The following is a 57,459-nucleotide window of genomic DNA, read 5'->3' on the forward strand; positions in this document are numbered from 1 at the left end:
CTGCGCGCAATGGCCAAGGTCAATGAGGAAATGGATATCGAAGCCGAGGCAAAGGCGCTGGACGCCAAAGCCGACGGGCTTTTGAAAGACCTGTATTCCAAACTGACACCGTGGCGGAAATGTCAGGTGGCGCGCCACCCTGAACGCCCCCATTGTCAGGACTATATCGAAGCCCTGTTCACCGAATACACGCCGCTGGCAGGTGACCGGAACTTTGCCGACGATCTGGCCGTCATGGGTGGCTTGGCGCGATTTAACGACCGCCCCGTCGTGGTGATCGGCCATGAAAAGGGCAAAGACACCAATTCCCGCCTGAAGCACAACTTCGGCATGGCCCGCCCCGAAGGCTACCGCAAAGCGATCCGCCTGATGGACATGGCCGACCGTTTCCGCCTGCCGGTTGTGACGCTTGTCGACACCCCCGGCGCCTATCCGGGCAAAGGCGCGGAAGAGCGCGGCCAGTCCGAGGCCATCGCCCGCTGCACCGAAAAATGCCTGCAAATCGGCGTGCCCAGCGTGACGGTGATCACCGGTGAAGGCGGGTCCGGCGGTGCTGTCGCCTTTGCCACAGCGAACCGTGTCGCGATGCTGGAGCATTCCGTATATTCAGTGATCTCGCCCGAAGGCTGCGCCTCGATCCTGTGGAAGGATGCCGAGAAGATGCGCGAAGCCGCCGAGGCGCTGCGCCTGACCGCGCAGGACCTGCACAAGCTGGCCGTGATTGACCGCATCATCAAAGAACCGATGGGCGGCGCACATCGCGACAGCGAAAGCACGATTGCCGCTGTTGGCGCGACGATCGCCGCGATGTTGGGCGATCTGGAAAACAAAAAGCCGGCGGACCTGATCAAGCAACGCCGCAAGAAGTTTCTGGACATGGGCAGCCGCGGTCTGGCCGCCTAAGCGATCCGCGACCAATCAAAAAGCAAAAGGGCTGCACGATGTGCAGCCCTTTTTCGTATCGACGTCGCGGTAATTATTCGTCGCCGGCAACGCCACGATAGACCAGTTTCCCTGCGCCAACGGCACCTTTCGCGGCAAGCTTGGTCGCACCAGACGCAACATCAACGGTGTTGTCGATCACCTGGTTTGTCGAACAGGCCGACAGGCCCAGAACCAATGCGACAGCGATAGCTTTGCGTGCGGAAAATACAGTCATCAATTTCACTCCTTCACCCAACGTGGGTTTCTCTGGCGCGGCGCGTTTCGTTCCGCGCCTTGGCCGTTGAAAGATAGATAGGCGCTTTCATCACAACAGAAAAACGAATAAGAAATATGCTTAACCAGACTATTTCTTATGGATATGCGATATGGACATCCAGCTGATCCGAACCTTCCTTGAAGTTGCCGCAACAGGGTCTTTCGTGAACGCCAGCGACCGGCTGTATGTCACGCAGTCCGCCGTCAGTCTGCGTATCCAACGCCTTGAGGATTCGCTTGGCAAACAGCTTTTCATCAGATCCAAGGCCGGTGCCGAACTGACCTCAGCAGGCCGCGAATTCGAACGCTACGCCCTGTCGCTGATCAAGATCTGGGAAGAGGCCCGCCAGCAGATCGGCGTGCCCGAGGGCTACACCAAATCCCTGACCATCGGCGCGCAATATTCGCTGTGGCCCCGCCTGGGCTTCCGCTGGATCGACCAGATGCAGGCCACCATGCCAACCCTGAATATCCGTGCGGAACTTGGAATGCCCGACCGCATCACCCGCTTTCTTGTCGAAGGCGTGGTTCAGATCGGCCTGATGTATAACCCGCAATTGCGCCCCGGCCTGTCCGCCAGCAAGGTTCTGGAAGAAGAACTGGTTCTGGTCGCATCCTGGCCCGCCACGCTGGATGAAATCCCTGAAAACTATGTCTTCGTCGATTGGGGCCCCGAGTTCCTGCACGCCCACGCGCTGGAATTGCCCGATCTGACGAACCCCGGTTTGACCCTATCACTAGGCGCGATGGCGGCTGATTTCATCGTGAACCGTCGCGCAGCGGCCTATCTGCCTGCGCGGTACATCAAACGGTATCTGGACGAGGGCCGACTGCATCTGGTCCCCGATGCGCCGATGTTCCCCTATCCCATCTGGTCCGTCTGGCGCGACGATCTGGATTCGGAAATCCGGCAAACCGCAGAGCAGGCATTGGCCACCGTCCAATCCCAAATGGACGAACTTCAGAACGCTGTTCTGGCTGATTTGAACGACATCAGCAGCGGCGACAGCATCGAAGTGCTTGGGAAATCCGAGGAATCCACAATCAACAATTAAATCTCATATCATACCCAATTATTTTAAATTTTCCTCACGACAAAAGTTTTCCTACATCAGTCCCAGCAGAAATGCTCCCGGCCGATCCGGTCGGGGCAAGCTTTTGTTGGGAAAGGAAAACCAATGAAAAACAAAGCGACATTCACCACAAGCGCCATCGCGCTCATCGCCGCCATGTCGGCAACAGCCGCAAGCGCTCAAACACTGATCGGCCGCGACACAGTTGCGGAAGACCGCAACGAAGACCTGATCGAAGCCATCGAAGATGACGCCGAGCGCACACTGGACCGTTTCGGCAACGAAGGCCGCCCGCAAGGCTTCAACGGCTCGTTCGCCCTGCGCGGCATTGCCGAAAGCGGCAACAACGAAAGCATCAACGTCGGCATCGGCTCGGACATCAACTATGTCTGGGGTCAGAACGGTATCGAACTACAGCTGAACTACGCATACACCGATGACGATGACTCCGATCCGGAAGAAAGCCTGTACTACGGTCTGGAATACACACGCGATTTCACACCGGTCGCCTTCGGCTTTGCCAAAGTTCAGGGCTCAGTTGACAGCGCCACAGACGCACAGTTCGAAACAGACACATTCGTCAGCTTCGGTGCCGGTTACCGCATCTTCAACGAAGCCGACCGCCAGTGGTCTGTTCAGGCCGGCCCGGGCTACCGCTTTGCCGAACTGAACGACGTGACAAAAGGCGACGTCAGCGAAGGCGCGTTTGGTCTGTCCTCTGACTTTGCCCAGAAACTGACCGAAACTGTCGCGCTCACTGCGGACACAGACGTGATCTGGTCTGAATCGGACACCGTGGTCTTCAACGATCTGGCGATCAGCGTCGCTATGACAGACGCCCTGTCGCTGCGCACAAGCCTGCTGACCGAATACCACACCGAGCCCGGCACAGCAAAACACACCGACAACACCTTCGGCGTCTCGCTGGTCTACTCGTTCAACTAAAAACCCCACCCCTCATGATAGCCGGAGGCAGGAAAACTGCCCCCGGCACACTCCCGATCAGCTGTTTCATCTGTCCTGAAATACTCCGGGGTCCGGGGCAGAGCCCCGGTCAGGAACCCGTCACACCAGACGCGCACCACAAGGTCATTGCACCTGCTACGAAATTGCGGGATTTTGGACCTATCGCCGACATTCATTCGCGCGGCTGAAAGGACCCAGAATGACCGACACGCCGCCCCTGCCGGACTTCGACCTTTACGGTTTCACACCCTACAGACTGGCCGTCGCGGCAAAACACACCAGCGAACAACTTGCCCGCCAGTACCGCGACCGCTTCGGCATCTCGATACCCGAATGGCGCGTTCTCGTGCACCTTGCCCACTCAGGCAACACATCCGTGCGCGACATCGAAGCCCGCGTGGCAATGGAAAAATACGAAGTCAGCCGCGCCGCCAAACGCCTGCGGGAAGCGGGCTTGATCGAACGCAAAGAAAACCCCGAAGACCGCCGCCTGATCATCCTATCGCTCACTGCTGACGGTCAGAAAATGATGGCCGAACTGCTCCCCATGGCCAAAGCCCATCAGGCCGAACTGGAAAAACGTCTGGGGGATGCCTTCAAGCAGCTGGAAGCAGGGCTAGAGGCGCTTTTGAACGAAGCGAAATGAAGCGCTGCCTTATTTCGGTCAATCACCATTTTGGGCGCTAATTGACGGCACAGTGCGATGCAGCCAAAGTCATTTCTTAATTTACACTGAAAGTTCTCGATGCGCCTGATCCTTTGCCACAAAAACTTTAACTTTCCCAAAAGCGTTCAGATCCCCGACGAGACTTACACTTTTCTATGCTGGGAAGACTTTTCCGTTGGGCCACTCGGCGATTGGAGAGATCTGACCGAGTTCAGAAGATCAAGGGAAGCATTCTGGAGCAAATCAACTGGCTCTGTTCTGCCTGACGGCAGTGCAATGCCCCACTTCGTTTGGACGCAAATCCTTCCAAAATTCGATTTGTTCGAGATGCATAAGAACGGGCTTGATATCGACGATGCAGCTCTACCTCTTGAGTTTGACGATGCAGCGCCCGTCGCGAAGGAAATTGAAGTTTGGCGGGATCAATCCGTAAATGGCGTAATATTTCAATGGTACTTGAGCGCTCGCCTCCCAACGATGGGACTTGATCTGAGCAATGTTTCAATTTGTCTGTTCCCACAGGGTAATTCTGAAAAGTTCACGGAAAAGTTCTGGTCGGAAATGCTTTGCGACATGCCAAATCGCGACTATCCTGCCAGGGAATTAAGCTTGTCGGATTGGCAGAAAATGTTGCAGTGCTGGGAGGCTATTGCAAATTTACCTGATCCAATTGACGCATCCTTGCATAAGACCTCGGATAAACATGCGCTTCAGGTATTTGAGGTCATGAGAGGTCGTCAACCTGACGCTTTGACCGGATTGAATAACATACAAACCCGCATTTTGCGGGCCACATCGGTTGATTGGAAGAAAATGGCACGGTCGATAGGCGATGCCATGGTTGCGGGAGCCGAGGTCGACGATCACGTGCCGGTCAACACATTAGAGGCGACGTTAAACGAAATGGCAAAGATGCCCCACCCGCTGATCGAGAAAAGAGGTGTGGGTCCAATGCACAAATGTGATGTGCGTCTGACCGCTCAAGGGCAACGAAAACTAAGGCAGATAAGCGAAAATATCTGAACGGCAGTTAAGGCCCGAGACTGCTGATCAAAATCGGACCTTACTCCGAAAGAGGAGAGCGCTGGTTTCTATAAAAACAGGGAAGTTTGGTGGAGCCTAGGGGGATCGAACCCCTGACCTCTTGCATGCCATGCAAGCGCTCTCCCAGCTGAGCTAAGGCCCCATCATGTCAGTGCGTCGCACTGTGCGGCGTCACTTACGAAAAGCCACGGGCAGGATCAAGCGTAAATCGCCTGCCCGTGACGAAAATCTTTAGTCTTCGTTGTCGTCCGCAACGTCGGCGATTTCGTCCAGCGAGACGTTATCGTCATCATCGTCGTCCAGTACATCCTCGTCATCGAGGTCCAGATCGACATCATCTTCCAGTACATCAACGTCTTCTTCGTTGTTGATGTCGGCTTTCATCTTCGCGCCATCGGCGGCGTCGGCTGCAATCATGCTGCGCTTGCCGGTGTCGATTTCCACGACTTCACCGGTATAGGGGCTGACGATTGGGTTGCGGTTCAGGTCGTAGAACCGTTTACCTGTCGTTGGGCAGACGCGCTTAACGCCCCATTCTTCCTTGGGCATGGGAAGTCCCTTTCAATCCTGTAAGTCTTGAGACAATCAGGGCCACCTGCCATAAGGTGGCAGCCGTGTCAAAGGCTTTGACAGCATCACGGGCCCTGTGCCTGTTTCGGAGACCGATATGGGCCTGATTGCGCTTGAGGGCAACCCACCAATTCCCGTTATTTTGCGGCGTTCGGCGCGGGCCAAGCGAATCTCGTTGCGGCTGTCTTCGCTGGACGGGCGCGTGACGCTGACCCTGCCCCGTTTTGTCCCCGAAGCCGAGGGAATCGCCTTTTTGCGGGCGAAAGAGGACTGGCTGCGCGGGCATCTGGCGAAACAGGTGTCGCAGGTTGCCATTTCCGCCGGTTCCGTGCTGCCTGTCGAAGGGCGCGACTTAACACTGCACCCTGCGCAGGGCCGTAGGATTGCGGTGGAAGACGACAGGCTTTTGATTCCCGGTGAACCGGATCGCATGGCCACACGCGCGCGCACCTTTCTGAAGACACTGGCGCGCGAGCGGCTTGTCACCGCATCGGACCATTACGCGGACCTTCTGGGCAAGCCCTATAGCCGCATCACGCTGCGCGATACGCGGTCGCGGTGGGGGTCGTGCAGCAGCACGGGCGGGCTGTCTTATTCGTGGCGACTGATCCTCGCTCCGCCTGATGTCCTGCGGTATGTGGCCGCGCATGAGGTGGCGCATCTTGCTGAAATGAACCACTCGGATAGGTTCTGGCGCGTGGTAGAAGAGCTGTACGGTCCATGGAAGGCACAACGTAACTGGTTGCGCCAGAACGGCCCGCGTTTGCACGGCTACCGTTTTGCCGATTGACCTTGTTCTTATTTGTGATCACAAAATAGCCGATGCTGCCACCTGTGTCCGATCCTATCCGCCAACCGGCCCGTCAATCCGATGCTGCAACGTCGGCGCATGACCGCGTGTATCGCGGCCTGCGGTCGCGCATCATGTTCGGACAGATGGCACCGGGTGAATCTTTGACCCTGCGCGGCATTGGTCGTGATTTCCACTGTTCCATGACGCCTGCGCGCGAAGCGGTCCATCGGCTGGTGGCCGAGGGCGCATTGCAGATGTCGTCATCTGGCCGCGTCGCCACACCCGAACTTTCGGGCGAGCGGATCGAAGAACTGGCATCCTTGCGCGCGCTTCTGGAAGTGGAACTGGCCAGTCGCGCCCTGCCCCGCGCGCACATGGCGCTGATCGAACGTTTGCAAAGCATCAACAACGCGATCACCGAAGTCGTGTCGAACCGCGATGCGATGGGCTATATCCGCGCCAATCTGGAATTCCACCGCACGCTATACCTGCGTGCGCAGGCGCCTGCGATGTTGGCGATGACGGAAACGGTCTGGCTTCAGCTGGGGCCGACGATGCGCGCGCTCTATTCGCGCCTGCGCCGGTCCGAGGCCCCCTATCAGCACCGCCTGATCATCGCTGCGCTGAAAGCGGGCGATGAACCGGGCCTACGTTTGGCGGTACGCTCGGATGTGACCAACGGACTTAAGATGCTCGCTGATCCCTAGGCTGGCACCTGATCTGGCCAGGTCCACATCAAACAATCATCATCGACATATACAGAAATCTGGAACCTTTCCGGGTTTTCTGCGTTATCGTCTGATCACACATCCGGTCGCCTTGCCTGCGAAACCGGAACAAACGCAAGGGGCGACGGCCCCGACAACCAGAGGCACACTAATGATCCGCAGCCGCATGCGCGCATTGCACCCCGTTCGCTTTTTCCTGATTTCCGCTTTTGTCACTATCTTCTCGGTGCTTGCTGGGTTGGCACAGGCACAAGGCCTGTCGCTTGGCACGGATACATCTTCTTCCACGACTGAAAGCAGTTCCGACAGCAGCTCTGAAAACGGAGCGCTTCAAAGCCTGCTGGACGTGTTGCAAGACGATGCCGCGCGCGCTGAGCTGATCGAGAAACTGGAAACCGTGGTTAATGACGGCGCACAGGCAGCAGACGACGCTGCAGACACTGTCGCGGATGCCGCAGAGAACCAGGAATCCATCGGCACCCGAATCGCCCAGTTCACCCAAGGCACGGCCGAGACAATCGCCGCCCGTGTGACGTCCCTTTACGCAACGCTGACCGGATCTTCCGGTGTGCTGCGCGGCTTGACGCGCGTTGATACCGATGTGCTGTGGCAAGCAGTCCAATCGCTGTTTCTGGTCATCATCATCACGGTCGCCGTCTTTATGGTGCTGCGCCGCCTGATGATGCCCTTCTTCCGGTCGATGGGCGAACGCGCCGAACACCGGAACATTCTGCACCGCGCCTTCCTGTTTCTCGGGTCGATCTTTATCGATGCGATGATTGTCGTTGTGGCGTGGGGCATCGGCTATGCCATCACCCTTTTGGCTTTGGGCGAAACCGCGCAAATCGGGTTCCGCCAGACATTGTATCTGAACGCCTTCCTGATCGTTGAGTTGATCAAGGTGGCGATCCGTTCGGTGATCTCGCCGTCCGCAGGCGGCTTGCGCCCTGTGAACCTGTCGAATGTCGCGGCCAAGCGGATCAACCTGCACAGCAATATCGTGGTCTCTATTCTGGGCTATGGCCAGTTGCTGGTGATCCCGATCATCAACCGCAACGTTGGCTACACAGCCGGTCTTGCTGTGTCAGCGCTTCTTTCGTTGATCGTTCTGTTCTACGTCGTTTTCCTTGTCATCTATCACCGCGACACAGTGGCCAACTGGATCGCGCGCCGGATGCTGACCGAAACGTACGAAGAAGAAACCGACGAAGCACCGAAGCAGTCCGAAAAATACCGCCTGCGCGGCGTGTTCGGCACGCTTGTCCGCAGCTGGCACTGGTTCGCCCTGATCTATCTGGCCGTGATGTTCACCGTCATCGTGTCCAGCCCGTCCGACGTGGTGGTCAGCTATCTTGCTGCCAGCGGTAAGGTCCTTCTGGCCGTGCTGGTCGGTTCGATGATTGTCAGCGTGATCGGTCAGGCAATGCTGCGTGGCATCAGCCTGCCGGACGATCTGAAAAGCATGCTGCCAACGCTGGAGCCGCGCCTGAATTCGATCGTTCCGAAAATCCTGCTGGGCCTGCGCATCATCGTCACGATTGCGGTTGTGGCCTACGCGCTGAACATTATGGGCCTGACGTTTATCGGGTCGTGGCTGTCGTCAGCATCGGGTTTGCAGTTCTCTGGCGCAGTGGTGTCGGTAGGTATGATCCTGCTGGTCGCCGCGGCCATCTGGCTCGCGTTCAACTCGTGGCTGGAATACAAACTGAACCCCGATTACGGCCGCGCACCGACTGTGCGTGAAAAGACGCTTCTGTCGCTGCTGAAAAACGCGTTCTCGATCGCGCTGTTTGTTCTGACCGCGATGTTCTGTTTGTCCGAAATCGGCCTGAACATCGGACCCTTGATCGCCTCTGCCGGTGTTCTGGGTCTGGCCATCGGTTTCGGTGCGCAAAAGCTGGTTCAGGACATTATTACAGGTGTCTTCATCCAGTTCGAAAACGCCATGAACGTTGGTGACGTTGTAACCGTCGGCGGCACCACCGGCACGGTCGAGAAGTTGACCGTCCGCTCTGTCAGCCTGCGCGACGTACAGGGTGCGTTTCACATCATCCCGTTCTCGTCGGTCGACATGGTGACCAACTTCATGCGAGAGTTCTCGTACTTTGTCTGCGACATGGGCGTGGCCTACCGCGAGAACGTCAGCGACGTGAAAAAGGCGATGTTCGATGCCTTCGAGGAACTGAAGTCGGACCAGGAAATCGCCAACGTCCTGCTGGGCGATCTGGAATGGTTTGGCCTGAACAGCTTTGGCGACAGCGCCATCGTTCTGCGCGCACGGATCAAAACGATCCCTGGCTCTCAGTGGTCCACGGGCCGTGCCTACAACGAAATCCTGAAGCGTATCTTCGACGAACAGGGCATCGAGATTCCGTACCCGTACCAGACAATAGTGTTTGGCGAGACGAAAGAAGGCGAAACCCAGCCAATCCGCCTGTCGCCCCCGTCCGAGGACAAGGACGAAGGCGCCAAAGTGGATCGCAAGGAGCAGCTCGATGCACCCTTGGCGGAAGATGCCGGAGATACAAACGGCGACAATCCGGACGGCGGCGTCGACCGCTAACGGATCCCTTTAACAAAGAGGAACGCGAGGTTTTCACCTCGCGTTCTTTTTTATCTCGTCCTTCGCCTCCGGCTACGTCCTCGGGCTGGCGCTGACCCCGATGGTATTTTCTGTCCGGAAATACCTCGGGGGAATCGGCCGCAGGCCAAGGTGGCAGAGCCCCCTAGCCCTTATCAGCCGTCAACGCGGATCGTTGCGTTTTTCGGATCGTACGGGCTGTCCTCGGTCACTTCGGCATCCCAAAGTTCTTTGAACAACCGCACCTTCAGCTTGGTGCCCGGCTCTGCCAGTTCCGGTTTGACATAGCCCATACCGATGGACTTGCCGAAGGCCGCAGACCAGCCACCGGATGTCAGACGACCCACACGTGTTCCGTCCTCTGTGTACAGCGCCTCGCGGCCCCATGGATCCGCGTCCTCGGGTCCATCAATCAGAAGCGTCACACATTTGGAGCGGATGCCGGTTTTGACCATCGCGTCCTTGCCGTAGAAATCCTTGTCCAGATCGACAAAGCGGTCCAGTCCGGCCTCAAGCGGGGTCGCATCGCGGCCCAATTCGGTGCCGAAGGCGCGGTAGGATTTTTCCTGACGCAGCCAATTCTGCGCGCGGGCACCGACCAGTTTCAGGCCATGCTTTTCGCCCTCTTTCAGCAGCAGGTCCCACAGATAGTTCTGCATTTCGATGGGGTGATGCAGTTCCCAGCCAAGCTCACCGGTGTAGGCCACACGGATCGCGTTGACGGGGCACATACCCAATTCGATCTGACGGTAGGACAGCCACGGGAAGCGTTTGTTGGACAGGGCTGTTTCCGGATCAGCATCCTTGATCAGCCCTTTCAGCAGATCACGCGCTTTCGGGCCTGCCAGTGCGAAGACACCGTATTGCGATGTCACGTCCTGAAGGTTGATACGACCGAACTCGGGCTCTTTGTCTTCAATCGCCTTTTTCAGATAATCCTGATCGTAGGCGTGCCATGCACCTGCCGAGACGAGGTAATAGTCGTCCTCGCCTTCGCGCACGATGGTGTATTCGGTGCGCGTGGTGCCCGCGCTGGTCAAAGCGTAGGTCAGGTTGATGCGGCCAACCTTGGGCAGCTTGTTGGTGGTGAACCAGTCAAGGAACGCCGTCGCACCCGGACCGCTGAGGCGGTGCTTGGTGAAGGCTGTTGCGTCGATCAGGCCTACGCCTTCGCGGATCGCCTTGGCCTCGTCTGCCGCGTACTGCCACCAGCCGCCACGGCGGAACGAACGTGCGTCGTGGTCAAAGTTGTCGTCTGCATCCAGCGGACCGTAGTAGTTGGGACGTTCCCAACCGTTGACCACGCCGAACTGGGCGCCTTTTGCTTTCTGACGATCATAGGCCGGACCTGTGCGCAGCGGGCGGCACGCGGGGCGTTCTTCGTCAGGGTGGTGCAGGATGTAGACGTGTTCATATGCCTCTTCGTTCTTACGAGCAGCATATTCGGTCGTCATCCAGGACCCGTAGCGTTTCGGATCAAGCGATGCCATGTCGATCTCGGCTTCGCCTTCGACCATCAGCTGGGCAAGGTAGTGACCTGCGCCGCCAGCAGCCGTGATACCGAACGAGAAGCCTTCGGCCAGCCACATGTTGCGCAGACCCGGTGCCGGACCGATCAGCGGGTTGCCATCGGGAGTATAGCAGATCGGGCCGTTGAAATCGTCCTTCAGGCCAACCGTTTCCGACGATGGAATACGGTGGATCATCGACATGTATTCTTCTTCGATCCGGTCCAGATCGAGCGGGAACAGATCGGCGCGGAAGCTGTCGGGGACGCCGTATTCAAAGCACGCCGGTGCATTCAGTTCGTAGGGGCCAAGGATCCAGCCGCCGCGTTCTTCACGCACGTACCATTTCGCGTCGGCATCGCGCAGAACGGGGTGCTGTTCGTTGCCCGCTTCGCGGTAAGCGAGCAGCGCAGGATCGGGTTCCGTCACGATGAACTGGTGTTCGACCGGAATCGCGGGAATCTTGATGCCAAGCATTTTGGCCGTGCGTTGTGCGTGGTTGCCTGTGGCCGTGACCACATGTTCGGCGCTGATGACGGTTTGTTCGTCGGACGGCACAAGGTTGCCGCCCTTTTCGACCATCTTGGTAACTGTCACGTCCCAGTGGTCACCTTTCCATTCATAGCCATCAACCTGCCACTTACGTTCGATGGTCACACCACGCTGGCGCGCGCCCTTGGCCATCGCCATGGTGACGTCGGCAGGGTTAATATAGCCATCGGTCGGGTGATAGATCGCGCCTTTCAGGTCTTCTGTGTTGACCAGCGGCCACCGTTCTTTGATTTGATCGGGCGTCATCCATTCGTACGGAACACCAACGGTTTCTGCCGTTGTTGCATAGACCATGTATTCGTCCATGCGTTCGTCTGTCTGCGCCATACGCAGGTTACCAACGACAAAGAAGCCCGCGTTCAGGCCGGTTTCTTCCTCAAGCGTCTTGTAGAACTTGATCGAGTAATCGTGGATGTGGGTCGTCGCGTAGGACATGTTGAAATAGGGCAAAAGGCCCGCAGCATGCCACGTCGAGCCTGACGTCAGCTCGTCGCGTTCCAGCAACATTACATCAGACCAGCCCGCTCGGGCCAAATGATATGCGATGGACGTGCCGACCGCACCGCCCCCGACAACAAGCGCTTTGACGTTGGTTTTCATACCCGAACTCCTACTATGTTGCGGAGACCTTATCGTGGCCGCCCAAGGCAAAGTCGCGTTCCCACGACAGAACACAAAGAAAATGCGACATGAGGCGAAAAACGACACCTTGAGGACCCGTTGGTGCCGCTCAGATTCGTTCAGGCCTGCCAACTACAGGGGCATGGGCGACCTGTTTTGCCCAATTGCGGCAGATTCACGCTGATCGGCCTGCCTTCGGGCCTTTTATCGGCGCATCGGCATCCCTATAAGAACCAAAACCCGCATCGGCAGAGTCGCGGGTTACTGGCCTTTTGGGGATACGTGAATACGATGTTTGGACTGGAAAAACTTCTGGGTGCCTTTGCGGCAGACATGGCCATCGACTTGGGCACAGCAAACACGCTGGTTTATGTCAAAGGCCGCGGTGTTATCCTGTCTGAACCGTCCGTTGTCGCCTATCACGTCAAGGACGGTGTGAAAAAGGTTCTGGCTGTTGGTGAAGACGCCAAACTGATGCTGGGCCGGACACCCGGATCGATCGAAGCGATTCGCCCTATGCGCGAAGGCGTGATTGCCGACTTCGACGTTGCGGAAGAGATGATCAAACACTTCATCCGCAAGGTTCATAAGCGCTCGACATTCTCCAAGCCCAAGATCATCGTCTGTGTGCCCCATGGCGCAACGCCGGTTGAAAAGCGTGCGATCCGTCAGTCGGTTCTGTCCGCTGGTGCCCGCAAGGCCGGTCTGATTGCCGAACCGATTGCTGCGGCGATTGGTGCGGGCATGCCGATCACCGACCCGACGGGCAACATGGTCGTCGACATCGGCGGCGGTACAACAGAGGTTGCGGTTCTGTCGCTGGGCGACATCGTTTACGCCCGTTCTGTCCGCGTCGGTGGTGACCGCATGGACGAAGCGATCATTTCCTACCTGCGTCGCCAGCAGAACCTGCTGGTCGGTGAATCCACCGCAGAACGCATCAAGACATCTATCGGCACCGCGCGCATGCCCGACGATGGCCGTGGCTCGTCCATGCAAATCCGTGGTCGCGATCTGCTAAACGGTGTTCCGAAAGAAACCGAGATTTCGCAGGCCCAAGTGGCCGAGGCGCTGTCCGAACCGGTTCAGGCCATTTGCGAAGCGGTCATGACCGCGCTGGAAGCAACCCCGCCGGATCTGGCGGCAGACATCGTAGACCGTGGTGTGATGCTGACAGGCGGCGGTGCGCTGCTGGGCGATCTGGACCTTGCGCTGCGCGAACAAACCGGTCTGGCGGTGTCCATCGCGGACGAAAGCCTGAACTGTGTGGCCTTGGGCACCGGCAAAGCGCTGGAATACGAAAAACAACTGCGCCACGCGATCGACTACGACAGCTAACGCGGCAACCATCAGAGGGGCGCTGTATTGGCAAGGGACCGCAATTCAGAAGATTACACAGGACCGCTCAAGCGGCTTTTGCTGGCGCTGTTCGTCCTGTTTCTGATCGCGCTGTTTCTGTTCTGGCGCATCGATTCCCCGCGCGTGGAACGGTTTCGCGCGCAGATTGTCGATGCTGTCGTTCCCAATATGGACTGGGCTATGGCGCCTGTGACGGCGGTGGTGAAAATCGCCCGTGATTTCCGCAGCTACCAACAGATTTACGATCAAAATCAGGAACTTCGCCGCGAACTGCGCCAAATGACGGCGTGGAAAGAGGCCGCTGTTCAGCTGGAACAGGAAAACGCCCGCCTGCGCGATCTGAACAACGTGCGGCTTGATCCGCGGCTGACCTATATCACCGGCGTCGTGATTGCGGACTCCGGCTCGCCGTTCCGTCAGAGTGTGCTGATCAACGTCGGCTCCCGCGACGGCATCGTCGATGGCTGGGCGGCGATGGACGGCATCGGCCTTGTCGGGCGCATTTCGGGTGTGGGCGCGAACACAAGCCGCGTGATCCTTTTGACCGATGCGACCAGCCGCATCCCAGCGATCATCCAGCCCTCGGGCCAGCGCGCCATCGTGACCGGCGACAACAGCTCGGCCCCGCCCATCGACTTTCTGGAAAACCCCGATCTTGTGCGCCCCGGCGACCGGATCGTGACGTCCGGCGATGGCGAGGTCTTCCCCCCCGGCCTGCTGATCGGTCAGGTCGCAAAGGACCCCGGCGGTCGTCTGCGTGCACGTCTTGCGGCAGATTATGAACGGCTCGAATTCCTGCGCATCCTGCGGGACCACGGCGCACGGCGCGTGCGCGAACCATCGGCCCTGATCCTGCCCGAAGGCGACATTAGCGCCCCCATCGAGCCTACCGACCCTGCCGAGGGTGACGGACAATGATCGACACAGCGACATTGCGTCTGTGGTGGATGCGGTTTCTCTATGTCGCGATTTGCCTGATGGTCATGTTCTTTGACCTGCTGCCATTGAATTCGCAACCTGACCGCATCTCGGGGCCCGATCTGATCACGGCCGTGACCTTTGCGTGGGCCATCCGCAGGCCAGAGTATGTACCGGGTCTTTTGGTGGGTTTTGTCGCCTTGCTGGCAGACTTTGTTTTGCAACGCCCCCCCGGCCTTTGGGCCGCGCTGTTGGTGGTCATGACCGAAAGCCTGAAACGTCAGGATCGCAGCCAGCGCGAACCCCTGTTTTCGGTCGAGTGGCTAACTATTGCCGTCAGCGTAATCGTGATGTTGGTCATCTACCAAATTGTCCGTCTGGTGTTTATTATCGAACCAGCGGGATGGACACTGATCACCACTCAGGCAGTAATGACAATCGCCGTTTATCCCGTTGTCGTGCTTCTGTCCCACTTCCTGTTCGGGGTCAGACGCGGGAACCCGAGAGATTCAGATAAACTGTCACACGCCCGATGAGACGAACGCCAAAGGATACAGCGGCCAGCTTCCGCAAGATTTCCCGCAGGGGCATGATCCTTGGCGGGCTACAGGTGGGCTTTGCCGGTTTGCTTGCGCTGCGTATGCGGCATTTGCAGGTGGATCAGGCGGATGAGTTCCGTCTGCTGGCCGAAGAGAACCGCATCAACCTGCGCCTTTTGCCCCCGTCACGTGGGCAAATCTTTGACCGTAATGGCCGCGTAATTGCTGCAAACGAACCATCCTACCGGATCACATTGGTTCAGGAAGATGCCGGAGACGTCGACGCCGTTATCGCGCGCCTGTCGATGCTGGTTGAACTGGACGAAGACGAATTGAACCGTGCTTTGACCGAAATGAAGCGGTCCGCGCCGTTTCTACCGGTCACCATTGCGGATCGCGTAGGCTGGGACGCGATCAGCCGCGTTGCCGTCAACGCGCCCGCCCTGCCCGGCGTCACGCCCGAGGTCGGTCTAAGCCGGATTTATCCCAACTCGGAAATCTATGCGCATATTGCGGGCTATGTGGGCCCCGTGTCCGAACGCGACCTGAACCGCTACGAAGACCCTGATCCCGTATTGCGCATTCCGCGCTTCCAGATCGGCAAGGTCGGCGTCGAGGCCAAATACGAAGACATGCTGCGTGGCCGTGCGGGCGCCAAGCGGGTCGAGGTCAATGCCGTTGGCCGCGTTATGCGCGAACTGGATCGACGCGAGGGCGAAGCAGGCTCTGACCTTCAGCTGACCATCGACACGGATTTGCAGGACTACGTGCAGGCCCGTTTGGGCGAAGAAAGTGCATCGGTCGTTGTGATGGATGTGGAAACCGGCGACGTGCTGGCCTGTGCATCGGCACCGACGTATGACCCGAACAAATTCGTGCGCGGTATCTCGGTCGCGGATTACGCGGTCTACCGCGACAACGAAAAACGCCCGCTTGCGTCGAAAACCGTGCAGGATGCCTATCCGCCCGGGTCCACCTTTAAAATGATCACCGCGCTTGCGGCATTGGAAGCAGGGGTCATCACCCCGTCCGAGACTGTTTATTGCCCGGGTCACCTTGAGGTTGGCGGACGCAAGTTCCACTGCTGGAAGCGTGCAGGCCACGGGCACATGAACCTTGAACAGTCGCTGCGCGAAAGCTGTGACGTCTATTATTACGATCTGGCGCTGAAGGTCGGCATCGAAAAGATCGCCGACATGGCCCGTCGTTTGGGACTGGGCGAAACCTTTGATTTCCCGATGTCAGCGGTGACCAGCGGGCTTGTTCCCGACAAAGCGTGGAAACTGCGTGAACGGGACAGCGAATGGGTGATCGGCGACACAGTCAACGCGTCTATCGGTCAGGGCTTTGTTCTGTCGTCACCGTTGCAGCAGGCCGTCATGACAGCGCGCATCGCCACAGGTCGCGCGGTCGAGCCACGGCTGATTAAATCGGTGGACAGCGTTGAATTGCCGTCCAAGGGCGGCGCGTCGCTCGGGATCAACGAAAACGATCTGAAACAGGTGCGCAAAGCCATGTATGCCGTATCGAACAACCGGCGCGGCACGGCCTATAAATCGCGGATCATCGATGACGCTGTCCGCATGGCGGGGAAAACCGGTACATCGCAGGTGCGTAACATTACCGCCGCCGAACGGGCGCGCGGCGTGACGCGCAACGAAGACCTGCCATGGGAACGGCGCGACCATGCGTTGTTTGTGGATTTCGCGCCCTACGACAAACCCAAGATCGCGGTTGCTGTCGTGGTCGAACACGGCGGCGGCGGATCGACCGCTGCGGCACCGATTGCCCGTGACGTGACCTTGCAGGCGCTGTTCAAAGGCACCCCCCCGCTTGAGGCCTACCCGCAAGGCGACCGCAGCCGGATCAAGGCCCAGCAGGAACGTCTGGAACGCGAACGCCGCGCACGGCAAGAAAGCAATCCGGGCCGCGCATGAGCTATTTAGAGTATTCCGTCAAAACCACCCCAAGCGGTTGGCGCAAGGTTCTTTACCTGAACTGGCCGATTGTCATCCTGCTGACAGCCATCGCCTGCGTCGGATTCCTGATGCTTTATTCTGTTGCCGGCGGGTCGTTTTCACCTTGGGCCGAGCCGCAGATGAAACGCTATCTGCTTGGCCTCGCGGTGATGTTTATCGTCGCGCTGGTGCCGATCTGGTTCTGGCGCAACATGGCTGTGGTCGCCTATCTGGTGTCCCTGGCCCTGTTGCTGGCGGTGGAATTCTTCGGAACCGTCGGTATGGGCGCCCAGCGCTGGATCGACATCGGCTTTATGCGCCTACAGCCATCGGAATTGATGAAGATCGCCTTGGTGATGGTGCTGGCCGCCTACTACGACTGGCTGCCGATCAAGAAGACGTCCCATCCTTTCTGGGTCCTGTTGCCCGTTTTGATCATCCTGTTGCCAACCGGCATGGTTCTGACCCAACCCGACCTCGGGACAGCGCTTTTGCTGATGATTTCGGGCGGGTTGATGATGTTTTTGGCTGGTGTCCATTGGGCCTACTTCGGCGGCGTCATCGCGGCGGGGATCGGCACGGTCGCCGCTGTTTTCGAAAGCCGCGGGACCGATTGGCAATTACTGAAAGACTATCAGTACAAACGGATCGATACCTTTCTAGACCCGTCACAGGACCCGCTTGGCGCGGGCTATCACATCACGCAAGCCAAGATTGCGATGGGGTCCGGTGGCTGGACGGGGCGCGGGTTTATGCAAGGCACACAGTCGCGCCTGAACTTCCTTCCGGAAAAGCATACCGACTTTATCTTCAACACGCTGGCCGAGGAATTCGGCTTTATCGGCGGGTTTTCCTTGTTGGTTCTGTACGTGTTGATCCTTGTGTTCTGTGTCATCTCGGCCCTTCAGAACAAGGACCGGTTTTCGTCCTTGCTGATCCTTGGCGTTGGCCTGACCCTGTTCCTGTTCTTTGCGGTGAACATGTCGATGGTTATGGGCCTTGCGCCGGTTGTGGGTGTGCCCTTGCCGCTGGTCAGCTACGGTGGCTCGGCCATGCTTGTTCTGATGCTGGCCTTTGGCCTTGTTCAAAGCGCCCATATCCACCGTCCGAGGTAATCCATGACACTGACGATCCAGTTCGCCGCAAATTCCGCCCAATGGGAGGAATACGAACCACTTTTGCGTGACGCACTGGATGATCGGGGGCTCGACTACACGCTGGCCACCGACGTTTCGCCGGAGCAGGTGGACTACATCGTGTATTCGCCGGATTCAAAGGTGAAGGACTTTACCCCGTTCACGCGACTGAAGGCTGTTCTGAACCTATGGGCGGGCGTTGAAAAGGTTGTCGGAAACCAGACGTTGACCGTTCCCCTGTGCCGGATGGTCGATGACGCGGGCCTGACCCAAGGCATGGTCGAATGGGTCACGGGCCATGTCCTGCGCCACCATCTGGGGATGGATGCGCATATTCAGAACCCCGATCATAAGTGGACGCCCAAGCCCCCGCCACTAGCGCGCGAACGGAAGGTTGCGATGCTTGGGCTGGGCGAGTTGGGACAGGCCTGCGCGGCGCAACTGGTGGCGCTTGGGTTCGACCTGCACGGTTGGAGCCGTACCGAGAAATCGGTCAACGGCGTCACCTGCCACCATGGCAATGACGGGCTGACAGATGCCCTGACCGATGCTCAGATCATCGTGTTGTTGCTGCCGGACACGCCCGCCACTACCAATGTGATCAATTCGAACACGCTGAACATGGCCGCCAAGGGCGCGTTCCTGATCAACCCCGGTCGCGGCCCGCTGATCGATGACGATGCGCTGATCGCGGCCTTGGATAGTGGCCAGATTGCCCACGCCACGCTGGATGTGTTCCGCATAGAGCCATTGCCGCAGGATCATCCGTTCTGGGCACATCCGCAGGTGACGATCACACCGCATATCGCGTCGGCGACACGTCCCAAAACAGCCGCACAAGTGGTGGCCATGAACATTCATCGCAACGAAACGGGCGAGGCTCTGCTCCATGTGGTGGACCGCACCGCCGGTTACTGATAGCAGCGCGCCAAGCTAATGGAGAATCCCATGACCTTCGACCGTTCCATCAAAATCGCCCCGTCCATCCTTGCTGCCGATTTCGCCAATTTCGGTGCAGAAATCGATGCCATCGAAGCGCAGGGCGCTGACTGGATCCACGTTGACGTCATGGACGGTCACTTTGTGCCGAACATCAGCTTTGGCCCGACCACTTGCGCCGCGATCCGCCCGCACATCAAAACCGTCATGGACGTGCACCTGATGATTGCGCCGGTTGATCCCTATATCGACGCCTTCGCAAAGGCCGGTGCTGACATCATCACCGCGCACGTCGAAGCAGGCCCCCACATCCACCGCACGCTGCAAGCCATCCGCGCGGCGGGTTGCAAGGCTGGCGTCGCACTGAACCCCGGCACCCCTGCCGAGGCGGTTGAACACCTGCTGGACCTGACCGATTTGGTCTGTGTGATGACAGTGAACCCCGGTTTCGGCGGTCAGAAGTTCATCGACATGACCGACAAGGTGCGCAAGCTGCGCAGCATGATAGGCGATCGTGAAATCCACATCGAAATCGACGGTGGTGTTGATCCGACCACGGCACCTTTGGTGGCCGCTGCCGGTGCCGATGTTCTGGTTGCAGGATCGGCTGCGTTCCGTGGCGGGTCGGTCAGCAACCCTGCGCCTTATGGCGACAACATGCGCGCCATCCGCGCGGCGGCAGAAGGCGCGCTGTAAGCCGCGCCTTTACCGTTTGCGGTAGCGGAAAACACCTGTTCCCTTGGCGATCAATTCGCCTGTTTCATCCTTGACGGTGGCTTCAGCGAAAAAGGTGGATTTGCCCCCACCTGTACGCCAGCCTTCACCGATGAAAGTCTTGCCCAGCGGGCGGGACAGGTACTGCACGTTCAAAGACAGCGTCAGCGCCATTTGCTGCACGTCGGGATCACCCGTCCAGCAACCGGCATAGCCCATGACCGTATCCAGAAGCGACGCATGCACGCCGCCGTGCGGGTTGCCGTGGCGGTTCGAATGCACATCTTCCAGATCAATCTCGAACCGCGCATAGTCCTCTTTCCAGTCCACCATGCGCATCCCCAGATGGGCGGCGAAGTTATAGGGCGGTTCGTGAAAACGCGGATCGAGTTCTGTCATCAGGCGCGGGCCTCCAGCCCCATTTCGGCAAAACGGGGCACATAAGCCCCCAGTCGTAATGCCTTTTCGGGGTTGGATGCATTGCCGTCAAGCGCACGTTTCTTCACGCCTTGCAGGATCGCCGCCATGCGGAAGAAGGCAAAGGCAACGTAGTAGCCGAAACGCTCGGGCCGGTTGATGCCGCGCATCTGGCAGTACAAGTCTACGAACGCATCATCAGAAGGCAGGCCCAGCGCGGCACGATCAACACCGGCAAGGCCGCGGCCCTCGGGGCCGACGGGCATCTGCCACTGCATGATGACACCCGCCAGATCGGCAAAGGGGTGGCCCAAGGTGGACAGTTCCCAATCCAGAACAGCCAAGCATTCCGTGCCATCCTTCGCAAACAGCATGTTGTCGATGCGGTAGTCCCCATGGACAAGCGTGCGCTGGCCGTCGACCTCGGGCATCTCGGCACCCAGCCAGTTGATCAACGTCTCCATCGCGGGAATGCTGTCGGTTTCAGACGCGCGGTATTGCTTGGTCCAGCGGGCCAGTTGGCGTTCGTAATAGTTTCCAGGCGGGCCGTAGTCGGACAGGCCGACCCCGTCCAGATCAACGGAATGGATCGCCGCCAATACGCGCGCCATTTCCGTGATGATCGCCTCGCGTTCGGCGTTGGTCGCCTCCGGCATTGACGGGTCGTCGATATTGCGACCCTTCACGTGCTCCATCACGTAGAACATCGATCCGGTGACAGCGTCATCTTCACACAGCGCCAGCATCTGCGGCACCGGCACATCGGTATCCGCCAGCGCGCTTTGAACGCGGAATTCACGGTCCACCGCGTGCGCCGATTTTAGCAACACACCTGGCGGCTTGCGACGCAGAACGTATGACCCCTTGGGCCCTTCCAGCAGGAACGTCGGGTTGGACTGACCCACGTCGAACTTTGTTGCCGTCAGCGGGCCTTCAAAGCCCGCGACGTTGTCAGTCATCCACGCAGCGACGCTGCTTAGATCAATGTCCGCCATCAGACGTTGGCCTGCGTGTATTTCCGCAGTTCCGCCCGCGCGACCTGACGGCGGTGCACTGCATCGGGGCCATCCGCAAAGCGCAGCGTGCGCACGTGGGTCCACATATGGGCCAGCGTCATATCCTGCGAAATGCCCTTGGCACCGTGAAGCTGCATCGCTTCGTCAATCACCTTACCGGCCATCAAGGGCGCGATAACCTTGATCTTGGAAATCCACGGCTGGGCCGCGCGCACACCGGCGCTGTCCATCATCCACGCCGCTTTCAGACACAGCAGACGGGCCATCTCGATCTCCATCCGTGCGTTGGCGATGATGTCATAGTTCGCACCAAGCTCGGCAATAGGTTTGCCGAATGCTTCGCGCGACAGGCCGCGTGTACACATCAGTTCCAGCGCTTTTTCCGCCTGACCGATGGCACGCATACAGTGGTGAATACGACCCGGTCCGAGACGGCCCTGAGCGACCTCGAACCCGCGCCCTTCGCCCAGAACAATGTTCTTGGCAGGGATGCGCACATTGGTGAACCGCAGGTGCATGTGGCCGTGCGGTGCGTCATCCGCTCCGAACACCTGCATAGCGCGCAGCACTTCGATGCCCGGCGTGTCAGAATCCATCACAAACATGGTGTGGCGCTGGTGTTTCGGCGCATCCGGGTCGGTGCAAGCCATCACGATGTACAGCCCGCAGCGCGGATCGCCCGCACCGGAAATCCACCATTTGTCACCGTTCAGAACGTAGTCGTCGCCATCGCGCCGCGCCTCGAACGCCAGTTGGGCTGCATCGGACGACGCCACATCGGGTTCCGTCATGACATAGGCCGACCGGATATCGCCGTTCAAAAGCGGCACCAGCCAGCGGTCTTTCATCCACTCTTCGCCGTAACGTTCCAGCACTTCCATATTGCCGGTGTCAGGCGCGTTGCAGTTGAACACCTCGGCCGCGATGGTGACCTTGCCCATCTCCTCGGCCAGATAGGCGTATTCCACGGTGCTCAGGCCATAGCCACGGTCACTGTCTGTCAGCCAGAAATTCCAAAGCCCGCGTTCCTTGGCCTTGGCCTTCAGCCCGTCCAGAATTTCCAACTGACGGCCTGTGTGCTTGAACCGGTCGCCCGACGGGTGTGTTCCGACCTCGGCGTGGAATTCAGCATCCAGCGGGGCGATTTCGTTTTCGACCATGTCGCGCACCGCATCGATCAGCGGGCGTACCCGATCCGTGATCCCTAGATCCATCACACATCCTTCCTTTTGAAATAGGTCAGCCAATCGGCGACCACTGACGGCTTTTCACTGCCTTCGCACGTGATGCTGACATCCCAGCGCACGCGGGCAGAGCCTTCGTTCTCTTCGATTTCCGACATTTGAAAGCGCCCTTGAACGCGGGCACCGACAGGGACCGGCGCGATAAACCGCACACGGTCAAATCCATAGTTCACCGACACGCAGTCAGCGGGTAGATCGGGCAGCACGTCATAGGACATGGCCGACAACATCGACAGCGCCAGATAGCCATGCACAACCGCCCCATCAAAACCAGCCGCACGGCCCACGTCAGGGTCCAGATGAATGGCTTGCCAGTCCTCGGTCACATCCGCAAAGGCGCGCACGCGGTCCTCGGACATTTCATACCAACGGCTGAGTTTCGGTTCGGGGCTTGCGAATAATTCAGCGAACATCAGGCAGCACGTAATCCGTAAATTGTTGGCGCAGGGTCAGTTTGGAAATCTTGCCCGTCGCGGTCAAAGGCAGACTGTCGACGAACACCATGTCATCGGGCAATTGCCACTTGGCGACATGCTGCAACATCATGTCGTGGATTTCGGAAAGCTCGGGCTTTTCATCGCCCGCAGGAACCACAACCAGCAAAGGCCGTTCGTCCCATTTCGGATGGGCAATAGCGATCACCGCGCAATTGGCGACCTTGGGATGTGCCATGGCGATGTTTTCCAGATCGATTGACGAAATCCATTCGCCCCCCGATTTGATCAGGTCCTTGGACCGGTCCTGAATGGTCAGGAAGCCCTGCTCATCAATGCTGGCCACGTCGCCAGTGCCGAACCAACCCTCGGCATCAATGGCTGCTGCCGTCGCTTCGGGATTGTTGAAATAGCCAGACACGATGGTGTTGCCGCGCACGAACAATTCGCCCACAGCCTTGCCATCGTGGGGAAGCCTGTTGCCGTTGTCGTCGACGATCTTCAACTCGACCCCAAAGACACGACGCCCCTGTTTGGATTTCAGGTCCATCTGCGCCTCGAAGGGAAGGTCTTTCATCGACTCAGACAACAGCCCCTGCGTACCAACAGGGCTCATTTCCGTCATGCCCCACGCATGGCACACCTCGACGCCGGATTTCTCGAACCCTTCGATCATCGAGCGCGGCGCGGCAGAGCCGCCGACCACGACCTGCGAGAACCCTTCGGGATTGCGGCCGCGTTTGTCGATTTCGGCGCGCAGGCCCAGCCAGACGGTCGGGACGCCCCATGCCGATGTGACCTTCTCTGCGTCCATCAGATCAAACAAAGACGGCCCATCAAGGTTCGGCCCCGGCATCACCAACGACGCGCCCGTCATCGGCGCCGAATAGGGCAGGCCCCACGCATTGACGTGGAACAGCGGAACAACCGGCAGAATGCGCCCGCCTTCCGTCAACGATTTGCTGAGCGCGATCGAGATCGAAAATGCATGAAGAACCGTCGAACGATGGGAAAACAGCGCGCCTTTCGGGTTGCCTGTGGTGCCGGATGTATAGCACAGACCCGCCGCCGTATCCTCGGGCAGTTCAGGCCAATCAAAATCCGCAGATTCATCCGCGATCAGGTCTTCGTAGCACAGCAAATCCAATGTGCTGTCCGGCATATGCGCCGCATCGGTCATCGCCACCAGCTTCAGCCCCGAAGGCAGCTTATCTTTCAGCGCCTCTAAGATCGGCGTGAAGGTCACGTCAAAGAACAACGCCTGATCATCTGCGTGGTCGATGATATACAGCATCTGTTCTGCGGACAGGCGCGGGTTGATCGTGTGACAGACCGCCCCCATCCCCGAAATCGCATAGTACAATTCGAAATGGCGATACCCGTTCCACGCCAAAGTCGCGACGCGGTCGCCAAGTTTGACCCCCAGACGCGCCATCGCATGGGCCAACTGCCCTGCCCGCGCATAGGCTTCGGCATAGGTTTCGCGGCGGATGTCACCCTCGGTCCTGGCCGAAACGATCCCTGCGCCCGGATGCGCGCCCGCCGCGTAGCGCAAAATCTCGATAATCGAGAGCGGCTGATTCATCATCATTGCCTGCATCTGGCCCTCCCCTGCCTTCTGCAAATCTTCGTATACAATCTGAACGCGGCTTTCGCCGCCGTGCAACAGCAAAGCTGCCGTGACGTAACGAAAGACACGAAAGAAACCTCTGTATCCGCGACCAATGGCCTAACGGCGCACAACAATTTTGTATTTTCTGTCCGCAAATACCTCCGCCGGAGGCGTCCTGACCATGGGGCCTTAGCCGCGGCCGATATAGGGCATCTTGGTTGCCATCACAGTCATGAACTGGACATTGGCATTCAGCGGCAGGTCCGCCATCAACGCCACGGATTTCACCGCTTCGGCCACGTCCATCGTGGCAGGTTCCGCAATGCCCTTGGCACGATTGGTTTCAATAATGCCTTCCAGAAGATCGGTCCGCGCATTGCCGATATCGATCTGACCACAGGCGATATTGAATTCCCGTCCATCCAGACTCAGGGATTTGGTCAGGCCCGTGATCGCGTGTTTGGTCGTGGTGTAGCAGACCGAATTTTCACGCGGCACGTGGGCCGAAATCGACCCGTTGTTGATGATCCGTCCCCCCATGGGCAATTGCGCCCGCATCAGACCAAACGCCTCACGCGCGCAGACGAACATGCCGTGCAAGTTCACGCGCAATACCTGATCCCAGTCGTCCAAGGACACCTCATCGATAGGTGCGGCAGGGCCGAAAAGACCGGCGTTGTTGAACAGAACGTCGAAACGGCCAGCGCTGCGGGCGAAGGTGCCGAATTTCAGATGAATTGCGCGGGCATCGGTGACGTCAGCAGGCAAAACAACCGCATTGTCCCGACCACGCGCCACCTTTTCCAGTTCTTCCTCACGCCGCGCCAAGAGCCCGACAACCCATCCCTGAGCCAGAAAATGTTCGGCCACCGCGCGCCCGATACCGGAACTTGCCCCCGTCACCAGAATGGATTTTGTCATATCAAATCAGCTTCCTGCTCAAGCGTCAGTGCCGCTGCTGGCGCACTGCGCAAATCATCGACATTCAGACCTTGGGACGGGCGCGACAGCCTGTTGCGCACCACCCAATAAAGCCGCCCCGAGGCCCGCGTGATTGCCACATAGGCCAGACGTTTCCACAATGGCTGACCTGCCTCTGTCCGCCCCATGCGGGCAGCAGCATACAGGTCGGGCGCAAACACCTGCACCTCTTCCCACTGTGACCCTTGCGCCTTGTGGATCGTCACGGCTGCCCCGTGCAAAAACGTGGCCCCCATACGGGCAGCGTAGGGAATAAACGGTTCTTCTTCATCAGGTTTTTCGATCTTCACGATCGAGGCGGCGGAAACTTGCGGGTCTTCTGCGCCCATCACATGCAATCGCGAAAATCCCGGCTTTCGACCGGGCCCGAGGTAGACGACCTGCGCACCCTTGATCAGGCCGCGGGCTTCAAGATCCAGTCGTTTTTTGCGATGCTTCAGGGGCAGTTCGATGCCGTCGCATATCAGCGGCTCCCCTTCCAGCAGTTCGGTTTCAGGCGCGCCATAGACAGACCGGAACGCGTTGATCAGGCGAATGCGCGTGGCGTTGCGCCAGACCAGAACCGGCGAACGGGCCATCAGGTCAACCTCGACCCGCTGCCCCCAGACAACGCGATCGTCCTTGCGGGCGGTGTCTTCGACCATCCTCTCGAAGTCTTCGAAACTCAACTGCGGATCGGCCAGAGCATGAGCCAGATCAAGGATCGGGTTATCCGCATCCTGCCGGTGGATGCGCTTTAACTCGGTCTTCTGAACATCCGCCAGCTTGTCGAACACCATCGTGCCCGACTGATTGACCGGCGCCAACTGGGCCGGGTCACCGAACAGAACAAGGTTCGGAAAGATATCACGCAAATCGTCGAATTGCCGGTCATCCAGCATCGATGCTTCGTCGATAAAGCCGATATCCAAAGGGTCTTCGCGCCGCTTCCAACCAGTGATGAAATCAGAGCCGCGCAGACCGGCAGCCGCCAATGCAGCAGGCACCGATTTGTGCAGTTCATAAGACGCCTTGGCGCGCTCCAACGCCTCGTCCGAAAGCTCCTCAAGGTCTGGGCGTTCGTCATTGCCCATCAGCCATTCGGCGATGCGTTCGTACTCGGGGTCATACACAGGTGTGTACAGAATGCGGTGGATCGTTGTCGCGGGCACGCCGCGCATGCGCAAAACACTTGCCGCTTTGTTGGTTGGGGCCAGAATGGCCAGCGTGCGCTTTTCCTTGCGGCGGCGGCTTTCGTAATCGCCTGACACGACCTCAACCCCTGTCGCCTCAAGCGCCTTATACAGCTCTGCCAGCAAAAGCGTCTTACCCGATCCGGCCTTTCCCATGATCGCGCGGATCTGGTTCTTGCCCTCAGGCGCAGGCAGAACCATGCCGTCGACCAGATCAATACCCGCCCCCCGCAGCATGGCTGCGATGGCATCATAGGCATCTGCCTGATCGTCGGAAAAGGATACGGAAGTCAGTGTCATGGCGGCACCCTATCCGCTGGGATTCAGCGCCGCCAGTAGGGCAGCCGGAACAATCGCTGCTCCGGCTGTTTTTTATCAGAAGTTGATGCGCAGACCTGTGCGGAATTCGTTGCCCTTCAGGTCCAGCGTGTAGTTGCCATCACCGTTCGTGAGTTCCACGTCCGCCTTACCAAAGTTTACGTGGCGCACTTGTGAATACAGCTCGAAGCGGGGGTTTACGGCGTAGCTTACGCCAACGCCCACGTTATAGGCCGAATTGCGCACATCTTTGGAGCCATTGACCACCCCATCATCCACGGAAACTTCATACTGGGTCGTACCGAAGCCTAAACCGCCGAAAAGGGTAATTTGGTCTGTTGCCTGAAAATCGACATAGGCGTTCACGAATGCCGCTGTTTGGCCTTCGATAGCCAAATCATAGAAGAATTCCGGGTTAGGACCGCCCGGGAAGCTGCCGGTTACGAAATCGGCGTCGTTGTATTTGGTCAATTCAAATTCAACGCGAACTGTATTGCGTTCAGACAAACGCGCGACTTCAGACAAACCGAATGTCAGGCTACCTGTTGCACGGCTATCTTTGTTGGCACAAATACCTGCGGTCTCACAGTTTTGGTTTTCGTGAGGGCCCGCATTGTTGAAGCCGCCGCTTTCGACCGAATTCGTCGCCGTGCCCAGCGACAGGCCCGCATACATGTTCGAGAAACTCAGGCCTTCGGCAGATGCGGCTGTCGAACCTGCGATCAGTGCCGCGACGGACATTCCGAGAACCGTTTTCATTGGTAACCTCCTGAAAAAGCAAAAAGCGTCTTTGAGAAATGCTACCAATTCCAGTTGTAAGGCGCATTACACATCACGTTTTTGCGATCAAAAGATACGTTTTTGTGCCATTGCTGCACCAAATTGGCAGTGACGCAGCAACCTATGGCAGTAGTGCCGTTACCCGACCATCCTTAGGGCTACAGGCGACGTGCCGAACGAATGTTCGAACCATTTACGGATTGTATAAGGCGAGATTCCAGCGCTTGCCGCCACCTTTGCCTGCGCGTCCGCGGTGAACTCCCATAATCCAACGCTAATTCGGCTGCGACCTTCGCCCATGCTACCCAAAACCTCGGGTGACGATCCGATGCGTTTGTAGATGCGGACCATGCGGGCATCGAACACACCGACGTAGTGGCTGACGTTCATGTTTTTCATGATCTCGCCGCCTGCCAGCATCAGCGCGGCCGCTGTGCCCGGACAGGTTTCGCGCGCTAGGCAGAACCGCGTACATTCCCAAATCAGGGGGCTTTCGATTGTGCCGCCGCCGATGATGTCGGTGAAATGTTCGTTCACCATCGTCCGGCCCGTCGTTGGCAGAAGACGCATGGAGCCACCGTGCGTTCCGTCAGGGCGTTCCCAGATTACATAGAGCGGGTTCAGATCATCATATTCATCGCGCTCTTCGCCGTTTTCATCGACCGTCACTTCCCAGCCAAGGCGGGTATGAAACTGGTCGGCGCGATCCTTGAACATAGTCGCCAGAAGCTTCGGATAATGTGCAAGTTGGTCTGCGTATAGAAATCGTATCATCTGCGTTCTCCCGTTGGATGAATGCAGGCTGATATGCAGAGACTAATAAGGGTTAACGCGACCGAACGGTCAGATAACGATCAGTCCACGATGCAACGCACGCGCAACCGCATGGGTCGTGTTCAAGGCGCGCAATTTGAACCGCGCGCTTTCGATGTAGGCGCGCAGGGTATGCTCGGAAATCTGAAGGGTGTTCGCCACCTGACTGCGGGAATGGCCCGTGGCCAACAGTGTCAAAACATCGGTTTCCCGTGGCGACAGGTTTGGCACGGCCTCTGGCTGCCTGTCGGGTTCGAGCGTTAATGCGGACTGGTTAAAGAAATGCGCGATCAGGATCAGGTCACGCCGGTATTGTTCGGTGAAATCGGACCATTCGGTATCGCTGCAATTGTGGCTGAGCGTAAAAAGCGCGAATTGGCCGTTCGGGCCACGGATCGGAATGGAAAAGCCCTGATTGCCGATCCCGTGTTCAACAGCATCGCGATAAAAGGATCGCGCGGCCTTGGATGACCAATCCAGTTGTTTCCAGTCGGTCGGATGAAACCGTTGCGAACACCCCTGCACCACCGGATCAATGCGCAGGTAGTTTTTCTGAAGATAGCGCGATACCCAATCTTCGCTGTAGGTGCCGACACCGTATTGTTCACCGTTGGAATTCACCCAGTGATAAACGATGTGGTCGACCCCGAATTGGTCGCGCAGCGTTTCGATGATTGATTGCAGATCCTCAGCCGAGGCGGCTAGTTCCAACCTCGACAGGGTTGTATCCGAAAATGGCGTCAGTACTGCGTGGCCCACTGTGGGTCCCTTTTCCCTTTGACGCCATTTCGACATGCGCAACCATTTTTGCGTCTTCCAGCTGCTCTGCCAGCAACTGAAGGGCGTTGGTTCGTGCGAACGTTTGCAGGTCCGTGAGAACGTCAATTATCCAATCATTCTTCATGAAAGAGTCATCCCCAATTAGTTAACAGTTCGTTAATAACAACTATAACACGAACCGAATAATCACATAATTCGCGAATTCTATCCCCCCAGAAATAGCGGGGCTGCGATTTCCTTACCTTTGAAAAGTAAAAAAACAGAAAAAAGCCCCCGCCACCTTGATGGGTGACGGGGGCTGTCGTGTCAGACGGGGAGAGCGCTGACTTACGAGCGAGCCTCGAGAGCTTCTTCAAACGTGCGAAGACCTGTCTTCGGAGCCTGAACAAGAACGGCCATGTTGCCCGGCTTGTGTTCGTTGTTCATCATCTTCATGTGCGCATCCGGAATTTCCGCCCACGGGAAAACTTCGGACATGCAGGGGTCAAGACGGCGCTCGCACATCAGGCGGTTTGCCGAAGCGGCCTGCATCAGGTTGGCAAAGTGCGAACCCTGAAGACGCTTCTGGTGCATCCACATGTAGCGAACGTCGAAGGTACAGTTAAAGCCGGATGTACCCGCGCAGATCACAACCATACCGCCCTTTTTCACGACCAGAGTCGACACAGGGAAGGTTGCTTCGCCGGGGTGTTCGAACACCATGTCGACGTTGTTGCCCTTGCCGGTGATTTCCCAGATCGCTTTGCCGAACTTACGGGCTTCTTTCAGCCACGTGTTATATTCGGGGCTATTCACTGTGGGCAGCTGACCCCAGCAGTCAAAGTCCTTACGGTTGATAACGCCCTTGGCGCCCTGATCCATAACGAACTGACGCTTGCTTTCGTCCGAAATCACGCCGATCGCGTTTGCGCCAACTGTGTTCGCCAGCTGGATCGCGTAGGAACCCAGACCACCGGACGCACCCCAAACCAGAACGTTCTGGCCCGGCTTCAGTTCGTGCGGGTGGTGGCCGAACAGCATGCGGTATGCTGTTGCCAGTGTCAGCGTGTAGCAGGCGGACTCTTCCCAAGTCAGGTGCTTGGGACGCGGCATCAGCTGCTGCGCCTGAACTTTGGTGAACTGAGCAAAGGAACCGTCGCCAGTCTCGTAGCCCCAGATACGCTGGGAATCAGAGAACATCGGGTCGCCGCCGTTACAATGTTCGTCGTCGCCATCATCCTGGTTACAGTGGATGACAACCTCGTCGCCAACTTTCCAGTTCTTGACCTTGTCACCTACGGCCCAAACGATACCGGACGCGTCGGAACCAGCAATGTGGTAGTCCTGACCGTGAACGTCGAAGGGGCTGATCGGAACACCGCGGCCGGCCCAGACGCCATTGTAGTTAACGCCAGCGGCCATAACCAGAACCAGCACTTCGTGGCTGTCCAGCTTCCATGTGTCGACAACTTCTACCTGGAAGCTTGTCTTGGGATCGCCATGGCGTTCGCGACGGATGGCCCATGCGTACATCTTTTTCGGCACGTAGCCGAGCGGGGGCATTTCGCCGATTTCGTACAGATCTTTTTCCGGCGCGTCGTAGTCCGCGATGCTGGTTTGCGTATCCAGAGCCATAGGAACCTCCGTCTAGTTGGTTATGTCCACATATGCCGCGATGCAGAATCGCAGCTGATACAGGGGAAATATCGACCGCCGCGCAACATTTCAACAAGATTTAAGGCTATATTGTAATTTTATGACCCCGCGGATGCAGAAATTTATGCTGCGTCCGCAAACACCCCGGCAACTTCAACCATCACTTAGCGGGATGGAATTTCCATAAAATTCAGCAAGTTGCACCCTATCCGACTCGATTAAATAGCCGTTTTCTGTGGCGACGATCACTTTTCGACGCAATAATATTTCAATTCCACCGCGAACAAATGACGCAACGTTGCCCACCTGTGCCCCAAGCTCCATCTCGGCCGTCTGGATCAGTTCGTCTTCCGTCAGGATTTCGGATTTCAGAAGTTGCTGGCAAACAAACGGCACCGGAAGGACGGGCAGTGCCTCTTTTATGCGGTCCATCAAAAGTGCGCTCAGGTCTTCGACCGATTTGTCCGGACAGGTATTCAAAGCCAATGGATCACCGAAACGCACGGCCACGCGGCCGAACCTTTCGTAACGGCCTGTCAATTTCAGCCAGACCTGATTCACCACGAAGCCGAGCCCCTTAAAGACAGACGACCGGAACCGGCGGTGGCCTTCGGATGCAGCATTGATCAGAATCGTATCTTCCAGCACCCGATCATAGTTCAAGGCGACCGGCACAAAGACGACGGGCGTTCCGGTTTCACGCGCCCCTTCGCTGATATATTTAAGCAGACCCAGCTTCGGCGGGGCCAGTTTGCCATCCAGTGAAAGGCCGCCTTCGGGATAGATGCCTTGCGCAACACCCCCTTCGATCGCCAGTTGCACGTACCGTTCAAGCACCTTGCGATACAAAGGCGTCCGCGACTTGCGCCGGATAAAGTAGGCGCCCATCGCACGGATCAACCCCGAAAGCGGCCAGATTCGCGCCCATTCCCCCACCGCATAGGACAAAGCCGAACGATCCGCCGCCAGATAGGTCATCAACACATAATCCATGTTCGACCGGTGGTTCATGACAAAAACCACGGTGGCATCGCGGTTCACATCGCGCAGATGACTTTCGTCCCGATAGCTGACTTCGACGTCATATAGAAAATGCGACAACGCCCGCGCTGCACGGATCGCCACTCCGAAATAGGCGCTAGCTGAAAAGGCGGGCACGATCTCACGGGCATAGCTGCGGGCCTTTTCAAAGGCCACGTCCTCGCGCACGCCTTCCTCGGCAGCATACTCAAGGATCGCACGGTTGACCGCAGGATCATAAAGCAAGCGCTGGATCAGGTCATAGCGGCGCGTCAGTTTGAACGGCTGGATCGGCGTCTCAAGCCGTTCATTCAGCCGCGCAACCACGCGCTCCATTCGGCGGCGGAAAAACCAGCGCACCGATGGGAACAGAAAATGAAAGGCAAACGTCACCCCGGCAAAAACAACGATCAGAAAAAAGAGCCAAAAAGGAATTGTAACAGGATCTGTCATGCCGGAACCTTGGCAGCGCCCGAAATACCGGACAAGACCTATAAAGACGGCACGGCATTTCCGAAAATACCGCCGAAAGGCGAATTGCCTTTAGTGTCATTACACCGGAAACTATTCTTGTTGGCGCTGCTCTGCGGCAAAAAACCCCAACTTGCCGCGATGCAGCGAATTGACACCGCCACATTCTTTCGAATATCCACGATTGTGCGCAATTTTGTTGCTGACCCGATTCACGTCCTAAAGGTGCCCTATGACTGACACGCCCGCCGCTCAGACCAAAGACAAACCTTGGCTGATCCGTACCTATGCTGGTCATTCGACTGCAAAGGCATCCAACGCGCTGTATCGCGGCAACCTTGCCAAGGGTCAGACCGGCCTTTCGGTGGCCTTCGATCTGCCGACGCAGACAGGCTATGACAGCGACCACATTCTGGCGCGTGGCGAAGTCGGTAAAGTAGGCGTGCCTGTCTGCCATCTGGGCGACATGCGCACCCTGTTCGACCAGATCCCGCTGGAACAGATGAACACCTCGATGACGATCAACGCGACAGCCCCTTGGTTGCTCGCGCTCTATATCGCTGTTGCCGAAGAACAGGGCGCGGACGTGTCCAAGCTGCAAGGCACGGTTCAGAACGACCTGATCAAGGAGTATCTGTCGCGCGGCACCTATATTTGCCCGCCGAAACCGTCACTTAAGATGATCGGCGACGTGGCAGAGTACTGCTATAAAAACGTTCCCAAGTGGAACCCGATGAACGTCTGCTCGTACCACCTGCAAGAGGCTGGCGCGACACCGGAACAGGAATTGGCCTTTGCCTTGGCCACCGCGATTGCCGTTCTGGACGAATTGAAACCGCGCGTACCCGCAGAAGATTTCCCGCGCCTGGCAGGCCGGATTTCGTTCTTTGTGAACGCGGGCATCCGCTTTGTCACCGAGATGTGCAAAATGCGCGCGTTCGTCGATCTGTGGGATGAAATCCTGCAGGAACGCTATGGCGTCGAAGACCCGAAATTCCGCCGTTTCCGCTATGGCGTTCAGGTGAACTCGCTCGGCCTGACCGAACAGCAGCCTGAAAACAACGTCTACCGTATCCTGATCGAAATGTTGGCCGTGACCCTGTCGAAAAAGGCCCGCGCCCGCGCTGTCCAGCTTCCGGCGTGGAACGAAGCGCTGGGTCTGCCGCGCCCGTGGGACCAGCAGTGGTCTATGCGCATGCAGCAAATCATGGCGTATGAAACCGACCTGCTGGAATACGACGATCTGTTCGACAACAACCCCGCCGTTGACCGTAAAGTGGCCGAACTGAAAGAAGGCGCGCGCGCCGAGCTGGCCAACCTTGGCTCCATGGGCGGCGCGATCGAGTCGATCGAATACATGAAATCCCGTCTGGTTGATTCCAACGCAGATCGCCTGAACCGCATCGAAAAGCAGGAAACTGTCGTTGTGGGCGTAAACCGCTGGACCGAAGGCGAACCGTCGCCGCTGGTTGGCGAAGACGGCGGTATCATGGTGGTTGACCCGGCTGTCGAGCAGGAACAGATCGCACGCCTGAACGAATGGCGCGACGAACGCGACAGCGCGGCTGTCGAAGCGGCACTGGCCGGCCTCCGCGAAGCGGCGTCCAACGGCCAGAACGTAATGGAGGCGTCTATCGCTGCAGCCAAAGCCGGTGTCACCACCGGTGAATGGGCAGGCGAGATGCGCAAGATTTACGGCGAATACCGTGGCCCGACCGGCGTTTCGAAATCCGTTTCCAACAAAACCGAAGGTCTGGACGATATCCGTGATGCGGTAAACGCAGTCTCGGACAAACTTGGCCGCCGCATGCGTTTTCTTGTCGGCAAGCCTGGTTTGGATGGTCATTCAAACGGCGCTGAACAAATCGCCTTCCGTGCCCGCGATTGCGGAATGGAAATCGATTACGAAGGCATTCGTCTGACACCGACCGAATTGGTCCGCGCGGCGCAGGAAAACGAAGTGCATGTCGTTGGCCTGTCCATTCTGTCCGGCAGCCACATTCCGCTGGTCGAAGATATGATGGCGCAAATGCGCGATGCGGGTCTTGGCCACATTCCGGTAATTGTCGGCGGCATTATTCCGGATGACGATGCAAAACGTCTTCTCGAAATGGGTGTCGCGAAGGTCTACACGCCCAAAGATTTCGAATTGAACACTATCATGATGGATATCGTCACGCTGGTTGATCCGAAGTCTATCGCAGCAGAATAATCACCTTTACGGTCCGTATAATTCACCCCTGCAACTTAAAGGTGCGGGGGTGACACATATTTTTTGCATTTGACACGAAATCAGTTTGTATTTGACCTTGCATTTCACCCAATCTTTCCGAATTTTGGCGGGGGAAATGGAGGCATTTATGGATATTGACTTGGAATCCCTGTCCAAACAGGAATTGCAAAAGCTTAAAACCGATGTCGAACGCGCGTTAAAAACGATCGATAAACGTCGTAAAGCCGAAGCGAAACGTGCTGCAGAAACTGCAGCGAAAGAATACGGTTTCTCATTGGATGATTTGGTTGGCGCAGACGGCAAGTCTGTAAAAGGTGTTGCGAAATACGCAAACCCTGCTGACGCAAGCCAGACCTGGACAGGACGCGGTCGCAAACCCAACTGGGTGATCGAAGCGTTGGAAGCGGGCAAATCGCTCGACGATCTCGCTCTGTAACATGACTGTGCACATCGGCGCTGCGCCGGGCGACATAGCAGAAACCGTTCTGTTGCCCGGAGATCCCTATCGCGCAAAATGGGCAGCCGAGACTTTCTTGGAAAATCCGCAACTTGTGAACCAAGTGCGCGGAATGCTTGCCTATACGGGCGAATGGAAGGGCAATCGTGTTACGATCCACGGGTCGGGCATGGGTATGCCCTCGCTGTCGATTTATGCGAATGAACTGATCCGCGACTACAACGCAAAGACGTTGATCCGGATCGGGTCTTGCGGCGGAATGCAGGACAAGGTGAAAATCCGCGATGTCATTCTGGCAATGACAGCCTCCTCTATTTCGACACCGTCTTCGGGCATTTTCAAAGAATTCAATTTCGCACCGCCTGCAGATTGGACTTTGTTGAAGAATGCTGTGGCCGCCGCAGAAACACGTAAATCGAACTACCATGTCGGCAGTATTTATTCCTCGGACGTTTTTTACGATGAACGCCCCGATCTGAATAAAGAAATGACCCGCCACGGAATTCTGGGCGTCGAAATGGAAGCAGCCGAGCTCTATAACCTTGCCGCTCGCTATGGTGTTCGTGCTCTTGCTGTTTTGACCGTGTCTGACCACCTATTAACCGGCGAAGCGCTTCCCTCAGAGGACCGCGAAAAAAGCTTTGGCGACATGGTGGAAATCGCGCTTGAGGCGGCTTTCACCTAAACCATCCGGAAAACGCTGATTTTATCGCCCGTGGCTTCGATCATACGAGTTCGCGGGCGGTTCTTTCCAATTTTCGATAGTCCCACTGAGTATATCAATCGCCAACGGATAGCAGACCGCCGCGTCTGAACTATGCTCGGACGAACAATCCCCACCGGGGCAGGCGCTAATCGCGCCTAACAGGTCAATCTCGGCCAGGAAGGTCAATGTATCGCCCGGCCGTACAGGGCTTGCCTTCATAAAGTATTGCCCGGTGTCCCGCGTAAACCCGGTGCACATAAAGACGTTCAACACGTCATGCACCAAAGGTTCGGCGTCTTTCAGGGATAGGCCCGTGTGATCTGCCAACGCGCGTGTCAGGTTCGAATGGCAGCAATGGTGATACTGATCGCCGGACAAAAGATTGGCCGTGTAGGGATCGCACCGCGTACCGATGACGTCGTGAACCGATCCGCCGAAGTCATCAATCCCGTACCAATCCAACGAATCCTGCACGACCGTCGCCATAGGGCGCAGAGCAGGAAAGGACGACCACAACCGGTCGCCTGTGGTGACATGCGTGCCGTGCAGCGCGCGGGTTTTGCCCGAATAGAACCTTTCGGTCAGATCATGCAGGTTCCACAGGTTCAAATCACCGACCTGCGGGCCATCGACCGATCTGATACGGAAAAACTGCCCTGCCTTAACCGTGAATGACGCCGCTTCGCGCGGCGCGGCAATCACGGTCTCAATCACCTCTGCACCACCAAGCGCCTGAACCCATTCGTCGATGGGCACTTCGGGCAAGGTCGTGTCGGGGTAACAGATGACCGGCTTAATCGCGCGGCGGACGTTGGCGTCTTCGGGTGGGGTGGTCACTGGTGGCTCCTGTCAGAGCCACCACAGGACAACCATCCCACCGAAATTTCAAGACCGGATCAGAAGGTCAGATAACGACCACATCCAGCGGCGGGAAGCCGTTGAAGCCAACCGATGCATAGGTCGATGTGTAGGCACCGCAGTTGCGGATCACGACCTTGTCGCCGGATTTCAAGCCAACAGGCAGTTCCACCGGACGACGTTCGTACAAAACGTCAGCCGAGTCGCAGGACGGGCCAGCCAGAACACAAGGCGCAAAGGCTTCGTGGTCGCGTGCGGTCGCGAACTGATAGCGAATGGCTTCGCCTTCTGTTTCCGCCAGACCCGAGAAGCGGCCAATATCCAGATAGACCCAACGGTGCAGGTCGTTTTCGGATTTCTTGGACACCAGAACAACCTCGGCTGCGATGGCACCTGCTTCTGCAACCAGACCGCGGCCCGGCTCTGCCATGACGCGTGCAACGTCGCCAAAGCGTGCTTGAACCATCTCCATGACCTGACGGGCATATGCCTCGGGTGCGTCGATGGCTTGGCCGTAGAAGGCAGGGAACCCACCGCCGATGTTCAGCAGGTCCAGCGCGTGACCTTCGGATTTCAGGTTCGCCCAGACAGCGGCAACCTGATCCAGCACGTCACCCCACATTTCGGCGCGGCGTGTTTGCGAACCGACGTGGAAGGACAGCCCAACAGGCTTCAGGCCCAGTTCTTTGGCGTAGGCGAACAGCGCAGGCGCTTTGTCACCGGCGCAGCCGAATTTGCGTGTCAGCGGCCAGTCTGCCTGACAGTTTTCAACGATCAGACGGATGTAAACCTGTGCGCCGGGCGCGTGCTCGGCCAGCTTTTCCAGTTCTTCTTCCGCGTCGGCCGCGAACAGGTTGATACCAACCTCATGCGCCCATGCGATGTCGGATACTTTCTTGATGGTGTTGCCAAAGGAAACCTGCTCGGGGCGTGCGCCTTGGGCCAAGCACATTTCGATTTCCACGCGGGACGCAGCATCAAAGTGCGAACCAAGACCAACCAGCGTGTGCAGGATTTCCGGCGCGGGGTTTGCTTTGACCGCATAGTGGATATCGGCCTGACCCAGACCTGCGCGCAGGGCGCGGAACTGACGGGCCACACGATCTGTGTCGATGACCAGTGTTGGACGGTCAAAGCTGTTCGCGAAGATGTACTCTTCGACACGGGAACGGGAAATATCTTTAGGGGCCGAGAAATCGGCTACGTATGCGTTCATGGTCATCTCCAATAGACCCGGTTTTCCAGCCGACCAGTGCTTTCAGAGACGTTACCGTCGCTACGTAACCGTGGGCGTGCCCAGTGGGACAGAGGCGCGTGCGTTGGCGTCTTGATGCGCCATATCGGTCCTTCGCTGATTCATTTCAAGAAGTTTTTCGCATCACGATGAATTTTTATTTTGATCAAATTGGCCCTTGTTTTTAAGGCATTCCGCAGGGGTTTCGCCGCGATTTCCTTCGATGACCGCCCCGCATTGCACACAGGACCAGCGGCTGCCGGTTTCATGGCGAAATTCACGCCACCGGCACTGCCGCGTGGACCGATTGGAAAAGACCGCGATCAAGACAAAGGCGATGATCAGCCCGAGAACGACCAGCATGGCACCTCAGCAATGTGTTGCACAAATGCTAGACCGACCGCCCCGCCGCGCGACCCGAAAACAGGCAGCCGCCAAGGAACGTGCCCTCTAGCGCGTTGTAGCCGTGATAGCCGCCTCCGCCGAAACCTGCCACCTCTCCGGCCGCGAAAAGCCCGTCGAAAGGTGTTCCGTCGGCGCGTAGGACCTGAGCATTCAGATCGGTGTGTAGCCCGCCCAAAGATTTGCGCGTCAGAATGTTCAGGCGCACCGCAATCAGCGGGCCATGGTTTGGGTCCAGAATCCGGTGCGGCTTGGCCGTGCGGATCAGCTTATCGCCACGATAGGCGCGCGCCTGTCGGATGGCGGTGATCTGCGCGTCTTTAGCGAACGGGTTGTCGATCTGCGCATCTCGCGCCTCAATCTGCCCACTTATATGCGCGGCATCCAGCGGCTGGTCAGGCGTAATCCGGTTCATGCCGTCAACCAGTTGGTCCAGCGTTTCGGCCACCACGAAATCAGCGCCGTGTTCCTTGAACGCCTCGACCGGTGCTGGCGCGCCTTTCGCACCGAGCCGAGCCTTGATCACCTCCAACCACTTTCCCGATGTCAGATCCGGGTTCCGCTCAGACCCCGACAAAGCGAATTCCTTTTTGATGATGCTCTGGGTCAGGAGGAACCACGAATGCCCGTGGCCCGTTTGCAGGATGCGTTTCAGCGTGCCCAAGGTATCAAAGCCGGGCATGAACGGGGCCTCCATCCGATTGCCCAAAGCATCGAACCAAAGCGACGACGGACCAGGCAGAATACGGATACCGTGATTGGGCCAGATCGGATCCCAATTTTGCAGGCCTTCGGTGTAATGCCACATCCGGTCTTCGTTGATGGCCCCTGCCCCGGCGGCCTTGGCGACCTCGGTCATCTGGCCATCCACATAGTCCGGCACGCCCGCCACCATCTTGGCTGGCGGCGCGCCCAACCGATCCGTCGGCCAGCGTTTGCGCACCAGATCATGGTTGCCGCCAATGCCGCCCGACGTGACAACGATCGACGACGCCTTAAGCGCAAAGCCACCCATGATGTCACGGTTGGTCGACGCGCCGCGCACAGCGTCGTCATCGCCCAGCACATCGCCTGATACACCCGTGGTCGCACCGTTGGTCACATCCAAAGCCGTCACGCGATGGCGATGCTTTAAAATGATCCGACCAACCTTCACATGCTCTTGGACACGCGCGACGAACGGCGCGATGACGCCCGGCCCTGTGCCCCATGTGATATGGAACCGGGGCACCGAATTGCCGTGCCCGTGCGCCAACGCGCCGCCACGTTCTGCCCAACCAACCACGGGGAACCAACGCATCCCCAGCTCGCGCAGCCAAGGGCGCATGTCACCTGCTGCGAACTCCAGATAGGCCTCGGCCACCTTCCGGGGGTTTTCATCCTCGGGTCGGTCAAACTGGGCGCTGCCCATCCAGTCATTCCGCGCCAAGTCCAGACTGTCACGGATGCCCATACGGCGCTGTTCAGGCGTGTCGATCATGAACAACCCGCCAAGCGACCAGAACGCCTGCCCGCCCAAAGACTGCGGCCCTTCCTGATCCAGAAACAAAACCTTGCGCCCGCGGTTCGCGGCCTCGTCCGCCGCGACCAAACCGGCCAGACCGGCCCCGATGACAATGACATCCGCGTCCATGCTGCCCTCTCCCCTTGGCATGGCCACAGCCTGCGCGGGGAAAAGGGGGGCTGTCTAGTCTGCCGTGGGGGCAGGTTCCTTGTCCTTGGGCTTCTTGGCGAACAATCCGCCCGAACGATCCGGTCCGTACCAATCCTCGTTACGGGTAAAGTACATGGTCGCCGCCAGCGCCCCGAAGGCCAGAGTGGCACCAGCAAGCAGCGCGAAATCAGCCGACCACAGGATCAGGTAAAGAACCGCGTACAGCACAACCAGCAGCGCGAACAGCACCCAGCTACGCCTTCCCAATCTTAGGCCCGTCCAACCAAAGAACGTCAGCAAGCCAATCGTTGCGGTCGAGGCAAGGATATAGGCAGGCGTAAAGCCCATCTGCTCCGCATAGGCGACCATCAAAAGCACAAAGATAGATTGCGCCAGACCAATCAGCAGATACTGCACCGGATGGGCAGGACGCTCGGTGCCCTTTTCGATCAGCAGAACAGACAAGAAGGTCAGCGCGATAAACAGAATGGCGTATTTCGCCGCGCGATAGGATTTCTGGTAGAAGTCATTCACCTCGATCAACTGCACGCCAAAGCTCATTCTGTTGCGCAAGTTGTGGGAATAATCCTCGCGCGTGATTTGCGGCAGGGTGCGCGCCAGATGCGGGATGGTCCAGGACGCAGTGAATCCTTGATCCGTAATTTCAGAGCTGTCCGGCAGGAAGCCACCGACAAAAGCCGGATCGGCCCAATCGGATGTCATACGCACCGTCGTTGACCGCCCGACGGGGCCAACCTTGAATGACTGAGCCCCGTTCAGGCCGATCTTCATCGCGTATTCGCCACGCGTTCGCGGATCGCCAACCTCGGCCAGAATGCCCGCAAATCGGTCGGTTTGGGCCATCGGCTCTAATCGGGTCTCAGAACCATCGACCAACAGCTCTGCATCGCCACGTAGCGCGGCGTTGTTGGACAGGTTCAGAACCATGACGGTTTTGTCCCACTGGATTTCTTCATCGCCACGGGTCGCGTCTGTGATCCGGTCCTTCGGGAAATTAAAGGCGCTCTCGACATCTGCCTGATACACCGGAACCTTGAAAATACCGCGATACCGGATTTGCGTCTGGCTTTTGAATGTCAGGTTGAATGTGTCGGGGTAAACGATGATCGGCTCTCGGTTAACCCTGCTTTGGCGTGTCACCGAACGTACGTGGGGTTTGCCATCAGGCCCGATCACCTCGACGCCGGTCGGGGCATCCACCACGGCCTCGGCGCTGATTTCTGTGATCGTTTCCTCAACAGGGATAGACAGATAGGGACCCGAGATCACCTGCTCCCCACCCCATTCGTTTCCGACGTTGGTCAGGGTCTGACGCGAATAGGCTTTGCGGTCCTGCACGACGCTCGACACAAAAAACATCGGGATGAACATCAACAGGGTCAGCAGGCTGACCATCAAAAACCGAAAACCTAATGAGCGCTTCATAAATACCCCTCCAAATGCAGCGACCATGCACGCAAAACGGGAATGAAAGCAATCAGGGTATTCCGCCGTCCAGACACCAGAAAGCAAAACACCCCCGCAATTTCTTGCAGGGGTGTCCAGTATAGTATCGCGGATCAGATTAGAGCTGACGCTCGACCATAAGTTTTTTGATCTCTGCGATCGCCTTGGCCGGGTTCAGACCCTTCGGGCAGGTCTTGGCGCAGTTCATGATGGTGTGGCAGCGGTACAGTTTGAACGGATCTTCCAGTTCGTCCAGACGTTCGCCTGTCGCCTCATCACGGCTGTCGATGATCCAGCGATACGCATGAAGCAGCGCTGCCGGCCCGAGGTAACGGTCGCCGTTCCACCAGTAGGACGGGCAGGATGTGGAACAGGATGCGCACATAACGCATTCGTACAGACCATCCAGCTTTTCACGATCTTCGATCGACTGGCGCCATTCTTTGGCGGGGCGGTTAGTTTTGGTTTCCAGCCACGGCATAATCGACGCGTGCTGCGCATAGAAATGCGTCAGGTCAGGGATCAGGTCGCGGACAACCGGCATGTGCGGAAGCGGGTAGATTTTGACGTCACCCTTCACCTCGTCGATGCCATAGATACAGGCCAGCGTGTTGATGCCGTCGATGTTCATCGCGCAGGAACCACAGATACCTTCGCGGCAGGACCGGCGGAAGGTCAGCGTGGGGTCGATCTCGTTCTTGATCTTGATCAGCGCGTCCAAAATCATCGGACCGCAAGAGTCGAGATCAACGAAATACGTGTCGACACGCGGGTTTTCACCGTCATCTGGCGTCCAGCGGTAAATCTGGAATTTCCGCAGGTTCGTCGCACCTTCGGGCTTGGGCCACGTTTTGCCGGTGCGGATCTTGGAGTTCTTGGGAAGTGTGAATTGAACCATGTCAGAACCTCTGATGTTCTTTCGCGGAAAGAGTGAACGTGTCGGTCAAATCAAGGACCGACATTTTTGAACTGCGCGCGAGATCTATCATCGCGCACAGGGTAGTTTCTTTTTTAAGCGCCCGCATCACAGACCACCACTCAGCAGCAACTGACCTGCGGCAATGCCTAGGCATTGGACCGTTTCAGGTTTCTGCAAAATTCCGGACACGATTTGCACCGTGGATTCCGTGGGGCCTGTTACGCTGTCGGTTGCCAGCGCTAGAATTTGGGTCGAGTTGGCGTTGTCGATCACGCAGTTCACGGCCGGTTCCAGCGGAAGGCCGGGATAGCGCTCTACCAGAACCTTGGACGTGGCGGATTTGGCTGCGTTCCGGGCAAACTCGTCCTTCTGGGCTGTGGTGCAGCCCAGCAAAGACGTGATCGCCAGAAGAACGACAGCCAAACGCATTAGAATGTCCGTGCCTTGGGTGCGATACGCTTCAGTTCGATGCCGCCATCGGCCTCGGCTGTGAGCGGATCAAGAACGACCGGACGATACGACAGATCAACCTTTGCGCCTTCGACGCGGCTGATTGTGTGGACGCGCCAGTTTTCGTCGTCACGTGTCTGGAAATCTTCGTGCGCGTGGGCGCCACGGCTTTCCTTACGTGCTTCCGCACCAACGATTGTTGCCATCGCGTTCGGCATCAGGTTGGTCAGTTCCAGCGTTTCCATCAGGTCAGAGTTCCAGACCAGCGAACGGTCGGTGACCTTCAGGTCATCCATTTTGCCCGCGATGGCTGTCATCTTCTCAACGCCTTCGGCCATTGTCTTGGCTGTACGGAAGACTGCGGCGTCAGCCTGCATGGTCTTCTGCATTTCCAGACGCAGGTCAGCGGTCGGTACAGTGCCGTTTGCGTTGCGGATGCCGTCGAAGCGGTCGAACACCTTGTCGACCTTGCCAGCATCAACCTTGCGGGTCGCGGCATCGCGGTCAACAACCTTACCGGCGCGGATTGCAGCGGCGCGGCCAAAGACCACGAGGTCGATGAGCGAGTTCGAACCCAGACGGTTCGCACCGTGAACAGACGCACAGCCCGCTTCGCCCACGGCCATCAGGCCCGGAACAACAGCGTTCGGATCTTCTGCGGTCGGGTTCAGAACCTCGCCCCAGTAGTTCGTCGGAATGCCGCCCATGTTGTAGTGAACCGTCGGGATAACCGGGATCGGTTCCTTGGTCACATCAACACCGGCAAAGATGCGGGCGGACTCGGAAATACCCGGCAGACGCAGATTCAGCGCCTCTTTCGGCAGGTGCGACAGGTTCAGGTGGATGTGATCACCGCCCGAGCCAACGCCGCGACCTTCGCGGATTTCCATTGTCATACAGCGGGACACGTAGTCACGCGGGGCAAGGTCTTTGTACTGGGGCGCATAACGCTCCATGAAACGCTCGCCTTCGGAGTTGGTCAGATAACCACCTTCGCCGCGTGCACCTTCGGTGATCAGACAGCCTGCGCCGTAGATACCTGTCGGGTGGAACTGAACGAATTCCATATCCTGCAGGGGCAGACCGGCACGAGCCACCATACCGCCACCGTCACCGGTGCAGGTGTGTGCGGATGTCGCGCTGAAATACGCACGACCGTAACCGCCTGTGGCCAGAACGACCATCTTCGCGTTGAAGACGTGCATTGTGCCGTCGTCCAGCTTCCAGCAGACGACACCGGTGCAGGCACCGTCGTCGTCCATCAGCAGGTCGATGGCAAAGTATTCGATGTAGAACTCGGCGTTGTTCTTCAGCGACTGGCCATAGAGCGTGTGCAGGATCGCGTGACCGGTCCGGTCCGCCGCAGCACATGTCCGCTGAACGGCGGGGCCTTCGCCGAATTCGGTGGTGTGGCCACCGAACGGACGCTGGTAGATTTTGCCTTCTTCGGTACGCGAGAAAGGCACACCGTAGTGTTCCAGCTCGTATACCGCCTTGGGCGCTTCACGGGCAAGGTATTCCATCGCGTCCGTGTCACCCAGCCAGTCAGAGCCTTTGACGGTGTCATACATGTGCCACTGCCAGTTGTCGGGGCCCATGTTGGACAGCGACGCGGCGATGCCACCCTGTGCCGCAACTGTGTGCGAACGGGTCGGGAAAACCTTGGTCACACAGGCTGTGCGAAGGCCCTGTTCCGCCATACCGAGAGTTGCGCGCAGACCTGCGCCACCCGCACCGACCACAACAACGTCGTAGTCATGCGTTTCATATTCATATGCAGCCATTAGTCAGATGCTCCTATCGCTCAAAGCGCCAGACGTGCGATGGCAAATACGCCAACCGCCGCCGCGCCGTAGCTGAGGCATGTCATACCGAGGATGAGGATTTTCTCCCAGATGCCGTGGACGTAGTCCTCGACCAGAACCTGGAACCCATCGTTGAAGTGCTTGAAAGCGACGATCATTGTCAGTGCGGCGATGATCGCGGGGAAGGGACGCGCAAAGTAAGCGGTCACTTCTTCATATGTGCCACCCAGCGCGGGGCCGAATGTAAAGACAAACAGCGGGATCAGGATCAGAAGGCCAACAGACGACACTTTCATCGACCAGAAGTGATGTGTGCCGGACTTGGCGCTGCCCCAACGGTTCGCGCGTTTGCGGTCGGTCATATAAGCCATGTCAGTCTCCTTACACCACGATCACGGTGAAGATCGTCAGCACAACCGAGCCGATGATCAGCGCGTAGCCCAGCGTATAGGCTGTTTCCAGATCAAGCCCGACGGCGTTGTCCCAGATCAGGTGACGCACGCCACCCAGCAGGTGATACCAAAGCGCCCATGTGGACAGGAACAGCACCAGATCGCCGAACCAGCTTGTGACGAATGCATCAGCGTAGGCGAAATATTCCGGCGATGTTGCCGCTGCCAAGAACCACCAGACGATCATCAGCATGGCAACGATCAAAGCGTTGCCCGTGATGCGTACGAAAATGGAGGTGATCGAAGTCAGCTGTGGGCGATAAATTTGCAAGTGCGGTGAAAGCGGGCGGTTGCCCCGGTTCACGTCGGCCATGGCGGTGTCCTCTTGGTTCCTTGCCAGCGTTCTAGTCGTTTTTTACCCAAAGTCACGAGTCCGAAACGCATGTTAGCGCTCATTCGTCGCGGATTTTTGCTGCGCACGCAGCATTTGTGATCACACCGCCAAGCAATGTGATCACAAATCCGTTTTAGGTATCGTCCTAGACCTTAACGACAGCACCAGTAAATTTCTGATTGCTGCCTTTGAACTTTTTTATACTGGAATCAGTGCCCAGTAGTCCAAGTCCAGAAGAACGCCCGGCAGATATCTGCCGTCGTCGCCCTTCAACTGTCCCGCTTCGCCGGACTTTGTCGCCACCAGACGCAAACGCAGGGCACCAACGCCCGGCGCGCCGGTTTCGGCTTTGTCCAGAACTTCGGTCCATGCGCGGATCGTATCGCCCGAGAAGCACGGGTTCGCGTGGGCGCCTGCGTTCAGACCCGCGATCATCTGCGCGTTGGCCAAACCGTTAAAGCTCAGGGTGCGCGCCATGGAAATGACGTGACCACCGTAGATCAGGCGCTTACCGTCTTCGCGTTGGGTCCCGTCGAAGTGCACCTTCGACGTGTTCTGCCACAGGCGCGTCGCCATCATGTGTTCGGCTTCTTCAACGGTCACGCCGTCGACGTGGTCGATGACCTCGCCCACTTCGTAATCGCCCCAGCGGTGCGGCTCGCCCGCCAATGTGAAATCGTAGTTTGTGAAATCCAAACCTTCGGGGATGACCAGATCGGACACGTCCAGCGCGGATTTCAGGTCAGGGACAACCGCTTCGGGCGCTTTCGCCTCCAGATCACGTTTCTTGACCATGACCCAACGGACATAATCCAGAACGCATTCGTCCTTCTGGTTATAACCACGGGTGCGCACCCAAACGACGCCTGTCTTACCGTTCGAATTCTGCTTGAGCCCGATCACTTCCGATGTCGAGCGCAATGTATCGCCCGGCCAGACCGGCTTAAGCCAACGGCCTTCGGCATAGCCAAGGTTCGCGCGGGCGTTCAGCGATACGTCGGGCACGGTTTTGCCGAACACCACGTGGAACGCGGCCAGATCATCCAGCGGGCTGGCCGCCAGACCACAGGACTGCGCAAAGGCGTCAGACGAATAGAGCGCGTGACGCGCAGGATAGAGCGCATGATACAGCGCGCGTTCGCCCTGACCCACAGTCCGCGGCACGGCGTGTTCAATCACCTGCCCGATTGTGTAGTCCTCGAAAAAACGCCCTGCATTGGTCTTGGTCATGCGTTCGATCCCGTCTTTCATTATTGCTCTCCAAGCTTCAGGTCAGGGGTGTATTCCTTTCCCTCGACCTCTTTGATCACAGCCTGTCCGCAGCGCATGACACCGTTTGCAGCGTCAAACGCATAGGTCGGATCGCCGTGCAGCTCCCAGCCTTTATTCAGGGCCGCTGTGACCTTGTGACAGAACTCGGACGTGTCATCCGAGGACAAAAATCTGTAAAGTTTCATAATCTTACCCCGGGAACGGCCAAACGCCGAGCCATGCGTGAATGCCTGTGATCACGGCGAACATGACCAATGTGATAACAACCAGCAGAACGTCTTTCTTGGCGTTCCCCGGTTCGGGGCGATCCCAGTCAGAGGTCTTGTTGATGATAACGACTTCGGCCACGGCCCAAGCCAGCATGCTGCCGAACAGGATGATCGACGCGAGATCGCCATTCACCAAAAGGTGCGCAACCGCCCAGATTTTCACTGCTGTCAGTTGCGGATGACGCATCTTGCCACGCAAACGGCCGGTGGTCGCGCTCATGCCGTAGACAAAGACGGCGATCAGCATCAGCAGGTTGTTGATGTGGACCATAAAGCTGGGTGGCGTCCAAACCGTGACAAACGGCGCGGCGCGATAGCCCAGAACAATGAACGCAATTCCGAGAAGGATCAGAACCGCGACAACGCCGCGGCCCGGGGTGCCAAGTTTGGCACGGGCATCGGGGGCCAATCGTTTGAACAGATGGGCCAGCGCCCAAAGCGCTATGCCGATGACTAAAAGTGACATGTTTTACTCCGCTGCAATCTGATTGATTGCTTCGGCTTGTGCCAGAACGCGGCGTGCTGTGTCTACGTGCAGGTTTTCAACGATACGGCCGTCCACAACGGCAACACCCTGTCCTTCGCGCTGCGCGGCTTCAAAAGCAGCGATCTGGCGGCGGGCAAGATCGACTTCTTCCTCGGACGGGCCGAAGACTTCGTTTGATGTGTCGATCTGCGCAGGATGGATAAGCGTTTTGCCGTCAAAGCCCATGTCGCGGCCTTGCGTACATTCAGCTCGCAAACCTTCTTCGTCTTTGAACGCATTATAAACGCCGTCGATGACCGTTACGCCATAGGCCTTGGCGGCCAGAACGCACAGGCCCAGAGATGCCATAACAGCAACGCGGTCCGGCGTTGCGCGCGCACCCAGATCCTTGACCAGATCGTTGGTGCCCATAACCATGCCTTCCAGCATCGGATGTTCGGCAATTTCGCGGGCGTTCAGCATGCCCATCGGTGTTTCCATCATCGCCCAGATGCGCAAATCGCCTGTGATTGCTGCAAGTGCATCCAGTTGCGCGGCGCTTTCGACCTTAGGCAACAGAACCGCATCACAATCCATTTTCGCCACAGCCTCTGCATCGGATTTACCCCAGATGGTATCAAGGCTGTTGATGCGCACGATGCGGTAGCGATGACCGAACCCGCCTTCTGCCAGTTCGCGTGTCAGCGTTTCGCGTGCATTGGCCTTTTCGTCGATTGCAACGGCATCTTCGAGGTCAAAGATGATCGCATCTACAGGCAGGCTGCGCGCTTTGTTGATCGCGCGATCCTTGGAACCGGGGATGTACAGAACCGACCGGAAGGGGCGTGGCAAGGACATGGCTGCGTCTCCTTTACGAAACAAAGTTGCGTATCAACCTTCATTTTTCTTAGAAAACTTCAAGAGAAATTTGCCGCGACGCAGCAAAAAGGTATACCAAAGTCCACTAAACGCAGCGTTAATTAAATCTCAGGACTTTCTGTCAGACGCTACCATTCGCCGGTCATGTTCCCGACCGGCTGATTTGGGAGGATCTGACAGATGAAATTCCGAGTGATTCTTTCGGCTGCTTTGGCGATTTCTGCTCATTCAGCCGCCGCACAACCCAACTGCGGGGATCGGGCCCGCGTGATCGATCATCTTCAGCAACGGTTCGGCGAAACGCAGGTCGCCGTTCAATGGCACGATGATCTTTCGGTGGTCGAAGTGTTCCAGTCCGCGCAGACGCAGACATGGACAATTCTCAGAACCCAGCCGAACGGGCTGACCTGCCTTATTGCCAGCGGACTAGAGGCCGAGTCGATTGCCGCACTCATGGGCAATCCCTCAACTTAGGTCAGGGCATCCCAGATCAGCTTGGTGCCCGTGACGGTCAGAAGCACGTAAGTCAGGCCAAAGAAGAACCGCTCGGACACCATGTTGTGCGCTTTGACGCCCACCCAGGTGCCTACAATGGCGAACGGGATCAGCGCCGCGGCCATCAACAATGTCTCTTTGGTAAAGATTCCCATCGCGGCGTAAAAACCGGATTTGAAAAAGTTGATCGCCCAAAAAACAAGCACGGTGGTCGCCTGATATTGAAGCTTACCCAGACCCCGGCCCAGCATGTAAACCGCCGCAACCGGACCACCGGCATGGCTGACGAAACTGGTGAAGCCCAGCACAACACCCGACACGACGCCGGTCTTCATACCCATCTTGCGATGCCCGAGCGAAACCACTCCGAACTTCAACGCAGATTGCCACGCAACGAACAACAGACAGACCAGACCGATCATAATTCTGATCATGGTCGCATCGGCATATTGGTAGAAAGCCGCCCCAGCCAGAACCCCCGGAATACCTGCGTAAATCAGCACCTTAGCTTCGGGCCAAGACCATTTCTTCCAGTACGCCGGAAGGCTTGCGACGTCGATCAACATCAACAACGGCAACATGATCCCCAGCGCCGCGCCTGGTTCCATTGCAATTGCAAGAATCGAAGAACTCGCAAAGGCCGCGCCCGAGCCAAACCCACCTTTAGACACGCCTGCAAAGAACACCGCAGGCGCCGCCACGGCAAAAATAGTCCACGTCAGAATTTCCAAAAGGGATTCCTTTAAATTAAGGTTTTTCAATGGGTTTATCGCTAACATCTGCCAGTTGGTAAAGCATCAAAACACGCCGCCGCACCGCAGCACACTTGCGCAAAACGGATCAAAGCCTTAGCCATGCGGCGAAATTCAACCAGTGGAGAGATTTCCATGGCCAGACCCAAGATCGCGCTTATTGGTGCGGGACAGATCGGTGGTACACTTGCACACCTTGCAGCAATGAAAGAACTCGGCGACGTCGTATTGTTCGACATCGCAGAGGGCACTCCGGAAGGTAAAGCGCTTGATATCGCTGAATCCGGCCCGTCCGAAGGTTTCGACGCATCGCTGAAAGGCACACAGGACTACGCCGACATCGCAGGCGCAGATGTTTGCATCGTAACAGCCGGTGTTCCCCGTAAGCCGGGCATGAGCCGTGATGACCTGCTGGGCATCAACCTGAAGGTTATGAAATCCGTTGGCGAAGGCATCCGCGACCACGCGCCGAACGCCTTCGTTATCTGTATCACAAACCCGCTGGACGCGATGGTTTGGGCTCTGCAGCAGTTCTCGGGTCTGCCCGCGAACAAGGTCTGCGGCATGGCCGGTGTTCTGGACAGCGCGCGCTTCCGTCACTTCCTTGCCGAAGAATTCAACGTGTCCATGAAAGACGTCACAGCCTTCGTTCTGGGCGGCCACGGCGACACAATGGTTCCGTCCGTACGTTACTCGACAGTTGCAGGTATCCCCCTGCCCGACCTGATCGAGATGGGCTGGACCACTCAGGAGAAAATGGACGCAATCGTTCAGCGTACACGTGACGGCGGTGCCGAAATCGTTGGCCTACTGAAAACAGGTTCCGCGTTCTACGCTCCGGCGACATCGGCGATCGAAATGGCCGAAGCCTACCTGAAAGACCAAAAGCGCGTTCTGCCTTGCGCCGCATATTGCGACGGCGATCTGGGCGTGAAGGACATGTACGTTGGTGTTCCGACAGTGATCGGTGCCGGCGGCATCGAGCGCATCGTCAACATCACGCTGAACAAAGCCGAGCAGGAAATGTTCGACACATCGGTCAAAGCCGTTCAGGGCCTGGTCGAAGCGTGCAAAGGCATCGACCCGAGCCTCGCATAAGCGTCAGCTGACACCAAATTTTAAAAGGCGCGCAGACTGCGCGCCTTTTTTTGTGCTAAGGTTTCAGAACACCCCAAAAAGGAATCGCAAACCACTTGCGCATATTTTGTGATCACACAGTAAATGCCTGTGATCACAAAATAGCTAAATGCATCCATTTTTACCTATCCGAGTATATTTTTACTCCAATCAAGCATTCTCTGACCGTTATAGCGGGGAACAACCGCAGCAAAACGGGACGGAGACTTATGAATATCCACGAATATCAGGCGAAAGCCCTGCTTCGCAGCTATGGCGCGCCGGTGTCCGATGGCCGCGTGGTTCTGAAGGCAGAAGATGCCAAAACCGCCGCAGGCGAGCTTGATGGCCCCCTCTGGGTTGTAAAGGCACAAATCCACGCCGGTGGCCGTGGTAAAGGCAAATTCAAAGAAGCCGAAGCTGGCGAAAAGGGCGGTGTCCGTCTGGCCAAGTCGGTTTCCGAGGCTGCCGAAGAAGCGAAAAAGATGCTGGGCAAGACACTGGTCACACACCAGACCGGCCCGGCAGGCAAGCAAGTGAACCGCATCTACATCGAAGACGGTTCCGACATCGAACGCGAACTGTATCTGGCCCTGCTGGTTGACCGCGTCACATCGCGCGTTTCCTTCGTCTGCTCGACAGAAGGCGGCATGGACATCGAAGAGGTCGCCGCATCGACCCCCGAAAAGATCCTGTCGTTCAGCGTTGATCCCGCAACAGGTTACCAGGCATTCCACGGCCGTCGCGTTGCATTCGCGCTGGGTCTGGAAGGCGCGCAGATCAAAGAGTGCGTCAAGCTGATGGGCATCCTCTACAAAGCCTTCATCGAGAAGGACATGGAGATGCTGGAAATCAACCCGCTGATCGTCATGACCGACGGCAAGCTGAAGGTTCTGGACGCCAAGCTGGGCTTTGACGGCAACGCGATCTACCGCCAGCCGGACGTTGCCGAACTGCGCGACGAAACAGAAGAAGACCCGAAAGAGCTTCAGGCCTCCAAGTACGACCTGAACTACATCGCTCTGGACGGTGAAATCGGCTGCATGGTGAACGGTGCCGGTCTGGCGATGGCCACAATGGACATCATCAAACTGTACGGTGCTGAACCTGCAAACTTCCTCGATGTAGGTGGCGGCGCCACCAAAGAGAAAGTGACCGAAGCGTTCAAGATCATCACATCCGACCCGAACGTCAAAGGCATCCTGGTCAACATCTTCGGTGGCATCATGCGCTGTGATGTTATCGCCGAGGGCGTCGTTGCCGCGGTTAAAGAAGTAGGTCTGGAAGTGCCGCTGGTGGTTCGTCTAGAAGGTACAAACGTTGAGAAAGGCAAAGAGATCATCAACACCTCTGGCCTGAACGTTATTGCCGCCGACGACCTGAAAGATGGCGCACAGAAGATCGTGAAAGCGGTTAAGGGCTGATCATGCGTCTGGCGGTTTCTGGCATGGCACTTTTGTTGGTCGCGGCTTGCTCTGCGCCCCAACAGTCGTCGAATGACGATGTGCTTGTCGCGGGTGCGAACGCACACCGCTACGCCGGTGCCGCCGTTCGGCAGGACCAGACGGTGACATACCAAACAACCTGCCCGCAGGGTTCGGTTTTGGTTCAGACACCGTCAGGAAAAACGTCCTGCTCGCATACATCTACCCCCAATCTGGCCGTTGGCGATCGCAACGCCCTGAGCAGCGACACATTCGCCGAGCTTCAGGAACAAGTGAACCGCACGGGCCAGCCTGCTGCTTATACGGACGGCGATGTGACCATCGTTCTACGTCCAGCACCATGAATTCTAACGGCTCGGGCAGTCGTCCGGGCCAGACAGACAACATAACCAGGAGACTCCGACATGGCAGTCCTCGTAGACGAAAATACAAAAGTGATCTGTCAGGGCCTGACCGGCTCGCAGGGCACATTCCACACCGAACAGGCCATCGCGTATGGCACCAAAATGGTTGGCGGCGTGACACCGGGCAAAGGTGGTCAGGAACATCTGGGCCTGCCCGTGTTCAACTCGGTCCACGAAGCCAAACACGTCACCGAAGCCAACGCATCGGTCATCTACGTTCCCCCGCCCTTCGCGGCTGACTCGATCCTTGAAGCGATCGACGCGGAAATGGAACTGATCGTCTGCATCACAGAAGGCATTCCGGTGCTGGACATGATGAAGGTACAGCGCGCGCTGGAAGGCAGCAAAAGCCGCCTGATCGGCCCGAACTGCCCCGGTGTCATCACACCTGACGCCTGCAAAATCGGCATCATGCCGGGTCACATCCACAAGCGCGGCACATGCGGCGTTGTTTCCCGCTCGGGCACCCTGACATACGAAGCGGTCAAGCAGACTTCGGATCTGGGTCTGGGCCAGTCCTCGGCTGTTGGTATCGGCGGCGACCCGATCAAAGGCACCGAGCACATCGACGTGCTGGAAATGTTCCTTGCCGATCCGGAAACACAATCGATCATCATGATCGGCGAAATCGGCGGTTCCGCCGAAGAAGAAGCCGCTCAGTTCCTGGCCGATGAAAAGAAAAAAGGCCGTTGGAAGCCGACAGCCGGTTTCATCGCGGGCCGCACAGCGCCTCCGGGCCGTCGCATGGGCCACGCCGGTGCGATCGTCGCAGGCGGCAAAGGTGGTGCCGAGGACAAGATCGAAGCGATGAAAGCCGCTGGCATCGTCGTTGCAGACAGCCCCGCAACACTGGGCGAAGCTGTTCTGGAAGCGATCAACAAGGGCTAAGGCCCCGTGGCGTGCCGGAACCGGCGCGCCAACCACACGTTAATGGCAAGGGCCGGTGACGATCGGCCCGAGCTCGACAATATCAGGCAGGGCAAAATCGCCTGAAACCCGAGGTGCACCAATGACCGACCAAAGCCCCAACGACGTTTTCCATGCCTCAAGCTTTATGCAGGGGCACAATGCCGAATATCTGGAGCAGATGTACGCGCGCTATGCCAACGACCCCAATGCCGTTGACGAAGCGTGGCAATCCTTCTTCCAGCAGCTTGGCGATGATGAGATTTCGGTCAAGAAAGAAGCCGACGGCCCCTCTTGGGCGCGCCGCGACTGGCCCCCTGCACCGGGCGATGACCTGACAGCAGCCCTGACCGGCGAATGGCCCATGCCCGTCGCCCCCGCCGAGGCAAAATCTGCCGGTGCGAAAATTCAGGACAAGGCGAAATCCGCCGGTGTGTCGCTGACCGATGCCGAAGTGCGCCGCGCCGTTCTGGACAGTATCCGCGCCCTGATGATCATCCGCGCCTACCGTATCCGTGGCCACCTTGCCGCTGATCTGGACCCGCTGGGCATGCGCGACACATCCGAGCACCCCGAGCTTGACTACAAATCCTACGGCTTCACCGACGCCGATCTGGATCGCCCGATCTTCATCGACAACGTTCTTGGTCTGGAAATCGCGTCGCTGCGCGAAATCATTTCCGTTCTGAAACGCACCTACTGTGGCACCTTTGCGCTTCAGTACATGCACATCTCTGATCCCGAGCAGTCCGCATGGCTGAAAGAGCGGATCGAAGGTTTCGGCAAGGAAATCAAATTCACCCGTGAAGGCCGTAAAGCCATCCTGAACAAGATGGTCGAAGCCGAAGGGTTCGAAAAATTCCTGCACGTGAAATACATGGGCACCAAGCGTTTCGGCCTTGATGGTGGTGAATCGCTGATCCCTGCGATGGAACAGATCATCAAACGCGGTGGCGCGTTGGGTGTGCGTGACATCATTATCGGTATGCCCCACCGTGGCCGCCTGTCGGTTCTGGCCAACGTGATGGGCAAACCCTACCGCGCGATCTTCAACGAATTCCAAGGCGGCAGCTTCAAGCCCGAGGATGTGGATGGTTCGGGCGACGTGAAGTATCACCTCGGTGCATCGTCCGACCGCGAATTCGACGGAAACGAAGTGCACCTGTCGCTGACAGCAAACCCCTCGCACCTCGAAGCGGTAAACCCCGTTGTTCTGGGTAAGGCCCGCGCCAAGCAGGACCAGCTGAACGACGCCGAGCGCACACAGGTTATGCCTGTCCTTCTGCACGGCGACGCGGCCTTTGCCGGACAGGGCGTTGTGGCGGAATGTTTCGCACTGTCCGGTCTGCGCGGTCACCGCACCGGCGGCACGATCCATATCGTTGTGAACAACCAGATCGGCTTTACCACTGCGCCGCACTTCTCGCGTTCGTCGCCCTACCCGACGGACAACGCGCTGGTGGTTGAAGCCCCGATCTTCCACGTCAACGGTGACGACCCCGAGGCTGTGGTGCACGCCGCCAAGGTCGCAACCGAGTTCCGTCAGAAGTTCGGCAAAGACGTTGTCATTGACATGTTCTGCTACCGCCGCTTTGGTCACAACGAGGGCGACGAGCCCATGTTCACCAACCCGGTGATGTACAAAAAGATCAAAAAGCAGCGCACTACCCTGACGCTGTATACAGAACGTCTGGTCAAAGACGGCCTGATCCCCGAAGGTGAAATCGAAGACATGAAGGCCGCGTTCCAAGCGCACCTGAATGAAGAATTCGAAGCCGGTAAGGTGTTCAAGCCGAACAAGGCCGACTGGCTGGATGGCCGCTGGTCGCACCTCGACAAGCAAAAGCAGGGCAAATACCAGCGCGGCAAAACGTCGATCAAGGAAGAAACCATGCAGCAGATCGGTCAGGCTCTGACCACTGCGCCTGATGGCTTCCCGACGCATAAAACCGTCGCCCGCTTGCTGGAAACCCGCAAGAACATGTTCGACACCGGTAAAGGGTTCGACTGGGCCACTGCCGAGGCACTGGCATTCGGCTCGCTTCTGACCGAAGGCTACCCTGTGCGTCTGGCCGGTCAGGACTCGACCCGTGGTACGTTCTCGCAGCGCCACTCGGCCCTGATCAATCAGGACACCGAAGAACGCTACTACCCGCTGAACGCCATCCGTGACGGTCAGGCCCGCTACGAAGTTATCGACTCGGCGCTGTCCGAATATGCGGTTCTGGGCTTCGAATACGGCTACTCGCTGGCGGAACCGAACGCGCTGACCCTTTGGGAAGCCCAGTTCGGCGACTTCGCCAACGGTGCGCAGATCATGTTCGACCAGTTCATCTCGTCGGGTGAATCGAAATGGCTGCGGATGTCCGGTCTGGTTTGCCTTCTGCCGCACGGCTTTGAAGGTCAGGGTCCGGAACACTCGTCTGCGCGTCTTGAACGCTTCTTGCAGATGTGTGGTCAGGACAACTGGATCGTTGCCAACTGCTCGACCCCTGCGAACTACTTCCACATCCTGCGTCGCCAGTTGCACCGGTCCTACCGTAAGCCGCTGGTTCTGGTGACACCGAAATCGCTGCTGCGTCACAAGCTCTGCATCTCGGAAGCCGAAGACTTTACATCCGGTTCGTCCTTCCACCGCGTCCTTTGGGACGATGCGCAAAAGGGCAACTCGGACACCAAGCTGGTTGCCGACGACAAGATCAAGCGCGTCGTGATGTGTTCCGGCAAGGTCTACTTCGACCTTCTGGAAGAGCGCGACAAGCGGGGTCTGGACGACGTCTATCTGCTGCGTGTGGAACAGTTCTATCCGTTCCCGGCCATTTCCTTGGTCAAAGAACTGGAACGCTTCCCGCAGGCAGAAATGATCTGGTGTCAGGAAGAACCCAAAAACCAAGGTGCATGGACCTTTATCGAACCCAATATCGAATGGGTTCTGGGTCGCATCAAAGCGAAACACTCGCGCCCCCGTTACGTGGGCCGCGCCACATCGGCCTCGCCCGCAACAGGTCTGGCCTCCGCTCACAAAGCCCAACAAGAAGCGCTCGTCGATGAAGCGCTGACGATTGAAGGATAAGAACATGACCACCGAAGTGCGTGTACCCACACTGGGTGAATCCGTAACCGAGGCAACCGTTGCGACATGGTTCAAAAAGCCCGGCGATGCTGTCGCTGTGGACGAAATGCTGTGCGAACTGGAAACCGACAAGGTCACTGTAGAAGTCCCGTCGCCCGCCGCTGGCACACTGGCGGAAATCGTCGCAGCCGAAGGTGAAACAGTAGGCGTTGACGCGCTGCTGGCCAACATCTCGGAAGGTGACAGCGCTGCAGCACCGGCACCGGCCAAAAAGACCGAAGCCAAAGCAGACGCCCCCGCAGCGTCCGGCGCATCGATTGACGTGATGGTCCCGACGCTGGGCGAATCCGTGTCCGAAGCAACCGTTTCGACATGGTTCAAGAAAGAAGGCGAAGCGGTCGCTCAGGATGAAATCCTGTGCGAACTGGAAACAGACAAGGTCTCGGTTGAGGTCCCCGCGCCCGCCGCTGGCACCCTGTCCAAAATTCTGGCTGGCGAAGGCACAACCGTCGAAGCAGGCGGTCAGCTTGCCGTGATCGCAGAAGGCGCAGGCGGTGCCGCCGCACCGGCCGCCAAAGAGGCCGCAGCACCCGCAGGCGACACGCAGTACAGCACACCCGCAGCAGGCTCTGGCCGTTCGGACGTCGAAGATGCGCCCGCTGCCAAGAAAGCCATGGCCGAAGCAGGCATCAGCCGCGATCAGGTTCAGGGTTCGGGCCGTGACGGTCGCGCCATGAAAGAAGACGTGGCACGCGCTGTTGCTGCGGCATCCTCTGCCCCTGCCGCAGCAGAGGCACCCAAAGCGCCGCGCGCACCGGTTGCTGCCGACGATGCTGCCCGCGAAGAACGCGT

The 57,459-nt window shown here is 57.8% G+C and carries 56 protein-coding genes and 1 tRNA gene (2 of these 57 running past the window's edge); 26 read left to right on the forward strand and 31 right to left on the reverse strand.

From position 1 onward, the window contains the following. A protein-coding gene (locus tag AC4FIA_RS00835; protein ID WP_490364340.1) for an acetyl-CoA carboxylase carboxyltransferase subunit alpha crosses the window boundary here: on the forward strand, positions 1-903 show its 3' portion. Its footprint begins 57 nt before the window's first position; 903 of the gene's 960 nt are visible here — the last part of the coding sequence; its start codon lies beyond the left edge, outside the window; it ends in the stop codon at positions 901-903. Between the two features lie 73 nt (positions 904-976). Here AC4FIA_RS00835 and AC4FIA_RS00840 read toward each other — a convergent pair whose 3' ends face one another. Further along, entirely contained in the window at positions 977-1,159 is a 183-nt protein-coding gene (locus tag AC4FIA_RS00840; protein WP_488049526.1) for a hypothetical protein, read from the reverse strand. A 151-nt stretch (positions 1,160-1,310) separates the two neighbouring features. Between AC4FIA_RS00840 and AC4FIA_RS00845 the strand changes: the two genes are divergently transcribed. From AC4FIA_RS00845 to AC4FIA_RS00860, 4 genes are all read left to right on the forward strand, one after another. Further along, on the forward strand, positions 1,311-2,255 hold the full coding sequence (locus tag AC4FIA_RS00845) for a LysR family transcriptional regulator (RefSeq protein ID WP_490364341.1): 945 nt from the start codon (positions 1,311-1,313) through the stop codon (positions 2,253-2,255). A 123-nt stretch (positions 2,256-2,378) separates the two neighbouring features. Beyond that, positions 2,379-3,218 (forward strand): DUF481 domain-containing protein, encoded by an 840-nt coding sequence (locus tag AC4FIA_RS00850; protein WP_490364342.1) that lies wholly within the window; start codon positions 2,379-2,381, stop codon positions 3,216-3,218. A 220-nt stretch (positions 3,219-3,438) separates the two neighbouring features. After that, positions 3,439-3,885, forward strand: coding sequence for a MarR family winged helix-turn-helix transcriptional regulator (locus tag AC4FIA_RS00855; protein WP_490364343.1), 447 nt, complete (start codon positions 3,439-3,441; stop codon positions 3,883-3,885). A 99-nt stretch (positions 3,886-3,984) separates the two neighbouring features. Beyond that, a complete protein-coding gene (locus AC4FIA_RS00860) occupies positions 3,985-4,929 on the forward strand; it encodes a hypothetical protein (RefSeq protein ID WP_490364344.1) in 945 nt (314 codons plus the stop codon). Between the two features lie 87 nt (positions 4,930-5,016). Here the strand turns inward: AC4FIA_RS00860 and AC4FIA_RS00865 are convergent. Together AC4FIA_RS00865 and AC4FIA_RS00870 are read right to left on the reverse strand one after the other, a co-directional pair. Next, a tRNA-Ala gene (locus tag AC4FIA_RS00865) sits at positions 5,017-5,092 on the reverse strand. A gap of 89 nt (positions 5,093-5,181) precedes the next feature. Next, positions 5,182-5,499 (reverse strand): TIGR02300 family protein, encoded by a 318-nt coding sequence (locus tag AC4FIA_RS00870; RefSeq protein WP_490364345.1) that lies wholly within the window; start codon positions 5,497-5,499, stop codon positions 5,182-5,184. A gap of 118 nt (positions 5,500-5,617) precedes the next feature. Here AC4FIA_RS00870 and AC4FIA_RS00875 point away from each other — a divergent pair, with 118 nt between their 5' ends. The 3 genes from AC4FIA_RS00875 to AC4FIA_RS00885 all read left to right on the forward strand — a co-directional run bounded on the left by AC4FIA_RS00875 (position 5,618) and on the right by AC4FIA_RS00885 (position 9,604). Continuing rightward, complete coding sequence (locus AC4FIA_RS00875; protein WP_490364346.1) at positions 5,618-6,310, forward strand: M48 family metallopeptidase; 693 nt, start codon at positions 5,618-5,620, stop codon at positions 6,308-6,310. Between the two features lie 32 nt (positions 6,311-6,342). Next, on the forward strand, positions 6,343-7,020 hold the full coding sequence (locus tag AC4FIA_RS00880) for a GntR family transcriptional regulator (RefSeq protein ID WP_103909181.1): 678 nt from the start codon (positions 6,343-6,345) through the stop codon (positions 7,018-7,020). A 172-nt stretch (positions 7,021-7,192) separates the two neighbouring features. Continuing rightward, a complete protein-coding gene (locus AC4FIA_RS00885; protein WP_490364347.1) occupies positions 7,193-9,604 on the forward strand; it encodes a mechanosensitive ion channel domain-containing protein in 2,412 nt (803 codons plus the stop codon). Positions 9,605-9,777: 173 nt separating this feature from the next. Here AC4FIA_RS00885 and AC4FIA_RS00890 read toward each other — a convergent pair whose 3' ends face one another. Next, a complete protein-coding gene (locus AC4FIA_RS00890) occupies positions 9,778-12,282 on the reverse strand; it encodes a GcvT family protein (protein WP_103909182.1) in 2,505 nt (834 codons plus the stop codon). 312 nt (positions 12,283-12,594) lie between these two features. On the opposite strand from AC4FIA_RS00890, the gene AC4FIA_RS00895 reads away from it, so the two are divergent. Genes AC4FIA_RS00895 through rpe form a run of 7 tightly spaced genes read left to right on the forward strand, consistent with a single transcriptional unit; the run spans position 12,595 to position 19,848 of the window. Continuing rightward, positions 12,595-13,641: a rod shape-determining protein gene (locus AC4FIA_RS00895; protein WP_103909183.1), complete on the forward strand. Its 1,047-nt coding sequence runs from the start codon at positions 12,595-12,597 to the stop codon at positions 13,639-13,641. 27 nt (positions 13,642-13,668) lie between these two features. Then, complete coding sequence (gene mreC / locus AC4FIA_RS00900) at positions 13,669-14,580, forward strand: rod shape-determining protein MreC (RefSeq protein ID WP_103909184.1); 912 nt, start codon at positions 13,669-13,671, stop codon at positions 14,578-14,580. Further along, positions 14,577-15,116 (forward strand): rod shape-determining protein MreD, encoded by a 540-nt coding sequence (locus AC4FIA_RS00905; protein ID WP_287475451.1) that lies wholly within the window; start codon positions 14,577-14,579, stop codon positions 15,114-15,116. The genes mreC and AC4FIA_RS00905 overlap by 4 nt, the downstream gene beginning before the upstream one ends. Beyond that, on the forward strand, positions 15,113-17,056 hold the full coding sequence (gene mrdA, locus AC4FIA_RS00910) for a penicillin-binding protein 2 (protein WP_490364348.1): 1,944 nt from the start codon (positions 15,113-15,115) through the stop codon (positions 17,054-17,056). Before AC4FIA_RS00905 ends, mrdA begins: the two co-directional genes overlap by 4 nt. Next, entirely contained in the window at positions 17,053-18,192 is a 1,140-nt protein-coding gene (gene rodA / locus AC4FIA_RS00915; RefSeq protein WP_103909187.1) for a rod shape-determining protein RodA, read from the forward strand. Before mrdA ends, rodA begins: the two co-directional genes overlap by 4 nt. Before the next feature lie 3 nt (positions 18,193-18,195). Next, positions 18,196-19,131, forward strand: coding sequence for a 2-hydroxyacid dehydrogenase (locus AC4FIA_RS00920; protein WP_490364349.1), 936 nt, complete (start codon positions 18,196-18,198; stop codon positions 19,129-19,131). 30 nt (positions 19,132-19,161) lie between these two features. Next, entirely contained in the window at positions 19,162-19,848 is a 687-nt protein-coding gene (gene rpe / locus AC4FIA_RS00925; protein WP_490364350.1) for a ribulose-phosphate 3-epimerase, read from the forward strand. Positions 19,849-19,857: 9 nt separating this feature from the next. Here rpe and AC4FIA_RS00930 read toward each other — a convergent pair whose 3' ends face one another. The 12 genes from AC4FIA_RS00930 to AC4FIA_RS00985 form a co-directional block, all read right to left on the reverse strand. Then, on the reverse strand, positions 19,858-20,265 hold the full coding sequence (locus AC4FIA_RS00930; protein ID WP_103909190.1) for a PaaI family thioesterase: 408 nt from the start codon (positions 20,263-20,265) through the stop codon (positions 19,858-19,860). Further along, positions 20,265-21,278, reverse strand: coding sequence for a phosphotransferase family protein (locus tag AC4FIA_RS00935; RefSeq protein ID WP_490364351.1), 1,014 nt, complete (start codon positions 21,276-21,278; stop codon positions 20,265-20,267). Before AC4FIA_RS00935 ends, AC4FIA_RS00930 begins: the two co-directional genes overlap by 1 nt. Beyond that, on the reverse strand, positions 21,278-22,513 hold the full coding sequence (locus AC4FIA_RS00940; RefSeq protein ID WP_490364352.1) for an acyl-CoA dehydrogenase family protein: 1,236 nt from the start codon (positions 22,511-22,513) through the stop codon (positions 21,278-21,280). The genes AC4FIA_RS00935 and AC4FIA_RS00940 overlap by 1 nt, the downstream gene beginning before the upstream one ends. After that, positions 22,513-22,956 carry a MaoC/PaaZ C-terminal domain-containing protein gene (locus AC4FIA_RS00945; protein WP_103909193.1) on the reverse strand — a complete coding sequence of 148 codons (444 nt, stop codon included), beginning with the start codon at positions 22,954-22,956 and terminating at the stop codon, positions 22,513-22,515. Before AC4FIA_RS00945 ends, AC4FIA_RS00940 begins: the two co-directional genes overlap by 1 nt. Continuing rightward, positions 22,946-24,577, reverse strand: coding sequence for a long-chain fatty acid--CoA ligase (locus AC4FIA_RS00950; RefSeq protein WP_490364353.1), 1,632 nt, complete (start codon positions 24,575-24,577; stop codon positions 22,946-22,948). Before AC4FIA_RS00950 ends, AC4FIA_RS00945 begins: the two co-directional genes overlap by 11 nt. 201 nt (positions 24,578-24,778) lie before the next feature. Beyond that, a complete protein-coding gene (locus AC4FIA_RS00955) occupies positions 24,779-25,510 on the reverse strand; it encodes an SDR family oxidoreductase (protein ID WP_490364354.1) in 732 nt (243 codons plus the stop codon). Further along, positions 25,507-27,042 carry an ATP-dependent DNA helicase gene (locus AC4FIA_RS00960; protein ID WP_490364355.1) on the reverse strand — a complete coding sequence of 512 codons (1,536 nt, stop codon included), beginning with the start codon at positions 27,040-27,042 and terminating at the stop codon, positions 25,507-25,509. The genes AC4FIA_RS00955 and AC4FIA_RS00960 overlap by 4 nt, the downstream gene beginning before the upstream one ends. 75 nt (positions 27,043-27,117) lie before the next feature. Beyond that, positions 27,118-27,819 (reverse strand): outer membrane protein, encoded by a 702-nt coding sequence (locus AC4FIA_RS00965; protein WP_490364356.1) that lies wholly within the window; start codon positions 27,817-27,819, stop codon positions 27,118-27,120. A gap of 159 nt (positions 27,820-27,978) precedes the next feature. After that, a complete protein-coding gene (locus tag AC4FIA_RS00970; protein ID WP_490364357.1) occupies positions 27,979-28,614 on the reverse strand; it encodes an acyl-homoserine-lactone synthase in 636 nt (211 codons plus the stop codon). Between the two features lie 69 nt (positions 28,615-28,683). Continuing rightward, the gene (locus AC4FIA_RS00975; RefSeq protein WP_490364358.1) at positions 28,684-29,412 is read right to left on the reverse strand and encodes a helix-turn-helix transcriptional regulator; all 729 of its coding nucleotides are present in this window, start codon (positions 29,410-29,412) and stop codon (positions 28,684-28,686) included. A 348-nt stretch (positions 29,413-29,760) separates the two neighbouring features. Beyond that, entirely contained in the window at positions 29,761-31,047 is a 1,287-nt protein-coding gene (gene ccrA / locus AC4FIA_RS00980; RefSeq protein ID WP_103909200.1) for a crotonyl-CoA carboxylase/reductase, read from the reverse strand. Between the two features lie 174 nt (positions 31,048-31,221). Continuing rightward, complete coding sequence (locus tag AC4FIA_RS00985; protein WP_490364359.1) at positions 31,222-32,424, reverse strand: 1-acyl-sn-glycerol-3-phosphate acyltransferase; 1,203 nt, start codon at positions 32,422-32,424, stop codon at positions 31,222-31,224. Positions 32,425-32,463: 39 nt separating this feature from the next. On the opposite strand from AC4FIA_RS00985, the gene AC4FIA_RS00990 reads away from it, so the two are divergent. From AC4FIA_RS00990 to deoD, 4 genes are all read left to right on the forward strand, one after another. Then, positions 32,464-32,799 carry a hypothetical protein gene (locus AC4FIA_RS00990; protein ID WP_490364360.1) on the forward strand — a complete coding sequence of 112 codons (336 nt, stop codon included), beginning with the start codon at positions 32,464-32,466 and terminating at the stop codon, positions 32,797-32,799. Then, positions 32,792-34,771, forward strand: a complete 1,980-nt coding sequence (locus AC4FIA_RS00995; RefSeq protein WP_490364361.1) for a methylmalonyl-CoA mutase family protein — start codon at positions 32,792-32,794, stop codon at positions 34,769-34,771. The genes AC4FIA_RS00990 and AC4FIA_RS00995 overlap by 8 nt, the downstream gene beginning before the upstream one ends. Before the next feature lie 91 nt (positions 34,772-34,862). Beyond that, positions 34,863-35,228, forward strand: a complete 366-nt coding sequence (locus AC4FIA_RS01000; protein WP_490364362.1) for an H-NS histone family protein — start codon at positions 34,863-34,865, stop codon at positions 35,226-35,228. 1 nt (position 35,229) lies between these two features. Continuing rightward, a complete protein-coding gene (gene deoD, locus AC4FIA_RS01005; RefSeq protein WP_490364363.1) occupies positions 35,230-35,934 on the forward strand; it encodes a purine-nucleoside phosphorylase in 705 nt (234 codons plus the stop codon). A 21-nt stretch (positions 35,935-35,955) separates the two neighbouring features. On the opposite strand, the gene AC4FIA_RS01010 is transcribed toward deoD, so the two are convergent. From AC4FIA_RS01010 to AC4FIA_RS01075, 14 genes are all read right to left on the reverse strand, one after another. After that, positions 35,956-36,792 carry an urea carboxylase-associated family protein gene (locus tag AC4FIA_RS01010; RefSeq protein WP_490364364.1) on the reverse strand — a complete coding sequence of 279 codons (837 nt, stop codon included), beginning with the start codon at positions 36,790-36,792 and terminating at the stop codon, positions 35,956-35,958. 67 nt (positions 36,793-36,859) lie between these two features. Beyond that, on the reverse strand, positions 36,860-38,029 hold the full coding sequence (locus AC4FIA_RS01015; protein ID WP_490364365.1) for a type III PLP-dependent enzyme: 1,170 nt from the start codon (positions 38,027-38,029) through the stop codon (positions 36,860-36,862). 162 nt (positions 38,030-38,191) lie between these two features. Beyond that, positions 38,192-38,410, reverse strand: coding sequence for a hypothetical protein (locus tag AC4FIA_RS01020; protein WP_490364366.1), 219 nt, complete (start codon positions 38,408-38,410; stop codon positions 38,192-38,194). A 28-nt stretch (positions 38,411-38,438) separates the two neighbouring features. After that, positions 38,439-40,082, reverse strand: coding sequence for an FAD-binding dehydrogenase (locus tag AC4FIA_RS01025; protein WP_490364367.1), 1,644 nt, complete (start codon positions 40,080-40,082; stop codon positions 38,439-38,441). Positions 40,083-40,136: 54 nt separating this feature from the next. Next, a complete protein-coding gene (gene creD, locus AC4FIA_RS01030) occupies positions 40,137-41,549 on the reverse strand; it encodes a cell envelope integrity protein CreD (protein WP_490364368.1) in 1,413 nt (470 codons plus the stop codon). A gap of 139 nt (positions 41,550-41,688) precedes the next feature. Further along, entirely contained in the window at positions 41,689-42,468 is a 780-nt protein-coding gene (locus AC4FIA_RS01035) for a succinate dehydrogenase iron-sulfur subunit (RefSeq protein WP_490364369.1), read from the reverse strand. 126 nt (positions 42,469-42,594) lie between these two features. Beyond that, positions 42,595-42,918 (reverse strand): hypothetical protein, encoded by a 324-nt coding sequence (locus AC4FIA_RS01040; RefSeq protein WP_490364370.1) that lies wholly within the window; start codon positions 42,916-42,918, stop codon positions 42,595-42,597. Continuing rightward, a complete protein-coding gene (gene sdhA, locus AC4FIA_RS01045) occupies positions 42,918-44,723 on the reverse strand; it encodes a succinate dehydrogenase flavoprotein subunit (protein ID WP_488049485.1) in 1,806 nt (601 codons plus the stop codon). The genes AC4FIA_RS01040 and sdhA overlap by 1 nt, the downstream gene beginning before the upstream one ends. Before the next feature lie 20 nt (positions 44,724-44,743). Continuing rightward, the gene (gene sdhD / locus AC4FIA_RS01050; protein WP_103909214.1) at positions 44,744-45,115 is read right to left on the reverse strand and encodes a succinate dehydrogenase, hydrophobic membrane anchor protein; all 372 of its coding nucleotides are present in this window, start codon (positions 45,113-45,115) and stop codon (positions 44,744-44,746) included. 10 nt (positions 45,116-45,125) lie between these two features. Further along, positions 45,126-45,509: a succinate dehydrogenase, cytochrome b556 subunit gene (gene sdhC, locus AC4FIA_RS01055; RefSeq protein ID WP_103909215.1), complete on the reverse strand. Its 384-nt coding sequence runs from the start codon at positions 45,507-45,509 to the stop codon at positions 45,126-45,128. Positions 45,510-45,728: 219 nt separating this feature from the next. Then, positions 45,729-46,760: a MaoC family dehydratase gene (locus tag AC4FIA_RS01060; RefSeq protein ID WP_490364540.1), complete on the reverse strand. Its 1,032-nt coding sequence runs from the start codon at positions 46,758-46,760 to the stop codon at positions 45,729-45,731. Positions 46,761-46,780: 20 nt separating this feature from the next. After that, entirely contained in the window at positions 46,781-46,987 is a 207-nt protein-coding gene (locus AC4FIA_RS01065; protein WP_103909216.1) for a DUF1737 domain-containing protein, read from the reverse strand. Between the two features lie 4 nt (positions 46,988-46,991). Next, positions 46,992-47,537, reverse strand: coding sequence for an NnrU family protein (locus AC4FIA_RS01070; protein ID WP_490364371.1), 546 nt, complete (start codon positions 47,535-47,537; stop codon positions 46,992-46,994). A 3-nt stretch (positions 47,538-47,540) separates the two neighbouring features. Then, positions 47,541-48,395 (reverse strand): HpcH/HpaI aldolase/citrate lyase family protein, encoded by an 855-nt coding sequence (locus AC4FIA_RS01075; protein WP_103909218.1) that lies wholly within the window; start codon positions 48,393-48,395, stop codon positions 47,541-47,543. A 201-nt stretch (positions 48,396-48,596) separates the two neighbouring features. Between AC4FIA_RS01075 and AC4FIA_RS01080 the strand changes: the two genes are divergently transcribed. Beyond that, the gene (locus AC4FIA_RS01080; RefSeq protein WP_490364372.1) at positions 48,597-48,890 is read left to right on the forward strand and encodes a hypothetical protein; all 294 of its coding nucleotides are present in this window, start codon (positions 48,597-48,599) and stop codon (positions 48,888-48,890) included. On the opposite strand, the gene AC4FIA_RS01085 is transcribed toward AC4FIA_RS01080, so the two are convergent. Further along, on the reverse strand, positions 48,887-49,642 hold the full coding sequence (locus tag AC4FIA_RS01085; protein ID WP_490364373.1) for a sulfite exporter TauE/SafE family protein: 756 nt from the start codon (positions 49,640-49,642) through the stop codon (positions 48,887-48,889). The genes AC4FIA_RS01080 and AC4FIA_RS01085 overlap by 4 nt on opposite strands. A 156-nt stretch (positions 49,643-49,798) precedes the next feature. On the opposite strand from AC4FIA_RS01085, the gene mdh reads away from it, so the two are divergent. From mdh to odhB, 6 genes are all read left to right on the forward strand, one after another. After that, positions 49,799-50,761 carry a malate dehydrogenase gene (gene mdh, locus AC4FIA_RS01090; protein ID WP_103909221.1) on the forward strand — a complete coding sequence of 321 codons (963 nt, stop codon included), beginning with the start codon at positions 49,799-49,801 and terminating at the stop codon, positions 50,759-50,761. 248 nt (positions 50,762-51,009) lie between these two features. After that, positions 51,010-52,203 carry an ADP-forming succinate--CoA ligase subunit beta gene (sucC, locus tag AC4FIA_RS01095; protein WP_103909222.1) on the forward strand — a complete coding sequence of 398 codons (1,194 nt, stop codon included), beginning with the start codon at positions 51,010-51,012 and terminating at the stop codon, positions 52,201-52,203. A gap of 2 nt (positions 52,204-52,205) precedes the next feature. After that, on the forward strand, positions 52,206-52,568 hold the full coding sequence (locus AC4FIA_RS01100; protein WP_490364374.1) for a hypothetical protein: 363 nt from the start codon (positions 52,206-52,208) through the stop codon (positions 52,566-52,568). Between the two features lie 60 nt (positions 52,569-52,628). After that, positions 52,629-53,516 carry a succinate--CoA ligase subunit alpha gene (gene sucD / locus AC4FIA_RS01105; RefSeq protein ID WP_103909223.1) on the forward strand — a complete coding sequence of 296 codons (888 nt, stop codon included), beginning with the start codon at positions 52,629-52,631 and terminating at the stop codon, positions 53,514-53,516. Between the two features lie 121 nt (positions 53,517-53,637). After that, a complete protein-coding gene (locus tag AC4FIA_RS01110) occupies positions 53,638-56,607 on the forward strand; it encodes a 2-oxoglutarate dehydrogenase E1 component (RefSeq protein WP_490364375.1) in 2,970 nt (989 codons plus the stop codon). A gap of 4 nt (positions 56,608-56,611) precedes the next feature. Then, positions 56,612-57,459 carry the 5' portion of a 2-oxoglutarate dehydrogenase complex dihydrolipoyllysine-residue succinyltransferase gene (odhB, locus tag AC4FIA_RS01115; RefSeq protein ID WP_490364376.1) on the forward strand. 682 nt of this gene lie beyond the right edge of the window, so the window shows 848 of its 1,530 coding nt (coding positions 1-848); its start codon is at positions 56,612-56,614; its stop codon lies beyond the right edge, outside the window.

Source organism: Thalassococcus sp. (assembly GCF_982780845.1).

Coding starts and splice junctions, on each gene's coding strand:
- AC4FIA_RS00840 (WP_488049526.1), bottom strand. CDS start 1,159: ATGACTGTATTTTCCGCACGCAAAGCTATCGCTGTCGCATTGGTTCTG.
- AC4FIA_RS00845 (WP_490364341.1), top strand. CDS start 1,311: ATGGACATCCAGCTGATCCGAACCTTCCTTGAAGTTGCCGCAACAGGG.
- AC4FIA_RS00850 (WP_490364342.1), top strand. CDS start 2,379: ATGAAAAACAAAGCGACATTCACCACAAGCGCCATCGCGCTCATCGCC.
- AC4FIA_RS00855 (WP_490364343.1), top strand. CDS start 3,439: ATGACCGACACGCCGCCCCTGCCGGACTTCGACCTTTACGGTTTCACA.
- AC4FIA_RS00860 (WP_490364344.1), top strand. CDS start 3,985: ATGCGCCTGATCCTTTGCCACAAAAACTTTAACTTTCCCAAAAGCGTT.
- AC4FIA_RS00870 (WP_490364345.1), bottom strand. CDS start 5,499: ATGCCCAAGGAAGAATGGGGCGTTAAGCGCGTCTGCCCAACGACAGGT.
- AC4FIA_RS00875 (WP_490364346.1), top strand. CDS start 5,618: ATGGGCCTGATTGCGCTTGAGGGCAACCCACCAATTCCCGTTATTTTG.
- AC4FIA_RS00880 (WP_103909181.1), top strand. CDS start 6,343: ATGCTGCCACCTGTGTCCGATCCTATCCGCCAACCGGCCCGTCAATCC.
- AC4FIA_RS00885 (WP_490364347.1), top strand. CDS start 7,193: ATGATCCGCAGCCGCATGCGCGCATTGCACCCCGTTCGCTTTTTCCTG.
- AC4FIA_RS00890 (WP_103909182.1), bottom strand. CDS start 12,282: ATGAAAACCAACGTCAAAGCGCTTGTTGTCGGGGGCGGTGCGGTCGGC.
- AC4FIA_RS00895 (WP_103909183.1), top strand. CDS start 12,595: ATGTTTGGACTGGAAAAACTTCTGGGTGCCTTTGCGGCAGACATGGCC.
- AC4FIA_RS00905 (WP_287475451.1), top strand. CDS start 14,577: ATGATCGACACAGCGACATTGCGTCTGTGGTGGATGCGGTTTCTCTAT.
- mrdA (WP_490364348.1), top strand. CDS start 15,113: ATGAGACGAACGCCAAAGGATACAGCGGCCAGCTTCCGCAAGATTTCC.
- rodA (WP_103909187.1), top strand. CDS start 17,053: ATGAGCTATTTAGAGTATTCCGTCAAAACCACCCCAAGCGGTTGGCGC.
- AC4FIA_RS00920 (WP_490364349.1), top strand. CDS start 18,196: ATGACACTGACGATCCAGTTCGCCGCAAATTCCGCCCAATGGGAGGAA.
- rpe (WP_490364350.1), top strand. CDS start 19,162: ATGACCTTCGACCGTTCCATCAAAATCGCCCCGTCCATCCTTGCTGCC.
- AC4FIA_RS00930 (WP_103909190.1), bottom strand. CDS start 20,265: ATGACAGAACTCGATCCGCGTTTTCACGAACCGCCCTATAACTTCGCC.
- AC4FIA_RS00935 (WP_490364351.1), bottom strand. CDS start 21,278: ATGGCGGACATTGATCTAAGCAGCGTCGCTGCGTGGATGACTGACAAC.
- AC4FIA_RS00940 (WP_490364352.1), bottom strand. CDS start 22,513: ATGGATCTAGGGATCACGGATCGGGTACGCCCGCTGATCGATGCGGTG.
- AC4FIA_RS00945 (WP_103909193.1), bottom strand. CDS start 22,956: ATGTTCGCTGAATTATTCGCAAGCCCCGAACCGAAACTCAGCCGTTGG.
- AC4FIA_RS00950 (WP_490364353.1), bottom strand. CDS start 24,577: ATGCAGGCAATGATGATGAATCAGCCGCTCTCGATTATCGAGATTTTG.
- AC4FIA_RS00955 (WP_490364354.1), bottom strand. CDS start 25,510: ATGACAAAATCCATTCTGGTGACGGGGGCAAGTTCCGGTATCGGGCGC.
- AC4FIA_RS00960 (WP_490364355.1), bottom strand. CDS start 27,042: ATGACACTGACTTCCGTATCCTTTTCCGACGATCAGGCAGATGCCTAT.
- AC4FIA_RS00965 (WP_490364356.1), bottom strand. CDS start 27,819: ATGAAAACGGTTCTCGGAATGTCCGTCGCGGCACTGATCGCAGGTTCG.
- AC4FIA_RS00970 (WP_490364357.1), bottom strand. CDS start 28,614: ATGATACGATTTCTATACGCAGACCAACTTGCACATTATCCGAAGCTT.
- ccrA (WP_103909200.1), bottom strand. CDS start 31,047: ATGGCTCTGGATACGCAAACCAGCATCGCGGACTACGACGCGCCGGAA.
- AC4FIA_RS00985 (WP_490364359.1), bottom strand. CDS start 32,424: ATGGAGCGCGTGGTTGCGCGGCTGAATGAACGGCTTGAGACGCCGATC.
- AC4FIA_RS00990 (WP_490364360.1), top strand. CDS start 32,464: ATGAAAGGCAAACGTCACCCCGGCAAAAACAACGATCAGAAAAAAGAG.
- AC4FIA_RS00995 (WP_490364361.1), top strand. CDS start 32,792: ATGACTGACACGCCCGCCGCTCAGACCAAAGACAAACCTTGGCTGATC.
- deoD (WP_490364363.1), top strand. CDS start 35,230: ATGACTGTGCACATCGGCGCTGCGCCGGGCGACATAGCAGAAACCGTT.
- AC4FIA_RS01015 (WP_490364365.1), bottom strand. CDS start 38,029: ATGAACGCATACGTAGCCGATTTCTCGGCCCCTAAAGATATTTCCCGT.
- AC4FIA_RS01020 (WP_490364366.1), bottom strand. CDS start 38,410: ATGCTGGTCGTTCTCGGGCTGATCATCGCCTTTGTCTTGATCGCGGTC.
- AC4FIA_RS01025 (WP_490364367.1), bottom strand. CDS start 40,082: ATGGACGCGGATGTCATTGTCATCGGGGCCGGTCTGGCCGGTTTGGTC.
- creD (WP_490364368.1), bottom strand. CDS start 41,549: ATGAAGCGCTCATTAGGTTTTCGGTTTTTGATGGTCAGCCTGCTGACC.
- AC4FIA_RS01035 (WP_490364369.1), bottom strand. CDS start 42,468: ATGGTTCAATTCACACTTCCCAAGAACTCCAAGATCCGCACCGGCAAA.
- AC4FIA_RS01040 (WP_490364370.1), bottom strand. CDS start 42,918: ATGCGTTTGGCTGTCGTTCTTCTGGCGATCACGTCTTTGCTGGGCTGC.
- sdhA (WP_488049485.1), bottom strand. CDS start 44,723: ATGGCTGCATATGAATATGAAACGCATGACTACGACGTTGTTGTGGTC.
- sdhD (WP_103909214.1), bottom strand. CDS start 45,115: ATGGCTTATATGACCGACCGCAAACGCGCGAACCGTTGGGGCAGCGCC.
- sdhC (WP_103909215.1), bottom strand. CDS start 45,509: ATGGCCGACGTGAACCGGGGCAACCGCCCGCTTTCACCGCACTTGCAA.
- AC4FIA_RS01060 (WP_490364540.1), bottom strand. CDS start 46,760: ATGACCAAGACCAATGCAGGGCGTTTTTTCGAGGACTACACAATCGGG.
- AC4FIA_RS01065 (WP_103909216.1), bottom strand. CDS start 46,987: ATGAAACTTTACAGATTTTTGTCCTCGGATGACACGTCCGAGTTCTGT.
- AC4FIA_RS01070 (WP_490364371.1), bottom strand. CDS start 47,537: ATGTCACTTTTAGTCATCGGCATAGCGCTTTGGGCGCTGGCCCATCTG.
- AC4FIA_RS01075 (WP_103909218.1), bottom strand. CDS start 48,395: ATGTCCTTGCCACGCCCCTTCCGGTCGGTTCTGTACATCCCCGGTTCC.
- AC4FIA_RS01080 (WP_490364372.1), top strand. CDS start 48,597: ATGAAATTCCGAGTGATTCTTTCGGCTGCTTTGGCGATTTCTGCTCAT.
- mdh (WP_103909221.1), top strand. CDS start 49,799: ATGGCCAGACCCAAGATCGCGCTTATTGGTGCGGGACAGATCGGTGGT.
- sucC (WP_103909222.1), top strand. CDS start 51,010: ATGAATATCCACGAATATCAGGCGAAAGCCCTGCTTCGCAGCTATGGC.
- AC4FIA_RS01100 (WP_490364374.1), top strand. CDS start 52,206: ATGCGTCTGGCGGTTTCTGGCATGGCACTTTTGTTGGTCGCGGCTTGC.
- sucD (WP_103909223.1), top strand. CDS start 52,629: ATGGCAGTCCTCGTAGACGAAAATACAAAAGTGATCTGTCAGGGCCTG.
- AC4FIA_RS01110 (WP_490364375.1), top strand. CDS start 53,638: ATGACCGACCAAAGCCCCAACGACGTTTTCCATGCCTCAAGCTTTATG.